The following is a 55036-nucleotide window of genomic DNA, read 5'->3' as shown; positions in this document are numbered from 1 at the left end:
GGCGAGGGTCTCGAGGCTCAGGCGGGCGTCGAACAGTTCGGTGATGTCCGCCTCGGTCCACTCGACGACGCGGGACGACCGTCGAGGCAGGGTGCGGACGAAACCCTCGTTCTCGAGCTGCGGCAACGCCTCGCGGATGGGCAGGCGCGACACGTTGAGCTCGGCCGCGAGGGTCGCCTCGACCAGCCGGGCGCCCTGGGTGTAGTCACCGAGGATGATCCGCCGTCGGAGCGTCCGGTAGGTCTGCTCGGCGAGGGAGGACTCGGGGGTGACGGCGGTCATGACGTGGTCCGTTCGGAGGGGGATCACCTCATTCAACACGAGCCGCCGCCCGGGACGGACCGGGCCAGCTGCGCGCCTTGGCCAGCGGGGTGGCGTAGCTGTCGATCTTGCTCGTCGTCAGCCCCTGCCGGGCGAGCGTCTCGACGAGTGACGCGGCGGCCGCGACGCCGTCGACGACCGGAACGGGGAGGCGCTCCCCGACGTGCTCCTCGAGTCCGGCCATGCCCGCGCAGCCGAGGCAGACCACCTCCGCTCCGCGGGCGACGGCGCGCAGTCCCGCGGCGACGAAGGCCTCGGCGGTGGCCACGGGGTCTGCCTCGAGCTCGAGGACGCCGAGGCCGGTGTCCTCGATCGCGACGCAGTGCTCCATCAGCCCCGCCGTGGTGAGGCTGTCGGCGATCTGGCCGACCGCGCGACGCACCGTCGTCACCACGCCGAACCGCCGCCCGAGCAGCATGGCGACGTGCGCCGCGGCCTCGGTGATGTCGACCACGGGGATGTCGAGCAGTTCACGGGCGCCCTCGCGGCCGTGTTCACCGAACCCGGCCAGGACGACCCCGTCGACGTCGCCCGGCAAGCTGCCCAGGGTGTCCAGCACGGCCGCCGCGCTGACGAAGCTGTCGTACCACCCCTCGGCCGAGGCCACGCCCCAGCTCGGCGTGATGCCGACGACGGTCGTGCCGGGCCCGACGGCGAGTCGCGCACGGGCGACGGCCGTCTCGGTCATCGACTCGGTCGTGTTGCAGTTGACGACGGCGATGCGGAGCCCGCCGGCACCGCCGGCCACCCCGGCACCACCCGTCACGTCGGCACCGGCGGCCACCCCGGCACCGTCCGTCACGCCGACACCGCCCGTCACGCCGGCACCGCCCGTCACGCCGACACCGCGACGGGTGCGAGGCGATGCTCGTCACCCACCCCGCGGGCCCGGGCGAGGTCGATGACGGCAGCTGCCACCGCCAGATCCTGCGCCGCGAGTCCGACCGAGTCGAACACGGTCACCTCGTGCGCGGACACCCGTCCGGGTGCGATGCCCGCCACGATCTCGCCGAGCTCACGGAGGCGCGTGTCGGTCGGCAGGGCGCCCTCACGGAGGGCTTCGAGCAGGTCGCCGGACTTGGCCCGGGCGGTCGCGGCGCCGTCGACCACGAGGGTGCCCCGGGCCATGGCCGCGCCGTCCAACTCTCGGTGGGTCGGCCTCGGTCGGGCCCCGACGGCGTTGACGTGCTGCCCCGCGTGCAACCAGGCACCTCGGACGATCGGTTCGACCGAGGGCGTCAGGGTGCAGAGCACGTCGGAGGACTCGACGACGGTCCGGACGTCGTCCACCACCGTGACCGCGAGCCCGGGAGCGAAGTCGCCCACGGCGGCCACGAAGCGGTCGACGGTCGACGACGAGCGGGACCACACCACGACGTGGTCCAACTGCGGGGCGACCCGGGCCGCCCGCAACGCGCGGACGTGCTCGACGGCCAGGTTCCCGGCCCCCACCAGTCCGAGCACGCGTGAGTCGGGACGTGCCAGGTGCCGGGTGGCGACGGCGGACGCGGCGGCCGTCCTGACCCGCGTGATCATGGCCCCGTCCAGCACGGCCACGCACTCACCGGTCTCGACGGACGAGACGACGATCGTCGAGCGCTGGGACGGCAGACCCCGGGCGGTGTTGCCGGGGACGTCGGCCATCAGCTTGACGGCGGCCAGGCCGAGTCGATCCGAGCGCACGGCCATGGGCAGGAACACCGTGTCGTCCGACCCGGCCAGCGTCGCCGGGGCCGGTTGCGTCATGCCCCCGATGCCGAGGTCGGCGTGCACCGCCTCGACGGCGGCGAACACGTCGACCCCGGACAGCAGGTCGGCGATCTCGGTCGAGGCGAGGACGAGCGTCACGACGCGGCGCCCACCGTGCGGACCGCGTGGCCGCCGGTGAGATCGTCCAGGGTGGGTGCGCGTCCGATCAGGCCGCCGTCGACGAGGATGCGCATCCAGCGGTCCGAGGCGTCGGCGTCGATCTCGGTCGTGTCCCAGACGCCTCCCTCGGCCATCTGCTCGACGGCCGAGCGGAGCAGCGCGACGTCCTTCTCGGGCCAGCGAGCGGCGAGGACGGCGCTGATCTCGGCATCCGCGTCGCCCGACGTGATCTTCCGCATGGCCTGCTCGACGGCGCCGACGAAGCGCTCGACCTTGTCCGCGAGCTCGTCGACACGGTCGGTGCGCACGTAGTAGACGCTGTTCGGCATGACGCCGCCCTGGGCGAGGTGACTGAAGACGATCGTGCCGTGGCCGGCCGCGACCAACTCGGACGCCGACAGGAGGTCGAGCACGATGGCGTCGCCGAGACCGCCCCGGTAGAGCTCGATCATCATGGCGGTCGACAGGTCACGTACCCAGCGGGTGGCCGCCGGGTCGAGACCGGCCTCGCGGATGAGGCCCGCCGTGAACTCGTACGGTGCGCTGCCGCCGGCCCCCGGGGCGAGGGCGACCTTCCCGGCGAGCCAGTCGAGACCGACCGGACCCGTGGCGTCCCGGGCGACGATCGTCATGGGGAACCGGTGGTTCAGCTGTCCCACGACCGTGACGCGACGGTCCATGCCGGCGTACATGCCGGGCACCCACAGACCGCCCAACGCCACGTCGGCCGCGCCCGACTCGAGGTCGTCGAGCACTCCGGTCCACGGGTCGCGTGCCGTGGCGGTGACCTCGAGGCCGGCGGCGGCGAAGAGTCCGCCCACGTCGGCGACGTACTCGGGCAGGTAGTTCAGGCCGTTCGCCGTGGCGGTGACGATGAGCTGGTCCATGGGGTTCCTCCTGGGATGGTGGTGTTCGGTTCTGGTGGTGTCGGCGACCCGCGACACCGTCGGGGGGTCAGTCGGTCGCGCGGGTCGCGACCGGGGTCGGTGCGGGGGCCGGGGCCATCAGGGCGTTCTCGTTGACGTCCTCGAGCGAGCGCCCCCGGGTCTCGGGAGCGAAGCGGGCGGCGACCACCAGGACGGCGTACATGGCGGCCGCGAGGCCGAAGACCCCGGCGAAGGCGTACGAACCGTAGAGCGCCACGGCGAGGAACGGCATGATCGCTCCGGCGATGTTTCCGATGCCGTTGACGATCGAGGCCCCGGAGGCGCGGATCGCGGTCGGGAAGACCTCTGCGGTCCACGTCGCGAGGGTCGTGTTCGTGACCATGGTGAAGTACTGGAACAGGGCACCCAGCACCAGGATGGCCCCGGTGCCGTTGCCGAGCGCCGCGAAGGCGAGGGCGGTGACGCAGCCGAGCACCCCGGCCGTGGTGACCGCCGTCCGGCGGCCGACCCGGCCCGCGATGAGGGCGGCCGTGGTGGCGCCGAGGAGCGAGCCGATGTTCATGATCATCGTGTAGAGCAGGCTCTGGGTGACGCTGTACCCACGCTCGACCAGCAGGTGGGCATCAGGAAGTTCAGGGTCACCTGCGATCCGAAGGCCATCCAGGACGCGACCCCGAGGGCGACGGTGCGGCGCAGGACGAACCGGTGGAACACGGCGGCGGGGTTGGCGTGGACGGGCATGGGTGGCAGGTCGTCCGGCGACAGCTGCACGGGCGGCTTCGCATCGGTCGGGCGCAACGAGTTCGACGCGAGGATGGCGAGTGAGCGATTGGCCTCGTCGACGCGACCCTTCGAGAGCAGGAACCGCGGGGTCTCGGGCAGTCGCCGCCGGTAGAGGACGACCAACAGGGCGGGCACGGCCAGGATGACGAAGGTCCAGCGCCAGACGACATCGGGACCACCGAGGCTGACCTCGAGCGGGCCGAGCAGCAGCAGGAACAGTCCGTATGAGATGAAGTTGCCCAGGCCGCCCGCACCGACGTTGATCATGCCGATGGCCGTGCCCCGGAACTTCGTGGCCACCATCTCGGACAACATGACGATGCCGATCATGAACTCGCCGCCGATGCCGATGCCGACGATCAGTCGGCTGACGAGCAGCCACTCGTAGTTCATGGCGACCGCGATGAGCAGACCGCCCAGCGTGTAGATCAGCAGGTTCAGGCCGAGCGAGAAGCGTCGACCGTACTTGTCGGCCAGGTACCCGGCGAGCAGCCGCCCGATCAGGCCGCCGATGACGGTCGCCGTGTTGATGCCGGTGAGCTGGACGTCGCCGATCTGCAGCGAGTCCTTCAGGTGGCTGCCCATGGCACCGACCGAGTTCTGCTCGAGGGTGTTGAAGAACTCCCCGGCGAGGATCAGCAGGAAGATCCAGAACTGGGCACGGGTGAACCCGATCGAGTCGAGGACGGAGGCGACGGACGCGCCGGACGAAGACGGGGGTGCGGTGGTGCGGGATACAGCAGTCATGAGCGACTCCACGGCAGGTGAGGGTTGAGTGGCGACTGGCGACGAGGTCAGTTGCACGAAGTCCTCACTTTGTATCCCGGAATTGGTTTCGGACAGGTTACATCGACAATACGCTTTGTTTCACGCCCGGCACGACTGGGAACATTCCTCGGAGCCACTCTCGGCTCACGGTCCTCGGTATCCCGGATTCACGACGCCGTCCGCGGCGGCGGCTCCTTCGTCGAGACGGCGGCGACCCGGCTGCTGCGAGCGGTCGGCGACCTCGTGGCGGCCAGCCCGCAGGACCGGGGATCGACGGATCCGCGATCGGACCGGATCACCCCTGAGGCCCCACGGTCTCAACCCACGGGTGGATGCCGACACTCGCCCCCGGTCGCGACGATGACATGTGCCGTTCACCCCCAGCCATGCCGTCGTCGCCCTGCCGTTCGTCCGCACGCCCCTGCCGTTCGGGGCGGTCGCGGTCGGCTCCATGGCGCCGGACGTGCCGCTGTTCTTCCCCGTCGGCGTGACCTACGAGCAGACCCACGGGTTCCCGAGCCTGCTGCTGTTCTCGGTGCCCGTCGCGGTGCTGCTCTACCTCGTCTGGCTCCTGCTGCTGCGGCCGGCAGCGCGGGCCCTGCTGCCGACGTCGATCGGATCGCGCCTGCCCGCGTCGTGGGACGGGCGCGAGGCCGGACCTGTGCCCGGGGCCGGCTCGCGGACCGGGCTCGTCCGGTCGGTGCCGTGGGCCCTCCTCGCCCTCGTCCTCGGCGTCGTCACCCACGTGCTCTGGGACGCGTTCACGCACCCGGACCGGTTCGGCAGCACGCTGGTCCCGGCCCTGGCCGAACGGTGGGGGCCACTGGTCGGGACGCAGTGGGCGCAGTACGCCTCGTCGCTCGGCGGGCTCGTCGTGCTGGCGATCGCCGCCGCCCGGTACCTCCGGCGCACTCCGCCGGCGCCGCCGAGCAGCAGACCGGCCACCGTCTCGACCCGGCGGATCCGCCTCGCCTTCTGGGGCTCGCTCATCGCGGCCCTCGTCGCCGGCGTCGTGGTCGTCGCCTCGACCCGGGGACTGCCGACCGACGTCCACACGGCCAAGTCGTTCACGTTCTTCGCCGGCACCCTCGCGGGCGCTCTCGTCCTGGTCGCGACGGCCGTCGCGGCGGTGGCCGTGCAGCTGGCGCGGTCCGGCCGCGCACGGCGGGCCTGAGGCCCGGGGGCCGGGGCCCGGCGCCCGCGGCTCCGACCCCGGAGCCCGCGCTCCGACACCAGGAGGCGCGGGTCGCCTCGATCGGGGAGCCCGCTACCGTGGGCGCATGAGCACCGAGGCCTGGGAAGACCGCGTCGCCGCCCTCTGGGCCGACGAGACCGTCGACGACGAGCAGCGCATCGAGCGCATGGCGGCCCTCGCCGCCGACGCTCCGCACCCTGCGCTGGGCGAGTTCGAACTCGGGGGTGCGCACGACTCCGGGGGCCGCGAGGCCGAGGCCCACGTGCACTATGCGGCGGCGACCGAGGCCGGTCTCGACGCCGTCGACCCGACCCGGGCTGCGCAGATGGTCGTGCAGCACGCCTCGACGCTGCGCAACCTCGGCCGGGTCGACGAGGCCATCGCCATGCTGCGCGACGCTCCCGAGCACCCCGCCACCGGAGCCGCACCGAGGGTCTTCCTCGCGCTCGCCCTGCACAGCGCCGGCCGCTCCGACGAGGCCCTGCGGGTCGCGATCGAGGCCGTCGAGCCGACCCTCCCCCGCTACCACCGCTCGGTCCGCGCCTACGCGGCCGCGCTCACCGGGGACTGACCCGTCCACGGACCGGCCGAGGCACCGACCCGGCGCCGAGATGGCCACCGGCCCGTGCCGCCCGTAAGGTTGTCACGACATACGTTCGGCTGAGGGGACCACATGACCGACGCGCAGCTTCCGGCCGACCTCTTCGCCGACCTCGACCGCAGCAGCCCCATCCCGTTGTGGTTCCAGATGTCCACGCGGCTCGAGGCGGCGATCCTCGGGGGCCAGCTGCCGGCGGGCGCTCGACTCGAGAACGAGGTCGGACTCGGCGAACGTCTCGGCCTGTCGAGGCCCACCGTCCGGCGAGCCATCCAGGAGCTGGTCGACAAGGGGCTCGTCGTCCGGAGGCGCGGGATCGGCACCCAGGTCGTCCACGGACCCGTGACCCGCAACGTCGAGCTGACCAGCCTGTTCGAAGACCTGACCGACAGCGGCAAGGCCCCGACGACACGTCTGCTCGCCCATCAGGTCGTCGCGGCCGACGAGAAGACCGCCCTGGCTCTCGGCATCGAGGTCGGCGACCGCGTCAGCCACGTGCGGCGCCTCCGCCTGGCGGACGGTGTCCCCGTCGCGGTGCTCGAGAACTACCTGCCCCTCGACCTCGCTCCGTTCTCGGACGCCGACCTCGCCGCCCAGGGCCTGTACCAACTGCTCCGGGCCCTCGGCGTCACGATCCGGGTGGCGAAGCAGCGGATCGGGGCCCGGGCCGCCCACGCCGACGAGGCCCAGCTGCTCGAGATCGAGCCGCGCGGGGCCGTGCTGACCATGACCCGCACGGCCTACGACGCGTCGGGTCGGGCCGTCGAGGTCGGGCACCACTGCTACCGGCCCGACCTCTACTCGTTCTCGATCACCCTCGTCGACAAGTAGCCGCCGGGCACCGCGCGCCGCGCACCCGACGGCGGGCGTCAGCGGTTGCGCGGTCCGGGACCCTGCCGCTCAGCCGGCCTGTCCCGCGGCCGAGGGCACCTTCAGTTCACCCGTCACGTACTGGGCCACCCCGAAGCCGAACGACCAGTCCTGCGGACCGTTCTCGACGTAGCCGATGAAGACGTCCTCGCCGGCCACGCCCACGGCCTCGAGGCCTGAGGCGATGCGGGCGTACAGGGCCTGTTTCGCGTCGTCGGTGCGTCCCCGCTGGGTGAAGATCTGGATCATCACGACTCCGCCGGAGCGTTCGAAGCCGAGCCCGGCGTCCTGGGCGATGATGCGACCAGCCGGCAGTTCGTTGATCACCTGGAAGCGGTCGCGAGGCGGGATGCCGTAGACGTCGACGATCGCGTCGTGGACGGCGTCGGCGATCGCCGTGATCTGATCAGGGCTGCGACCGGGCAGGAGGTCGATGCGGACGAGGGGCATGGGTTCTTCTTTCGTCGGGTGTGGTCGGGGATGGTGAGGTGCCGCAGGTGCCGCAGGTGTCGCAGGGGCCGCAGGGGGCCGGGCGGATCGGCGGCTCAGGCGCGTGACGCGGCGTCGATGCGCGCCAGGATCTGCTCTCGTTGGTAGCGACTGACGCCGTCGACGGCTTCGTCCTCGGCGAAGACGCTCGAGACGGCGATCGTGTCGTCGCGATCGAAGAAGCCCAGCCCCTGCAGGCCGCCGAAGAAGCCGTCCCAGTCGACGTCACCGTCCCCGATCTTCAGGTGCTGGTGGACGCGGGCCGCGTTGCCGGGCGGATTGCTGATGTACCTCAGCCCGTGCGAGCGGCGGTGGTCGAAAGTGTCGGCGATGTGGACGAGGCCGAGTGAGTGCCCGGCGGCGGCCATGATCCCGGCCATGTCGCCGCCGTAGTGGAAGGTGTGGCACGCGACGTAGGCGAGACCGACCTGCTTCGTGTTGAGGCCGCGGATGACCCGCAGGGCTTCGAGTCCGTCCTCGACGAAGTCGTCCGGGTGCGGGTCGATGAACACGCGGATGCCCTCGCGTTCGAGGACGGGCAGCAACTCTTCCATCGACCAGTAGAACTGACGCTCGGATTCTTCGGACAGCTCGGGACGACCACTGAACTCGGTGTTGATCACCTCGACGCCGAGGCGGGCGGTGATCTCGATCACGCGCTTCCAGTGCTTGACGGCGGCCCGACGGGACTCCTCGTCGGGACCGGACCACCGCAGGACGGGCAGGACGGACGCGATCTCGACCCGCGCCTCCTTGCAGGCCGCGGCGAAGGCGTCGACGAGGTCGTCGTCGGCCTTCGGGTGCCGGAAGAACGGGATGAAGTCGCGGTGCGGGGTCAGCTGCAGATGGTCGTACCCCAGCTCGGCGACCTTGGCGGGCAGTTCGAGCAACGAGTGGCTGTGGTGCAGCGGGGTGGGGTCGAGGGCGATCTTCACCATCGGTCACTCCCCCGGCGAGACGACGCCGGGCAGGTCGTAGAACGACGGCTTGGGCATCGCGTAGTCGACCTCGACGCGCCGACCGGTCTTCTGGGCCTCGACGCCGGCGGTGGCGACGACGCTCGCCAGGTAGCCGTCCCAGGCGCTCGGACCGTCGATGGTGCCGCGGTGCGCGGCGTCGACCCAGCGCTGCACCTGCGTGTCGTAGGCGGCGCCGAAACGCTCCTTGAACGTCGGCGGCACGGCCACGGCCGAGCGGGCGGCCGTGGTGAGCTGGAGCCCGGTCTCGCGCCCGATGGAGGCGACGCCGCTCTCGAAGACGGCGTCCGTGGTGACCTGGTAGCCGAACTGGATGTTGACGTTGATCTCGACGATCGCCATCGTGCCCGACTCGGTCTCGAGGATCACGAACTGCGGCTCTCGGAGCCCCTCGGGCGCGAGCGAGTTGCGGCGGGGCTTCTTGACCTCCACCGCGACGATCGGCTCACCGGCGATGAAGGGGACGGCGTCGATCTCGTGGATGACGGAGTCGAGGATGAGCATCTCTTCTGAGTAGCTCGGCGGGGTCGTGGCGTTGCGGTGGGCGCAGTGCAGCGCGAGCAGGGCGCCGTGCTCGCCGGACGCGACGAGGGCCCGGAGGTCTCGGTACCCCTGGTCGAAGCGACGCATGAAGCCGACCTGGATGTGCGGCCGGTCGAGCTGCTGCTCGGCCTCGAGCACGCGGAGCGAGGCGGCCTCGTCGGTGGTGAGGGGCTTCTCGCAGAGGATCGCCAGCCCGCGGTCGATTGCGGGCAGGAGGACGGCTTCGTGGAGGAAGCCCGGGGTGGCGATGATGACGGCGTCGATCTCGGTGGCGGCGAGCGCCTCGTCGAAGTCGGCCGCGGTGATCGCGCCGGGGGCGGTCGCCGCCGCGGCGTCGGCACGAGCGGTGTCGGGGTCGACGACGGCGACGACGGTGGCCCCGCTGATGGTGGACGTGATGCGGGCGACGTGGTCGGCGCCCATCATGCCGGCACCGACGACGGCGACGCGGAGGTCGGGGGTTGTGGTGGTCACGGGTGTTCTCCTTCGGGGCGGGGGTGTCAGCGGCGGGTCGTCAGACGAGACGGGAGCGAGGCGAGCAGCTCATGATGTGCTCACGCGTGCGGGTCGCGATCCCGAGGGGCAGGTCGATCGATTCGACCGGGAACATGTCCTGCTCGACGATGGCGAAGATCTCGGGGTCGATGCGGCTGACCGCGTCGAGCACCGGGGCCAGCTCGGGCACGCCTCGGGGCGGCTCGACCATGACCCCCTGCGCGACCGCGTCCCCGAAGGGCACGTCGTTCTTGAGCACGGTGAACCGCAGGTCGGAGTCGACCTGCTTGAGGTGCAGGTAACCGATGCGGTCGGGGTACTCCTCGACGAGGCGCACGGAGTCACCGCCGTAGTAGGCGAAGTGCCCGGTGTCGAGGCACAGGTTCGTGTAGCGCACGTCGGTCTCGGCCAGGAACCGCTCGGTCTCTCGGTACGTGCCGACGTGGCTGTCCGCGTGGGTGTGGAACTGCTGCTTGACGCCGAATTCTTCGAGGAGCGCCTTGCCGAGCTTGTCGTGGCCGGCGCCGAGCGCCGCCCACTGCTCGTCGGTGAGGGTACGGGCTTCGAGGACCTCGCTCGTGGCGTCGCTGCGCCAGAGGTCGGGGATGACGACGAGGTGCTCGGCACCGAGCTCCGAGGCGAGGCCGGCGACGGCGAGCGCTTGGTCCCACGCGCGTCGCCACTGGTCGTCGCCCTTGTGGAACCCGGTGAAGACCGTCCCGGCGGAGAGCTTGAGGTCGCGCCGACCGAGCTCGTCCTCGAGCTGGTGGGGGTCGGTCGGCAGGTACCCGTAGGGGCCCAGTTCGATCCAGTGGTAGCCCGCCTGCTGGACCTCGTCGAGGAACCGCGGCCAGGGGATCTGACCGGGGTGCTCGGGGAACCAGACGCCCCACGAGTCGGGTGCGGTCCCGATGCGGAGCCCGCGCCCGCCCGGACCGGTGGGCGTGGCGTCGGGGTCGGTGACGGTGTCGGTCATGGCGGCGGTGCCTTTCGAGAGGGTGCGGGTGAGGTGTGGCGGTGTCAGCCGAGCAGCGGGCGTTGCGCGGCCCGCTGCTGGCGGTAGTCGGCCAGGGCGGCCGCGGTGCTGTCGAGGGTCGAGACCTGCGCGACCGGGACGTCCCACCAGCCCTCGCCGTCCGGGGCGTAGACGAGCGGATCGCTGTTCACGTGGATGAGCGTGCTGGTCGACGACGCCTTGGCCGCGGCGAGGGCTGCGGAGAGGTCGGCGACCGCGTTCGGCGTCGGTTCCACCTCGACGACGTCGAGCCCGTAGCTGCGGGCGTTCATCGCGAGGTCGACGGGCAGCACCTCGGTGCCCTGGAAGTCGAGGGAGTCGGGATCGAGCTTGCGGTAGAGCGTGCCGAAGCGTTCGGCCCCGACGGTCTCGGAGAGGTGGCCGATCGAGGCGTAGCCGTGGTTCTGGACGAGCACCACGATGATCTTGATGCCCTCGGCGACCGCGGTGACCAGTTCGGTGTGCAGCATGAGGTACGAGCCGTCACCGACCATGACGATGACGTCGCGGTCGGGTGCACCCCTCTTGACGCCGAGGCCACCGGCGATCTCGTAGCCCATGCACGAGAACGCGTACTCGACGTGGTAGCCGAGCGCGTCGCGCACCCGCCACAGCTTGTGCAGGTCGCCGGGCAACGACCCGGCCGCCTGGACCACGACGTCGGTGGGGTCGCTGGCCGCCTGGACGGCGCCGATGATCTCGGGCTGGCCGGGCAGGGCCAGCCCGGACGGCTGGAAGGCCTCGTCGACGAGGACGTCCCACCTCGCCTTCTCGGTGGCCACGCGAGCGGAGTGCTCGTCGGGTACCCGGTGCCCGGCGAGCGCCTCGGCGAGGGCGTCGAGCGTCTCGCGGGCGTCGGCGACGACGGGCAGCTGGGAGCCGTGCTTGTAGGCGTCGAACGACGTGACGTTGACGTTGACGAACTGCACGTCGGAGTCCTGGAAGGCCGTCCGGGAGGCGGTGGTGAAGTCGCTGTACCGGGTGCCGATGCCGATGACGAGGTCCGCCTCGGCGGCGATGCGGTTCGCGGCCGTCGTGCCGGTGGCACCGATGCCCCCGAGGTACTGCGGGTGGTCCCAGGCGAGGGACCCTCCGCCGGCCTGCGTCGTGCCGACGGGGATGCCGGTCGCCCGGGCGAAGGCGTCGAGCTGTTGCTCGGCGCCCGAGTAGAGGACTCCGCCGCCGGCCACGACGACGGGGCGCTTCGCGGCCTTGATGGCGGCGACGGCGCGTTCGAGCGGTCCCCGCTCGGGGACGGGGCGCCTGACGTGCCACTCGCGGGGTTGCAGGAACTCGTCGGGCACGTCGAGCAGCTCGGCCTGGACGTCCTCGGGCAGGGCGATCGTGACGGCGCCGGTCTCGGCCGGGTCGGTCAGCACGCGCATCGCGGCGAGCGCGATCGAGAAGAGCTGCTCGGGCCGGTCGACGCGGTCGAAGAACCGCGACAGCGGCCGGAACGCGTCGGTCACCTGCAGGGACGTGTCGTGGGGCAGCTCGATCTGCTGCAGTACCGGGTCGCTGACCCGGGTGGCGAAGGTGTCGCTCGGCAACAGCAGGGCGGGCAGCCGGTTCGTCGTCGCGAGCGCGGCCGCCGTGAGCATGTTGGCGGCACCGGGACCGACGGAGGCGGTGCTGGCGTAGGTCGCGCGCCTCCGGTGCATGCGGGCGTAGCCCACGGCCTGATGGACCATCGCCTGTTCGTTACGGGCCTGCAGGTACGGCATGAGCCCCGGGCGGTCCACGTGGTACTGCTTGAGCGCCTGGCCGACCCCGGCCACGTTGCCGTGGCCGAAGATGCCGAACACGCCCGGGATCGTGCGCTCTCGCACGTCGCCGTCGACGGTCCACTGGTTGGCGAGGAACTCGACGAGTGCCTGGCCGACGGTGAGTCTCTTCGTCGTCATCGACGCGGTCCTTTCGAGGGTGCGGTGGGCAGGTAGGGCAGCCGGGGGTCGGGGGCCTGGGACTCCCAGCCGGCACGGACCCACCCGTGGGCGGGGTCGTCGGTGATCAGCCAGGCGCGCTCGGGGTCGGGCCCCGCCATGACGTTGAGGTAGTAGAGGTCGTAGCCCGGGGCGGCGACGGCGGGGCCGTGGTACCCGTGCGGAACGAGGGCGACGTCGCCGGTGCGGACCAGCTCGTTCACGTCGATCGGCCCCGCAGGTGAGCCGTACGTGGCGAACATGCCGAACGGGTCGGCCTGCTCGGGGGCGTCGAGGCCGCGACCGACGGCGGATTCGAAGTAGTAGATCTCTTCGAGGCGGGACTCGGTACCGGGCACGGCCTCGTCGTGCTTGTGCGGAGGGTAGGACGACCAGTTCTCGGCGGGGGTCACGACCTCGCAGACGATGAGCTTCTGGGCGTGCAGCCCGTCCGGGGTGCCGAAGTTGTGCACCTGGCGGGTCGACCGGCCGGCACCGCGGATCTCGACGGGGATGTCGTCGCGACGGAGCACCTGCACGTCGAGCACCTGGTCGGCCGGTGCCTCGGCGACCGCGACCCGACCGTGCCCGGTGACCACCGCCTTCGTCCGGACGCCCAGGTAGGCGACGTCGGCCGGCCCGTCGAAGACGGACGCCCGCCCGGCGAGCTCGACGGTGCCCGACCCACCTCGGTCATCACTCCACTCGATCACGACGTCACCGGCCAGCGGGACCACCATGCGCTCGACCCCGCCGGCGGCGAGGGTCGACGAGACACCGTCTCGCAGCTCGCCGATGCGCAGGCCGGTGTGCTGCCAGCCGGCGAGGTCGCCGTCGACGACGGTCTGCCAGCCGTCGCGGGTCAGGTCGCCGCGGGGGAAGAACCAGCGGGGTTCGTCGTTCATGTCGTCCACCTCATCATCGAGCGGAGCGGCCCGGGGGCCGCGGGGTACTGCCTGGGGACAGATCGGGTGTGCCGTCAGTTCTGGGGGAAGCCCAGGTCGACGCCGCCGTGGCTGGGGTCGAGCCACCGGGACGTGATCGCCTTCTCGCGGGTGAAGAACTCGAAGCCCTGCAGGCCGTAGGCCTTGTCCGAACCGAAGATGCTGTCCTTGAAGCCGCCGAACGAGTAGTAGGCGACGGGCACCGGGATGGGCACGTTGATGCCGATCATCCCGACCTCGATCTCGGCCTGGAAACGCCGCGCCGCGCCTCCGTCGTTGGTGAAGATCGCCGTTCCGTTGCCGTAGGCACCGGCGTTGATGAGGGCGACGCCCTCGTCGTAGGACGCGACGCGCACGATCGACAGCACCGGCCCGAAGATCTCTTCGGTGTAGACGCGGCTCGTGAGCGGCACCTTGTCGATCAGGGTGGGCCCGAGCCAGAAGCCGTCGGCCTCGCCGTCGACCTCGATGCCCCGACCGTCGACGACGACGTCGGCTCCGTCGTCGAGGGCGATGTCGATGTAGCTCGCGACCTTGTCACGGTGCTGTTCGGTGACGAGGGGACCCATGTCGCAGCTGCGTCGACCGTCTCCGACGGTGAGGCCGGCCATGCGCGAGGTGATCTTCTCGATCAGCTCGTCGGCCACGGGTTCGACCGCGACCACCACGCTGATGGCCATGCAGCGCTCACCGGCCGAGCCGAACCCGGCGTTGATCGCACTGTCGGCGACGAGGTCGAGGTCGGCGTCGGGCAGGACGAGCATGTGGTTCTTGGCTCCGCCGAGGGCCTGGACGCGCTTGCCGTGCTTGGCGGCGGTCTCGTAGATGTACTGGGCGATGGGCGTCGACCCGACGAACGAGATGCTCTTGACGTCGGGGTGCTCGAGCAGACCGTCGACGGCCTCCTTGTCGCCGTGGAGGACGTTGAAGACGCCCTCGGGCAGGCCGGCCTCGGCGAAGAGGCGGGCGAGGAACATGGCGCTCGACGGGTCTTTCTCGGACGGCTTCAGGACGACGGTGTTGCCGACGGCGATGGCGATCGGGAAGAACCACATCGGCACCATGGCCGGGAAGTTGAAGGGGCTGATGATGCCGACCACGCCGAGCGGCGCCTTGGTCGAGTAGACGTCGACCCCGGTGGACACCTGCTGCGAGAACTCGCCCTTGATCAGGTGGGGGAACCCCGTCGCCAGCTCGACGACCTCGAGACCGCGGGTGATCTCGCCGAGGGCGTCGCTCAACACCTTGCCGTGCTCGCTCGTGAGGATCTCGGCGAGCTCGCCCTTGCGCTCGTTGAGCAGCTCACGGAAACGGAAGATGATCTGCTGACGCTTCGTGATCGAGAGGTCGCGCCAGGCGGGGAACGCGCGGTGGGCCGAGGCGACGGCGGCCTCGATCTCGGAGGCGTCGGCGAGCGAGACGTCCTTCGTCGCGACGCCGAGGGCCGGGTCGTAGACGGGCGCGGTGCGGCCGCTCGTGCCGGGCACCTCGACGTTGTCGATCCAGTGCGCGACCAGGGGCCGATCGGTGGCGGTGGTGCCGGTGTGCGTGCTGGTGGTGCTGGTCATCGTTCTGCCGATCCGTTCATGGTCGAGGATGGGTGGACGAGCCCGGCCGCGTGGTCCACGGCTGCGGCGACGTCGTCGTCGCTCGGGTAGAGCAGGGTGCGCCCGACGACGAGCCCACGGACGCCCGGGAGCGCGAGGGCCGCGGCCCAGCGGGCGTAGGTGTCGGCCGGGTCGACGGCGGGGTCACCGCCCAGCAGCAGGGTGGGCAGGGTCGTCGCCGCCATGACGCGTTCCATGTCGTCGACGACGGGCAGCTTGAGCCAGCTGTAGGCGGAGGACTCGCCGAGGCCCGACGCGATGGCGACCGACTTGATGACGGCGTCGGCCGTCAGGTCGTTCGTCACCCGTCCGTCGACCCACGAACTCATGAAGGGCTCGAGCATGATCGGGAGGCGCAGCCTGGCCGACTCGGTCACCGCGCGTGCCGTCGCGGCCAGCGTGGAGGCCGTGCCGGGGTCGTCGAGGGCGACGCGCACGAGCAGCTTGGCGAAGTCGAACCGGGAGTCGGCGATCGACGCGGCCGAGTACGCGGTGAACCGGTCGTCCAGTTCGAACGTGGCGCCCTGGAGGCCACCGCGGTTCATGCTGCCGACGACGACCTTGCCGTCGAGCGCGCCGAGCAGGGCGAGGTCCTCGAGGATGTCGGGAGTGCCGAGCACCCCGTCGACGCCGGGTCGGCCGAGGGCGACGACGAGTCGACGGAGGAGGTCGTACCGGTCGGCCATGGCGCTCGAGTCGCCTCGGACGCCGAGGGCACCCCGGGCGGGGTGGTCCGCCGCGACGATGAAGAGGCGTCCGTCCGCACCCAGCGGTGCGGGTCGCGTCCGGGCGGCGAGGATCTCGGCCACCCGGTGCGGCTCGGCGGCCCGGAGGGTTCGGAGGCGCTCGAAGTCGAGGACCGGGGCGATGCGATCAGACATGGTGCGCCTCCTGGAGGACGGCCTCGACCTCGGCGGTGGTGGGCATGGCGGTGGAGCACTCGAACCGGGTGGCGACGATGCCGCCGGCCGCGTTGGCGAAGCGCAGGGTGCGATCGAGCGACCACCCCTCGATCAGGCCGTGGCAGAGGGCGCCCCCGAACCCGTCGCCCGACCCCAGGCCGTTGATGACCTGGACGAGGTGCGCCGGCACCTCGATCCGCTCGTCACGCGTCTTGGCGAGGACGCCCTTGGGGCCCTGCTTGACGACGGCGAGTTCGACGCCCCGGTCGAGGAGGGCGTCGGCCGCCCGCTCGGGCTCGGTCTCGCCGACGGCGATCTCGCACTCTTCGCGGTTGCCGACGGCGACGGTGACGTGCTCGAGAGCGCGCCCGACCTCTCGGGTGGCGACCTCCGGGCTCTTCCAGAACATGGGTCGGTAGTCCAGGTCGAGGATGGTCAGGGGCCGACGACCCCGGGCCTGCCAGGCCACGTGATGCGCTTGTCTGCTCGGTTCTTCGCTGAGGCCGGTGACCGTGGCCCAGAAGACCGTGGCCTTCTCGACGGCGGCGAGGTCGAGCGAGCCCGCGGTGATCATGAGGTCGGGTGCCTTCGGCTGCCGGTAGAAGTAGAGCGGGAAGTCGTCGGGCGGGAAGATCTCGCAGAACGTGACCGGGGTGTTGAGCCCGTCGACGGTCGAGACGAGCCGGGTCGAGACGCCGAGCCGCTCGAGCTCTCGGACGATGTAGCGACCGAAGGGATCGTCGCCGGTGCGGGTGACCACCGCGGACCGCCGGCCGTGACGGGCGGCCGCGATGGCGACGTTGGTCGCGCTGCCACCGACGGATTTGCTGAAGGTCTCGACCTCTTCGAGCGGGACGCCGGACTGCTGCGGGTAGATGTCGACGCCCACGCGGCCCATGGTGAGGACGTCGTACGGAGCGGTGTCGTTGTCGGTGTGGTCGGTCATGACGTGGTCGTCCTCTCGAGAGCGTGGCGTGCGGTCGCGGTCACTTCTTGCCGTTCTTCACGACGTAGATGGCGCCGGTGCTGAAGTCCTCTTCGAGCTGCTCGAGCGACCGCCCGTTCGTCTCGGGCACCTTCTTCACGGCGAAGAGGAACGACCCGGCGTTGAGCACCGCGAAGATGAAGAACGTCGTCGAGATGCCGATGCCGGCGACGAGGATCGGGAAGAGCAGGCTGACGGCGAAGTTGGTCAACCAGAGGATGAGCACCGTGAGCCCCATCCCGACGCCGCGCAGCTTGAGGGGGAAGATCTCGCTGAGCATCAGCCAGACGAGAGGGCCGATGGTGCCCTGCATGGTCCCGACGAAGCCGATGACGAAGATCAGGACGACGATCGCGCGGCCGAGCCCCTCGGGGATCAGCAGCGACGACAGGCCGATCAGCAGGTGGAAGATCGTGACGCCGGCGAAGCCGGCCATGAGCATGGTGCGCCGTCCGACCTTGTTGATGATGCGCAGGGCGACGAGCATCGCGACGACGGCGATGACGCCTGCCCCGACGTTGGCGATCAGGGCCCCGCTCTGCGAGAAACCGGACTGCTGCAGCACCTGGGTGCCGTAGTACATGATCGAGTTGATGCCGGTCAGCTGCTGAGCGACGGCCAGGCCGATGCCGATGAACAGGATCTTGCGGAGCCAGGGCTCGGCGATGAGGTCGGCGAGGCGGGCGCTCTTGGCCTCTTTCTCCTCGTCGGCCAGGAGGCGCACCTCGGCCATCTCGGCCACCGCGCGGTCGTCGGCCCGGATCTGCTTGAGCACGGCGAGCGCGTCGTCGTCGCGGCCCTTGGCGATGAGCCAGCGAGGGCTCTCGGGGACACGGAACATGCCGATGAAGAGGGCGATGGCGGGCAGCACCGCGACGGAGAGCATGTAGCGCCACACGTTGTCGTGCTCGCCCCAGACGCTGCCGATGACGGCGTTGATGGTGAAGGCGGCGAGCTGCCCCGAGACGATCATGAGCTCGTTGCGACTGACGAGTCCGCCGCGTTGCTCGGTGGGGGCGAGTTCGGCGAGGAACACCGGCACGGTGACCGAGGCCCCGCCGACCGCGATGCCGAGGAAGAACCGCGCCCCGGTGAGGAACTCCCACGTGGGGGCGAGCACGCAGGCGAGCGCGGCGAAGAAGAACAGGATGGCCAGGGTGTTGATGGTCGGCTTCCGCCCGAAGGCGTCCGAGATGCGCCCGATGAAGAACGCCCCGACCGCGGCCCCGATGAGGATGGCCGAGACCATGATGCCCTCGCTGGCCGGCGTGAGCCCGAGGCTCTCCTCCATCGAGTCGAGCGCGCCGTTGATCACGCCCGTGTCGTACCCGAAGAGCAGGCCACCGAAGGTGGCGATGACCGCGACGGTGCCGAGACGCTTGGTGTGCGGGCCCGAGACCAGGGCGGGAAGAGCTACTCGGGGCGAACTGCCCGATGTGTCGGTGACCACGATTCCTCCATTGGTTGTGGTTACAGCTTCCCGCGTCGGTGCGGGTCGTCGCCCTGCAACGGCGACAGGACGAGGCTAGCCATGTCCGTATGTCCTGTCAATCGGTCATGCGTGGACCACCCCTCGAGTCGGACGGGAGAGGGACTCGCGCGTCCCTAGACTCGGAGCATGCCTTTCGACGAGTGGTACGACGACGAGACACGAGAGGCCGCGACGGCCCGCGTGCTGCAGCGGCGGATGACGAACCCCACCGACCGCAACGTCCTCACCGTCGTCGCGGAGGAGTTCAACGTCCCGCGGCAGACCCTCAGCGACTGGGTCGACGAGGCCTCGCCCGAGTCCGCCAAGCCGAAGCGCAAGCCCCGCCCGAAGTTCTCGCAGGTCGTCAAGACCACCAAGGAGGCGCGGGTCGAGTCCCCCGAGGACGACGAAGCGATCGACGCTCCGCAGCCCGCCGCACCTCCGGAGCCCGCGAGCGAGCCCGAGCCCGACGCACAGACAGGGTCCGTGCCGCAGGCCGAGGCCGTTCCGCAGACCGAGGCCGCGTCCGACCCGGAGTCCGACCCGCAGCCTGACCCGCAGCCGGAGCCGGAGCCCGAGCCCGAGCCCGAGCAGGACCCCTGGGCGGCGTCCGACCCGGCCCCCGAGCCCGAGCCCGAGCCGACGCCCGAGAGCCAACCCGACCTGCAGCCCGAGCCGGCATCCGTGCCCGCACCCGCGCCCACACCCACACCCGCACCCGCCGCACCCGCCGACAGCCGCCTCACCGCCCTCGAGGCCGAGGTCGCGGCTCTCCGCGCCGGCAACCGCGCACTCGTCGAGGCCCTCCGCATCCTCGTCGACTGACGACGCCGGTCGGCGCCTGGCCGACCCGGGCGACGGCCACGAGGCCGTCCGGTCACCGTCGTCGTGGTGACGGCCTCGACGTCGTGAACCGGGCCTGGCGCCGGTCGGCCGCGCGCGCCTCCCGGGGGAGGCGGTAGCCGTCGCGGTAGACGCCGACGACGTCGAGGGCGACGCCCACGAGGGAGCGGACGGCGGTGCGCCGCTCGCGCGAGCCGTACCAGTTGCGGTGGAGACGCCACAGCTCGACGATCCCCCGCACGAGCAGTCCCCCGCCGAAGAAGACGGCGGCGATCCAGGCGATGCCGGTCGAGCCGAAGGCGACGACCGCACCGATGCAGACGACCAGCGTCACCACGAGGGTGATCATCAGCGTGCGCGGGCTCGGCAGCTGTCGGCCGTGCTCGCCGGTCCAGTAGGACGACAGCAGGTAGAGGGCGTCCTCGCGGGAGCGTCCCCCCTCGCGCAGCCGGTCGACGGCGGCGTCGGTGCGCGCGAGTCGGTCGGGCCCGTCGGCCTGGCGCACCGCGGCGCTGGTCGACGCGACGATGCGGATGACGGGAGGTTCGCGTCGAGCCACCAGGCCATCTTGCCGCACGCCGCACGCCGCCCGCCGCCCGACGCCGCCCGCCGCCCGCCGTCCGCCGTCCGCCGGACAGGCCCGCGCTGTCCCCCGCCTGGCCGCTTCGCGAGTGCCCGTCGACCCGAGTCTGCAAGCTCGCTGGAGGTCGATGACGGGTGGGCTGCCGCTCGCGTCCGAATGGTGTGTCACCGAGACACAGCGCGTCCGCACCGCGGCACCGCGATCCCTGGCCACCGACCCGAGTGGCCGCGCCGAGAGAAGGACGACCACCATGAGCGACGACGACAAGCAGGCCGACTCGGGCTTCGCCGGCAGGTTCCGCGACCAACTCGGCAGCCGGGCGATCGAGCCCCTCATCAAGGCCGTGCGCGCCGAACTGAGGTCGGCCCGCGACGAGGTCGCCGGTCGGGCTCGGGACGCGCGATCGGGCGTCGTGTTTCTCGCCGTCGGGGCCGTCCTCGCGATCGTGACCGTGATCCTCCTGGCCGGCACCGCCGTCGCCCTGCTGGCCCTGGCCCTGCCCCTCTGGGCCGCCGCGCTCATCACGTTCGCCGTCTTCGCGGTCGTCACCGCGGTGCTCGTCGCCGTCGGCCTGAAGGGCGTCAAGCGGGGCGTCCCGCCGGTCCCCGTCGACACGGTGAAGAACCTCACCTCGTCGTCCGACTAGCCGCCGGCCCCTCCGAACCGGGCCCCCTCGGAACCGGGCCCCCTCCGAACCCGTCCCGGCCCGGCCCCACCCAAACCCGACCCCACCCCAACCCAACCCCACCCGACACCAGGGAGTCCCCCATGCCTCGCACCACACCCGCCAGCCGGTCCACGAAAGAACAGCGCACGCAGCACGCCGAGACCTACGCGCCCCTCGCGCGGTACGCCGCCGAGGCGTTCGGGGCGTTCCTCCTCGTCGTCGGAGGCGTGGGCACGGCCGTGTTCGCGTCGTCGTTCCCGGACGACGGCAACGCGCTCGGGGTCGGCTTCCTCGGCGTGGCCCTGGCGTTCGGCCTGAGCGTGATGGCCGGCATCTACGCCGTCGGCCACATCTCGGGCGGCCACTTCAACCCCGCCGTGACGGTCGGCTTCGCCCTGGCCCGTCGGACCCCGTGGGCGAGCGTGCCCGGCTACGTCGTCGCGCAGCTCGTCGGAGCGGCCGCCGGAGCCAGCGTCGTGGCGCTCGTCGCCGCGGACGGCCCCGCCGGCTACTTCGCCGCGGCCCGGGACTCGGGCTTCGCCTCGAACGGCTTCGGCGCGTCGTCGCCCGGCGGGTTCGGCCTCGGAGCCGTCCTCGTCACCGAGATCGTGCTGACGGCCGTGTTCGTCGGCGTGATCCTGTCGGTAACTGCCAAGGGTGAGTACAAGGCCCTGGCACCCTTGGCGATCGGTCTGACCCTGACCCTGATCCACCTGATCAGCATCCCCGTGAGCAACACCTCGGTGAACCCGGCCCGCTCGCTGGCGGCGGCCCTCTACGGCGGCCCCGACGCCCTGGCCCAGGTCTGGGTCTTCGTCGTGGCGCCCCTCGTCGGCGCCGCCCTGGCGGGTCTGGCCCACCGCGTCCTGCGCCGTCGCGCCTGACGGGCGACCCGAGCGGCTGGGAACGCAGGAGGCGCGGGTCGCGTGACCTGCGCCTCCTGCGTTCTCGCACGGTGACGCCGGTGCCGACCGACGCTCGAGCGGAGGCGACGACGACGTCGCCCCAACCGTCGGGGGCGACGACCTAGACGACCGTGGTGCTCCGGACCCGGTCGGCGGCGGTGGCCATGTGGTCGCGCATCGCGGCGAGCGCGGCGTCGGGATCGCGTGCCTCGATCGCGCGGAAGACGGCCCGGTGTTCGCGGTACGCGGCCTCGGCCTGGTCCTTCTCGGTGAGCCCGCGTTCGACCCAGAGGCGCAGCAGCGACCGGGTGCTCTGCAGGAGGTCCTTGAGCACGACGTTGTCGGCGCTGACGGCGATCTGCAGGTGGAACCGGATGTCGGCCTGGAGGAACGCGTCGAGGTCCTCGAGCGAGTCGGCCATCACCTCGATGTACCCCCGCAGGGCGTCGACGTCGGCGTCCGTGGCCCGCTCGGCGGCGTAGGCGGCGGCCTGGATCTCGAGCCCGCCCCGGACCTCGATGAGCTCGCGCGTACGTGCCGCGTTCAGCATGAGACCCCAGCTGAGGGTGGTCGGCAGCAACTCCGAGGTCTGGTCGCGCAGGTAGGTGCCCGAGCCCGGACGCACCGTGACGATGCCGAGGATCTCGAGGGCGGCCAGGGCCTCGCGGACGGCCGACCGCCCGACGCCGAGACGTTCGGCGAGCTGCCGCTCGGGTGGGAGGCGCGACCCGGGGGTGTCGGGGTCCCCTACTTGCGCGATGCTCTACGGCCACACCTGGATCGCGCTGACCAACGGCCTGCGCGGCTCGAACCCGTTCAGCGACGCCTGCCACATCGCCATGGACTACGGCCGCGAGTCGATCGTCCGCGACGACTGGAAGAAGATCTTCGACGACAGCCAGCTCGACTCGGTCATCGCGCGCATGATGAAGATCGACGCCGTCCGCCGCTAGGCCGCGACGACGCGAACGCAGGAGGCGCGGGTCGCGTGACCCGCGCCTCCTGCGTTCCCGCGTGGTGCGGTGGTCGCCCGGGCCGACCGCCGGGGCGACGCCCGTGTCAAGATCGGGTGACCTGCCGCGGCGAGCGGCGACGACGAGGGGATGCGCGGATGGCCGACACGGACGAGATCGTGCACGTGGTGTTGGTCGAGTGGGCCGAGGGGGCCCCGGCCGACGTGGCCGAGCAGGCGACGCGGCTGTCGACCGAGCACCTCAGCGGCATCGACGGCGTGCTGTCGGTGTCGAGTGGCGGCAGCGTCAGCCCCGAGCAGCTCGAGGCCGGCTTCGACTGGATGCTCGTGGTGCGCTTCCGTGACGCCGCGGCGCGCGACGGCTACCTGCCGCACCCCTCGCACCAGCCGGTCGCGAGCTACCTCGGCGACGCGTCCGCCCGGGTCGTCGTCTTCGACGTCGCCGCGTAGCGCCGGTGGTCGCCATCGCGGAAGCGCGATCGACGTACTCGGGCACACTGTCCCGATGAGGAGACGACGCCCGGTGCCCGTGCCGCGCCACGAGATCGAGCCGGGTGTCCCGCCGTTGTCGACGTGGCCCGCGGACGGGATCGTCGGCACGATCGGTTCCGGCCCGTCCGCAGGAGCCGCGATCGCCGCCTTCGTCGAACGAGACGTGAACGGGTCGTACGTGGACTACGTCCTCGATCTCCCCGTCGACCGCCTGCTCGACGCGGCCGGTGAGTTCGTCATCGACGACTGGGCCTCGGACTCCCGCGTGCCCGGTGACGAGGGTGGCCTGATCGACTTCGTGACGCGCGCCGTCGACGTCCGCTGGTCGACGGAACAGGGCCTGATCGACGCCTACGTCCGCGCCCGGAAATCGGGCTCGTGAGAGCATCCGTCCGACCCGCGGCTTCCCTGCCGAACTCCCTCGAGAACCCCAGGAGGCGCGGCGCAGCGGACGCGCCGATCGTCACCTCTCCTGCGCCACGAGCCCATCGACGACGACGAGCCGCACCCTTCCCGGGTGCGGCTCGTCGTGTCGGTGTCGATGATCAGGGGCGAGTGGTGCCTCCGACGGCGCTGACGGCATCGCTGATGGTGCTGCCCGGGTGGGCTTCGCGGTAGGCGCGGACCTCGGCGGGGTCGACGTCACGCTCGGGGCGTCGGGACGGGCGGCCGAGAGCGCTCTTGCCGGCGAGGAACGCCGAGGCGAGCGCGGCCACGATCAACAGCATCCCGACGGTGCGGTCGGCCGTGAAGAAGACGACCAGGGCGATCGCCGTCAGGGCGAGCGGGGCGAGGGCGCGGAGCCAGTTCGTCATGAGAAGCACTGCTCCTTGATCTGGGTGATGCCGATGAGCTCACCGGCGAGTGCGGCAGCGGCGCCGCCCAACGCCTTGACCTTCTCGTACGAGAAGCTCGCGCCCCACATGATCTTGGCCGCCTCGGTGACACCGCCCAGCTGCTTGATGAGCGCCTTGGCCTTGAGGATCTTCGCCGCGGGGAAGGCGGTCGAGGCGATGACGGTGGCGATGGCGCCGGCGCAGCCGAGGACGTTCGCCTGGAGGGTGACCCCTCCCCCGCCTGCGCTCGAGGCCGGGGCGTTCTCGGCGAGCCACTGCTGCGTGGCAGCGTCTCCGGCTTGGAGCACCGAATCGGGGATGCGTTCGATGATCGAGAGCGCCTCCTCCATCTCGGCCAGCTGCGCCTCGGTGGGGGCGGGCGCGGCTTCCTGGGGGGTCGCCGACACGGTCTGCGCCGACGAGGTCGGGGTCGGGGCGGCCTGCGCGGCCGTCGCCCCACCGAAAGCGAGGGCGATGCCCAGGGTGCCGGCGAGGAATGTGGTGGAGATCTTTCGGGTACAGGTCATTGGTCTGCGTCCTCTCGGTCGGATTCCGTTGGTGTACTGATCGGTCTGGAAAAACGCTAGAACGCCCTCGGCGAGCGATGCCAGCCGATTGACGTGATCCTCAGGAATCTCCGCCGAGCGACGGAATCCGCGCGAACGAGACGGCCACCGCATCGGGGCTGAGGAGGCGGGAGGCGCGGGTCAGGTGACCAGCGCCTCCCGCGGCTGCGTTCCCTCCGCCTCGCCGGCACCGGGTGGGCGGTAGGTTCACCTCATGAAGGTCCTCGCCGGCATCGTCACCGCGCTGCTCGTGGTGTCGGTGCTGCTGGTGCTCGCGGTGCGGGCCGACCCGGACGTGCCGCTCGTGCTGTCGGGGTCCGACGCGCGCCTCCCGTACTGCACGACCTACGAGCCGGTGATCGTGGCCGACCTCACGACGGAGACCCTCCCGGCCTGTGCACCGCACGGGGTCGAGCTGCGCTTCCCCGACGGCTTCGTCATCGACCTGCCCGACGAGCCCGGCGCCGGCGGACGCCCCTCGGATCGCTACGACTACGGCTACGTCGACGTCGGGGCGTTCGGCATGTACGCGTCCCGGGCCGACCACGCCTGCGAGGACGTCGAGCAGTGGGGCACACCCGAAGCCATCCGCCGCGTCACCGAGGCCTTCGGCGACGACTACGCCTGCGTGCCCGACCAGCAGTGAACCGAGGAGGCGCGGGTCACGCGACCAGCGCCTCCTGCGGTCCCGCAGGGTGGATGGCCTCAGCCACCCCCGTGCCGACGAGTGAACTCGCGCGCGATGGCGAAGGCCACCCAGTCGGCGGGGCGATCGTTTCGCCAGGCGCCGGCGTGGAACGAATTGACGGGAGCACCGGTGTCGCCCAGATGGATGGCGAGGCGGATGGCGACTTCCTCGACCTCTTTCAACGCCCTTTCCTCTCGCCATTCATCCACGAACGGGCGCGCCGTCGGGGAGAGTCGACCGTCCGAGATCAGGTCGTCCACCCAGCCGAGATCGACGTCGACGTCAGTCTTGACGCTGCCTGCGACGACCGCGGCGTGCGTGCGCTCGAGCGCGATGCCGTGCGCGTGGTCTCCCCCTCGCCAACTCTCCTCGTTGGTGGTTCTCGTCTTCAGCCCACCTTCACCCTCGGCGATGCCGATGTAGAGCACGCCTGATCGCAACGGATCTCCCTCGCGCGCACCATGCACCCAGCAATAGAGGCCAGCGCCGTCGGCGACTTCCTTGTCGCTGACGTTCCACACGACGCCGATGAGGCGAAGTCCGGCCTGAAGGGTCAGCGGCGTGATGAGTCGCAACGTGGTCTCGGAGAGAAGCGTCGACGGGGGCGCGAGTTCATCCGACTCCTCCGGATTCGAGACCTCGTGGGAGGGAACGGCAGGCTCGGTCATCTCGTGCTTTCCTCACGTCTAGGGAGTCGGCCTCATCATCCCAGTGCCCGCAGCACGTGGGGCCCGGCGGCCGCACCCCCGGCTCACCGGTTCGGCGCGACCAGCACCTTCGCGTGCTGCGTCTCGCCGCTGTCGAGCTCCACGAGCAGGGCGGGCAGGTCGTCGAGGCCGACCGTCCCCGTGATGAGCGGCCCGGCATCGACCGAGTTGTCGGCGAGCGCGCGCATCGCGCCGACGAAGTCGGAGTGCGTGTAGGCGAGGCTGCCGACGACGGTCAGCTCGCGGCTCTGCCAGTCGCCGTACGAGACCTCCGAGGTGGTCATCGGGTAGCCGAGCAGGGCGAGCGTCCCGCCGCGGCGGACCAGCTCGGCGCTCGGCTGGAACAGCGAGGAGGCGCCGGTGCACTCGTAGAGGACGTCCGCGCCGAGCCCGTCGGTCAGCTCGAGGACGCGGGCGCGGAAGGCGTCGCCGGGTTCGTGGACGTCGGTGAAGCCGAGGCGGCGGGCGGTCTCGCGCCGCGCCTCCATGGGTTCGACGATGACGACGGCTCCGGAGCCGGCGTGGCGGGCGTGCTGGGCGGTGAGCAGGCCGATGGGGCCGGCGCCCTGGACCACGACGACGTCGCCGAGGCGCTGGCCCGCGCGGCGGACGGCGTGGAAGGTGACGGCGGTGGGCTCGACGAGGCCGAGCTGCTCGTCGGTGAGGCCGTCGAGGGCGCGCTGGACGCGGCGTTCGTGGACGGTGACGTGTTGGGCGAAGGCTCCGTGGGTGGGGGCGTCGGGCGAGATGCCGTTGGCCTCGGCGAAGGCGGTGTCGCAGTGGTCGGGGTGGCCGGCGCGGCACATGGCGCACGAGCCGCAGGGCGGGCCGACGCTGGCGACGACGCGGTCCCCCACGGCGACGGTGGTGACCCGACTGCCGGCGGCGACGACGGTGCCGGTCCACTCGTGGCCGAACACCGCTGCGGGGATGAGCCCGCCGGACGCCCACCCGTGCGTGTCCGTCGCGCAGACGCCCGTGTAGCGGATGCGCACCACGACCTGCTGCTCCCCCGGAGCCTTGAGGTCAACCTCGGCGAAGGCGACCGAACGCTCGGCGTCGACGGTGGCGAAACGGGTGCGGGCGGGGAGGTCGGTCATGTGGACCAGGGTAGGCGTGGGCGACAGGTGTTGCTCAACCTACGGGGCGGGCACGGCCCGTGTTCTCGTGGCCCTCACTCGCTGCTCGCCGATGCCTCGTCCGCCTCGGGCTGCGCAGCTTTCGCGGGACGCTCGGGCCGTGTCGCCTGGACGATCTGCCCGATCATGAGGCCGACGAAGAGGAGCCCCCAGAAGACCGACCCCTCGGGATCGACAGCGTGGACGCCGGCGAAGAGAGCGATGACGGAGCAGTTCAAGACAACCGCCCATTGCAGTTCATAGCGCGACATGACTAACTCACCCGACCCGGCGGAATTCGTTCTCGAACATCGGCATCTCTCCTCCGATCAGAGCCCGCCCAGCACGAGCTACGCCCACCGTAGAACAGATCGAAATGTTGTGCATTTCATGACGGATGCGCCAACCTCGTGAGACGAGGGCCTAGAGGCGGGTCGTGGCGACGTCGAGCGGCGGCACCGTCGGCACCACCGCCCTCAGCCCGCGCGCGAACCCCGGCACCTCTCGACGACGACCCTCACCGCCCCTCCTGCACTCCTGAGCATGGGCCGGCCGGGCCGATCCGCCGACCCGCCCCGCGCCTCCTTCCGGACCCCATCCGATCCACGTAACAACTGACGCCCGGACGGTGTCAAGGGTCAAAAATTCCTCTCGCAGCACGGGCCGCGCGGTGCGCACACTGGGGTCGAACGGGCGGCCGGGTGGGCAGATCCAGGGACCGGTCGCCCGCTCTCCCATCCAGAGAACTGCGCACTCGCGCGAACCGAGGAGGTCGAGATGAACACCACCGATCCGCAGCGGGACACCCCCGCTCCCCCGACGAGGAGGGCCGCCTGATGGCCGGCCGCCTGGCCGGCGCCGGAGCCGGCGTCGGCGTCGCCGCCGTGGCGACCGCCGCAGCCGCCGTCGTCGGACGACGACACCGCCGCCGCCCCGACGAGGGCGCCGGCTCCCCCCAGGAGTCCCGCTCCCGGTGGCAGGCCGTCACGATCCTCGCCCAGCCGCAGGACGTGCTCGGTGCCGACGACACCCCACCCTTCTTCGACGACCTCCGGGACACCGTCGAGGTGGAGGCGCGGCCCGCCCCCGCCGACAAGGGCACCGAACTGCGCGCCCGCCTCCGCGAACCCGCCTCGTCCGAGGACGACGCCGCCGAGGCGGCCAAGGAGATCCGCGTGGCGCTCCGACGGGCGACGCAGGTCATCGAGGCCGGCGAGGTCCTGCGGGTCGACCCCACTCCCCACGGCGAGCGCAAGGCCACCCCCACCGGCGCCGTCGTCGACGAGGCCACCGACCGTGCCGACGAGGAGGGACTGCTGTGAGGGCCCTCACCTGGACCGGCGTCAACGAGACCTCGGTCGAGACCGTCGACGACCCGACGATCCTCAACGACCAGGACGTCATCGTCAAGGTCCACCTCAGCACGACGTGCGGGTCCGACCTGCACCTGCTCGGCGGGTACATCCCCACCATGCGGTCGGGCGACGTCCTCGGCCACGAGTTCATGGGCGAGATCGTCGAGGTCGGGTCGGGCGTCCGCAAGCGCAAGGTCGGCGAGCGCGTCGTGGTCTGCTCGTTCGTCGCCTGCGGCCGGTGCTGGTACTGCAACCACGAGCTGTACTCGTTGTGCGACAACGGCAACCCCAACCCCGCCCTCACCGAGACCCTCTGGGGCTCCCCCATCGGCGGATGCTTCGCCTACAGCCACGCCCTCGGCGGCTACGCCGGCAGCCACGCCGAGTACATCCGCGTGCCCTACGGCGACCACGGCGCCTTCCCCGTCCCCGACGGCGTCTCGGACGAAGCAGCCCTGTTCGCCTCGGACGCCGCCCCCACCGGCTGGACCGGCGCCGACCTCGCCGGCATCACGCCCGGCGACACCGTCGCCGTCTGGGGTGCCGGCGGCGTCGGCCAGATGGCCGCCCGCGCCGCCATGCTGCTCGGGGCCGAGCAGGTCGTCGTCATCGACCAGCTGCCCGAACGGCTCGACCAGGTGCGGCAGCACGTCGGTGCCGAGATCCTCGACTTCGCGCAGGACGACGTCCTCGCCGAACTCAAGGAGCGCACCGGCGGTCGCGGCCCCGACGTCTGCATCGAGGCGGTCGGCATGGAGGCCGACGGCACCGGCGCGCAACACCTCTACGACCAGGTCAAACAACAGCTGCGGCTGCAGACCGACCGGCCCACCGCGCTGCGCGAGGCGATCTACGCCTGCCGCAAGGGCGGCAGCGTCTTCAGCCTCGGCGTCTTCGGCGGGCTCGTCGACAAGTTCCCGCTCGGGGCCCTCATGAACAAGGGCCTCACCCTGCGCGGGGCCCAGCAGCACGGCCACCGCTACATCCCGATGATCCTCGACCGCATCGCGGCCGGCGAGCTCCACACCGAGCACCTCGCGACCCACGTGCTCCCGCTCGAGCAGGGGCCCGAGGGCTACGAGATGTTCAAGTCCAAGGACGACGGCTGCGTCCGCGCCGTGTTCCGCCCCGGCACCTGACACCGTGCCCGCCTCCCCGAGGAGGCGCGACCCACCCACCAGGGGAGGCGCGCCTCCCCGGCACCCGACGCGCGCCTCCCCCACCACCCGACACCGCGCCTCCGTCGCCCCACCACCGAAGAAAGGGAAGAGACCATGAGAGCAGTCGTCTACGAAGGGCCGAGGAAGGTGTCGGTGAGCGACGTCCCCGACGCCCGCATCGAGCGGCCCACCGACGTCCTCGTCCGCATCACCAGCACCAACATCTGCGGGTCCGACCTGCACATGTACGAAGGCCGCACCGACTTCGAGACGGGCCGCTGGTTCGGCCACGAGAACCTGGGCCAGGTGATCGAGGTCGGCTCGGGCGTCGACAAGGTGAAGGTCGGCGACTGGGTCGTACTGCCGTTCAACGTGGCCTGTGGCCACTGCAAGAACTGCGAACGCGGCCTGACCAACTACTGCCTCACCGCGCAGCCCGAACTCGCCTGGGCCGGCGCCGCCTTCGGGTTCGCCGACATGGGCCCCTGGCCCGGCGGGCAGGCCGAACTGCTGCGCGTGCCGTGGGGCGACTTCAACTGCCTGCGCCTCGGCGAGGACGCCGAAGAACGGCAGACCGACTACGTCATGCTCGCCGACATCTTCCCCACCGGGTACCACGCGACCGAGATGGCCCGCGTGAAGCCGGGCGACCAGACCGTGGTCTACGGGGCGGGGCCGGTCGGCGCGATGGCCGCCTACTCGGCGATCCTCAAGGGGGCGAGCAAGGTGATGGTCGTCGACCGGCACCCCGACCGGCTCGCGGCGATCGAGGAGATCGGGGCGATCCCGATCGACGACTCGTCCGTCGACCCGGTCGAGGCCGTCCTCGACCTGACGATGGGGCTCGGGGCCGACAACGGCTGCGAGTGCGTCGGCTACCAGGCTCACGACCCCGACGGCGCGGAGCAGCCCAACCTGACCCTGAACCGTCTCGTGCAGTCGGTGCGGTTCACCGGTGACCTCGGCGTCGTCGGCGTCTACGTGCCGCAGGACCCGGGTGCGTCCGACGAGCTGGCGAAGCAGGGCGTCATCCCGTTCGACTACGGCCAGTTCTAGTTCCGTGGGCAGACCATGGGCACGGGTCAGTGCCCGGTCAAGAAGTACAACCGGGCCCTGCGCGACCTCATCGCCGGCGGCAAGGCGAAACCGTCGTGGATCGTCAGCCACGAGCTCCCCCTGGAGGAGGCGCCCCAGGCCTACGCGCACTTCGACGCCCGCGACGAGGGCTGGACGAAGGTCGTGCTGCACCCCGACGCCGTGCCGTCGGCCGGCTGATCCGACCGAACCCGATCCCGACCCCGACCGAACCCGACCCCGGACCGGACCCGAACCGGCCCGAGAACCGAGGAGCACCGATGGACGACCGCATCCTGTCCCCCCGACGGACGGGCCTCTACGTCGCCATCGGAGTCGCCGTCGGCGTGGGCGTGGGGCTGGCCGGTGCACCGACGCTGGGCCCCCTGGCAACCTGGTGCACGGCCGGCCTCATCGCCCTGGTGTCGTACTTGTTCCGCACCGCCCTGATCGCCACCACCCTGAACCTGGTGACGAACCTGGCCCAGAGCTGACGACCCGCCGGTAGGCAAGGGCCGACAGACCATCTGGTTGTATCCGGCCGTGCTGCTGCTCTTCACGTACTCCGGTTCGCGGACGCCGCAGGTGAACCCCGCGTGGGTCCACGCCCTCGAACTCGCGGCGAACACGAGTTCGGGGCTGCAGTGCGTGCCCGAGCCCGACGTCCGCGAGGCGATTCGCTAGCTGGGCATGTCCACGAACCGCGAGAACATGCCGTGGAACGCCACGGTGATGGTGTCGGTCGGGCCGTTGCGGTGCTTGGCGACGATGAAGTCGGCCTCGCCCTGACGGGGGTTGTCTTTCTCGTAGGCGGACTCGCGGTGCAGCAGGATGACCATGTCGGCGTCCTGCTCGAGCGAACCGGACTCTCGCAGGTCGCTGATCGCGGGCTTCTTGTCGGCACGCTGCTCGGGACCACGGTTCAGCTGCGACAGCGCGATCACCGGCACCTGCAGCTCTTTCGCCATCAGCTTCAGGGCACGCGAGAACTCCGACACCTCTTGCTGACGGCTCTCGACCCGCTTGCCCGACGTCATCAGCTGCAGGTAGTCGATCACCACGAGCTTGAGGTTGTGCTGCTGCTTCAGGCGACGGCACTTCGCCCGGATCTCGACCAACGTCATGTTGGGCGAGTCGTCGATGAAGAGCGGCGCGTCGTTGATCCGGCCGCGCACCTGCGCGATGTTCGTCCAGTCCCGCGCGTCGACCGTTCCTTTGCGCATGTTCTGCAGCGGCACGCTCGACTCGGCCGACATGAGACGCATGGCGATCTCGCTGCGCCCCATCTCGAGCGAGAAGAACACCGACGCCTGCCCGTGCTTGATCGACGCCGCCCGCGCCAGGTCGAGCGCCAACGTCGACTTACCCAGCGCCGGTCGCGCCGCCACGATGATCAGCTGACCCGGGTGGAACCCGTTCGTCAGCGCGTCGAGCTGCGCGAACCCCGTCGGCACGCCCGTCATCTGACCGTCGCGACCCTTGGCCGCCTCGATCTCGTCGATCGCGACCGTCACCGCCTCGTTCAACGGCACGTAGTCCTCGGTCTGCACGCCACCGGCCACGTTGTAGACCTCGGCCTGCGCGTTGTTGACCAGGTCGACGACCTCGCCCTCGCTCGCGTACCCCATCTGCACGATGCGCGTGCCGGCCTCGACCAGACGGCGCAGCACTGCCTTCTCGGCGACGATCGACGCGTAGTACCCGGCGTTCGCCGCGGTGGGCACGACGCCGGTGAGGGTGTGGAGGTACTCCGCTCCCCCGGCACGCGACAAGTCGGCGGACTTCATCAGCTCGTCGCTGACCGTGATGACGTCGGTGGGCTCGCCGTGCGAGTACAACCCCAGGATCGCGTCGTAGATGACCTCGTGCTTGGGCACGTAGAAGTCCATGCCACGGACCGTCTCGATGACGTCGGCCACGGCGTCCTTGCTGAGCAGCATGCCGCCGAGCGCGCTCTGCTCGGCGAGCAGGTCGTGCGGCGGGACGCGGTCCATGTTGACGGGGCCACCACGGTCGCGATCGCGGGCGTTCGACGCATCGGGAGCGAGACCGAGATGGGCGATCGACATGGGTCCTCCAACGAGAATCGGGTGGGTGCGGGGCAGCACCGAAGACGCTTGGGGCAGTTCTACGACAGACCCCCGACATCCCCCTGCCGAACCGCCGTGACCCACCCCTGACGAGCGCGGGTACACCTTATGGACACCCAGTTCTCCACAGCAAATGCACCTGTGGATAACTCTGGGGAGAACAGGTGAGCAACGCCGGACAACCCTGGGGAGAACTGTGGATCACGCTGTGGACAACGAGATACTTCAGTTGGATTACCTGCCTTTGACCAGGGCTTTCTCGATTCCACAGTCGTGTGGAGAAAATTGTCTAAACCGAGGGTTGAGACATCCGATTTGACTTCTGCCTGTGCACAAGGGATTTGACTTTCGGCCCATTCGACCGATAGCGACGCAGCCTGCGTTCAGCTTCCCGTAACCCCCGAAGGGGGGCCTGTGAAGAGCCTGGTCAGGACGGTACCGGAGACCGGCGCCGCGCCTCCTTGGCTCGATCACGGCTCGTGAGAGGGCGGCCGGGAGGTCGCACCACGCGCGGGACGGCCCGGAAGCCGAAGAACCCCGTTTCCGAAGAAGAACCACCAGGGATCGGGGTTCGTCTTCGGAAACGGGGTTCGAGGGGGAGCAGGTGCCTCAGAAGGGGACGCCGCAGCGCAGCACGACGTTGGCGTACGGGGTCGCCTCGCCCGTCCGGACGAGGAGGCGCGCTCCACCCGACAGCCGCTTGAGCTCGTCGTGCGAGACGTAGGCGACGTCGTCGAAGCGGGACGTGATCTGCGCACCCGCGGGGGAGTCCTGGCTCTCGTCCGCGGCCGTGCAGGCCTCGAACACCACGTCGGCGGTCAGGGCGTCCAGCACGTCGGCGAAGGCCGGCAGGCCGTGGACGACGGCGAGGTCGACCACGGGGACTCCGGCAGGCAGGGGGAGTCCGCAGTCGGCGACGACCACGAGGTCGCCGTGACCGAGTCCGCTCACCGCGTGGTTCAGCTGGGCGTTGAGCAGGCCTGCGCGCTTCACGAGGTCACTCCGTCCGCTGAGTCGGCCTCCGCCGACCCCTCCGTCGGGGCGGCAGGCGCCGCCGCAGGCAGCTCGTCCTCGAGCGTCGGGTACGACGCCTGCGTGCCGACACCCGTCACCGAGAACGCCCCGACGCGCACGGCGTCCCGAGCGGCCTCGAGGAGCAACGCACCAGCGGCCAGCCCGGCGGCGAGGGCGCCGACGAAGGCGTCCCCGGCTCCGGAGGAGTCGACGGCCGCGACGCGAGGCGAGGCCACCAGCACGGTGCCCGACGCGTCGGAGACGATCGCGCCGGCGGCACCCCGGGTCATGACGACCGAGGTGACTCCCTGGGCGCGCAGGGAGGCGACGACCGACTCGTCGTCGACCCGCGCCTCCTCGTCCGACGCCGAGGCAGAACCAGAACCAGAACCAGCCCACGCGGCCAGCAGCAGCCGACCCTCGTGTTCGTTGACGACCAACGGATCCGCGGCCTTCACCACGTCCGCCGGCACGTCGATGACCGGGGCGAGGTTGAACACCACGCGCCCTCCGGCGTGCTGCACGGCGGCGGCGATGCCGTCCACGGGGATCTCTCCCTGCAGGACGACCACCGCGGCATCGGCCAGCGCGCCCGCGTGCCCGCCGACGAACGACGCCGAGACGGCACCGTTCGCCCCGGGGACGACGACGATCGTGTTCTCGCTGTCGCCTCCCACGCTGACGATCGCCAGGCCGGTGGGCCCGGGGACGGTGTCGACGCCGCTGACGTCGACACCGCTCGAGCGGAGGTGGGGCAGGGCGTCGTCGGCCCGTCCGTCGTCGCCGACCGCACCGATCATCACGGTGCGGGCGCCGCGCCGGGCGGCGGCGACGGCCTGGTTCGCGCCCTTGCCACCGGGGGAGAGGGTCATCGACGAGCCGATGAGCGTCTCGCCGGGCAGGGGTAGGCGGTCGACGGTCACGACCTGGTCGACGTTGATCGACCCGACCACGACGACCGTGCCGGCCGAACCGGCCGGAACCGGACCGTCCGCGCCGACCGCACCCGCGCCTCCCGCAGTGCCGTCGACGCCTGGACCGCTCACATCAGGACCACTCATTCGGTGAAGTCACCCACGTTCTCCTTCGTGACGGTGATGACCTCGACGGCCTGGTCCGAGGGGCCCTCGTCGCCGCTGCCACCGTTGACGGCCTTGACGGCCTGGTCGACCGCGAGGGCGCCGAGCTCGGCGGGCTGCTGCGCGATCGTGCTCGAGAGCGTACCGGCCTCGATGGCCTTGAGGCCGTCCTCGGTGCCGTCGAACGCGGCCACCTGGACGTCGGTGCCGGCGCGCGAGCCGAGCGCCTGGATCGCTCCGAGGCCCATCTCGTCGTTCTCGGCGAAGACGCCCACGGCGTTCGGGTGCGCCTGCAGCAGGTTGGTGGTCACGTCGAGCGCGGTGGCGCGGTCGAAGTTCGCGGTCTGCTGCGCGACGACGGTGATGTCGGGGTAGGCCGAGATGCCCTTGGTGAAGCCCTCGCCGCGGTCGCGGCTGGCCGAGGTGCCCGCGACGCCCTGCAGCACGATGACCTCGCCCTTCTCGCCGATCGCCTCGGCGAGGGCCTTGGCGGCCTGTTCGCCACCGGCGACGTTGTCGCTCGCGACGAACGACGCGACGTCGGCACCGTTGACCGCGCGGTCGACGGCGACGATGGGCACGTCGGCCTCGTTGAGCGCCTTGGCGGCGGGGCCTGCGGCGTCGCTGTCGACGGCGTTCAGGATGACGGCGTCGGCGGTCGAGGCCGCGGTCGCCAGCTGGTTGGCCTGGGTGGCCGAGTCGTTCTGGGCGTCGACGATCTCGAGGTCGACGTTCTGCTTCTTCGCCTCGGCGGTGGCGCCGTCGCGCAGCTCGACGAAGAACGGGTTGTTCAGGGTGCTGAGCGACAGGACCACCGTGGGACGGTCCGCCTCTCCGGCGGGGGTGCGGTTGCAGCCGGCGGTGCCGGTCGCGACCAGGGCGGCGATCGCCGTGACGGTGGCGGCCTTGCGGAACGAGGTCAACTTCATCGTGTGTCCTTCGGGTTGGGTTGGGTGGAGGGATTCAGCTGCTGCGCGTCTTGCGCCGCAGCACGTCGACGCCCACGGCGAGGGCGATGACGAGGCCGATGACGACCTGCTGCCAGAACGACGTGACGTTCAGCAGGTTGAGGCCGTTGCGGATGACGACGAGCACGAGGGCGCCGATGATGGTGCCCGAGATGCGGCCGACGCCGCCGGCCAGGCTCGCGCCGCCGATGACGACCGCGGCGATGGCGTCGAGCTCGTAGCCCGAGGCCGCCTGCGGCTGGGCCGAGTCGAGGCGTCCGGCGAGCAGCAGTCCGGCGAGGGCCGCGAACAGCCCGGCCAGGCCGAAGACGGTGACGACGATGCGCTTGACCGGCAGGCCCGAGAGGCGCGCGGCCTCGGCGTTGCCGCCGACGGCGTACATCGAGCGGCCGATGACGGTGCGGTTGAGGATGAACGACGCGACGATCGCGGCCAACACGAGCACGATGATCGGCACGGGCACCGGGCCGATGTTGCCCCCGAGGAACGACACGGCCGGGGGAGTCGCGATCGGGCGACCGTCCGACACGACGAGGGTCAGGCCGCGCGCCACGCTGAGCATGGCGAGCGTCGCGATGAACGACGGCAGCTTGCCGTACGCGCTGGCGAACCCGTTGACCAGGCCGGCCACGAGGCCGGTGGCGAGCCCGAGGGCGAGCGCCAGGCCGCCGGGTAGCCCCGCCGTGGCGAAGAACCAGCCCGAGACCATCGCCGACAGCGCGGCGACCGAGCCGACCGAGAGGTCGATGCCGCCCGCGACGATGACGAAGGTCATGCCGAACGCCAGCACGGCGACGGTCGACACCTGGATGCCGATGTTCAGCAGGTTGCGCCCGGTCAGGAAGTCCGGCGTCGCGATGAAGAGGGCCAGGCACAGCACGACGAGCCCGACGAGGGCTCCGTTGGCGGCCAGGAAGGTCTTGATGTCGAAGGAGCGTCGCTGCGCCTTCACGGTGGTGGTGGTCATGGGTGTCGTCCTCGGGTCCGTGCTTCTCGGGTCAGTTCGTCGGGGGGACGTCGCGTGCCGCGAGCGTCATCAGCGTGTCCTGGGTGGCGTCGGCCGCGGCGACCTCGCCGGCGACGACTCCGTCGCGCATCACGAGGATGCGGTCGCTCATGCCCATCACCTCGGGCAGTTCGCTGCTGACCATCACGACCGCGCCTCCTGCGTCGGTGATGCGGTTCACCAGCTCGTAGATCTCGACCTTCGCGCCGACGTCGACGCCGCGGGTCGGCTCGTCGAGCAGCAGCACCGTCGAGCCGGCGATGATCCAGCGGCCGAACACGGCCTTCTGCTGGTTGCCGCCCGACAGCGAGCCGATCTCCTGGTCGATGTCGCGCATGCGGATCCGCAGGGTCGAGGCGACCTCGTCGGCCTTCGCACGCTGACCGGCGAAGTCGACCAGGCCGCCCTTCGCGCTGCTGGCGAGCGTCGCGTAGCCGAGGTTGTCGTTGACGGAGGCGCCCAGCACGAGCCCCTGCGCCTTCCTGTCCTCGGGAACGTGGCCGACGCCCGCGGCGATGGCCCCGGCGACGTCGCCCTTCTTCAATCGCTTGCCGCGCACGGTCACGCTGCCCGAGTCGTACTTATCGACCCCGGCGATCGCGCGGACGACCTCGGTGCGACCGGCGCCGACGAGCCCGGCGATGCCGAGCACCTCGCCCGCCCGCACGTCGAACGAGACGTCGCGGAAGACCGACCCGGTCAGTCCCCGCACCTCGAGCACGACGGGGGAGTCGCCCTCGCTGCCCGGCGTGCGCGGGTACTGGTGCTCGATGTCGCGGCCGACCATCAGGCGGACGAGTTCGTCCTCGCCGGTCGACGCGGGCACCTCGGCGACGAACGCGCCGTCGCGCAGCACGGCCACGGTGTCGCCGATCTCGGCGATCTCGTCGAGGTGGTGGCTGATGAAGAGCATGCCGACGCCGCGGGCGCGCAGCTGCTCGACGACGCGGAAGAGGATCTCGGTCTCGTGCCGGGTCAGCGCCGCGGTCGGCTCGTCGAGGATCAGGATGCGCGCGTCGATGCTCAGCGCCTTCGCGATCTCGACCAGCTGCTGACGGGCGATGCCGAGCTCGCCGACCTTCTGGTCGACGTCGACGTCGAGCCCGATCAGGTCGAGGGCCGCACGGGCGCGCTTCTTGAGCTCCTTGCGGTCGACCAGGCCGAACCTCGTCGGGAACCGCCCCATCATCACGTTCTCGGCGACGCTGAGCGACGCGACGAGGTTGAGCTCTTGGTGGATCGTCGCGATGCCGAGCTTCTCGGCGGCGTGCGTGTTCGGCAGGTGGACGGCCTCGCCGTCGACCAGCACGCGGCCGGCGTCGGGCTGGTACACGCCCGACATCATCTTGATCAGGGTGGACTTGCCGGCGCCGTTCTCGCCCAGCAGCACCTGCACGCGGCCGGGCCGGACGTGCACGGTGACGTCGTCGATGACCCGCACGGGGCCGAACGACTTGCTGACGTTCTCGAGCGTGAGCAGGGGGCGATCGCCGTCGATCGAATGGGGCATGGGTCAGTTCCTGCCGAGGGGTCGGGGTGGGGTGGGGTCGGTCGGGTCCGTGGGGGACGAGGAGGCGCGGGTCGTCGACTCGCGGACGATCAGTTCGCTGGGCAGCACGACCGAGTCGGGCGTGCGCCCGTCGATGACCTCGTGCAGCAGCTGGACGGCGATGCGGCCCATCTCCTCGACGCTGTGCGCGATGACGGTGAGGGCCGGGTCGAGCAGCGAGAACCACTCGATGTCGTCGAACGCGACGACCGAGACGTCGGTGCCCATGCGCATGCCGAGCCGGTTGAGCATGGCGATGGCGCCGACGGCCATGAGGCTGTCGGCCGCGAGCAGGGCGGTCGGCGGCTCGTCGAGCTCGAACAGGGCGTGCACGGCGGCCGAGCCACTGGCGGACTGGAAGTCGCCGACGTAGACCAGGTCGGGGTCGGTGCTGAGGCCGAGTTCGGCGGCGGCCGCGGTCCAGGCCTCGAGTCGCTCGCGCCCGGTCGAGACGCTCTGCGGGCCCGCGACGTACCCGACGCGCTCGTGGCCGAGGTCGACCAGGTGCTGCACGGCGGCCCGGATGCCGGGGACGCTGTCGGTCGTCACGCTCGGCACGTCCACGCCGGGGATCGTGCGGTCGACGAACACCGTCGGCACCTCACGGGCGAGCAGCGAGTCGATGCTGGCGGAATCGGTGCCCTGCGGGGCGACGATGACGCCGTCGACGCGGCGCGAGATGAGGGTGTCGAGGTAGCGGTCCTGCTGCTCGCGGTTCTCGTTGGCGTTGCCGAGGAGGGTGACGTAGCCCAGTTCGAGCAGCGACTGCTCGATGGTGTGGGCGAGGTCGGCGAAGAACGGGTTGCGGACGTCGGACACGAGCAGGCCGACCGTGTCGGAGCGGGTCGAGCGCAGGGCACGGGCCTGGGCGTTCGGCCGGAAGTCGAGCTCGCGCACGGCCCGTTCGACCTGGGCCCGGGACTCGGCGGAGGTGGCCGGGTTGCCCGACAGCACGCGCGAGGCCGTCGCCGCCGAGACGCCGGCGCGCTGCGCCACGTCCCTGATCGTCACGGTGTTCATCGGGCTCTACCTCGTCGTAGTGGTGCGGGTCGCAGGGTGTCCGCCCGGCGTGGAATCGATTCCATGGAACCGATTCCACGACAGTAGACGAGCCGCCCCCTCCTGTCAACGCGAGCCCACGCCGACCTGTGATGCCTGCCGCTGCACCTGGTTTCGAACCGAACACCCGGTTGCAACCGGGTGCATCGTTCGGGACCAGGTGCATCGCGACACAGGACGCCCCCCCGAGGAGGCGCGGTGCCCGACCCAGCCGTCCCGCGCCTCCTCGTCCCCCCGCGCCTCCTCGTCCCCCGCTCGTCTGGCCCGGCCCACCCCCTCCCGGCGAGCCGATGAACCCCGTTTCCGACGATGAACCACGGTGCACCGGGGTTCATCTTCGGAAACGGGGTTCGTCGCGCCCCCCGGCCGAGGCCCGCACCCCCGGGCACGCAGAAGAGCGGCGGCCCCCGAGGGGGACCGCCGCTCTCGCGTACAGCAGGCGCCGAGGCGCCGGGGTGCTACTTGGCCGAGACGACCGTCAGCGTGATCGTCGCGATGACGTCCTCGCGCAGGCGGAGGGTGGCTTCGTGCTCACCCGTCACCTTGATGGTCGTGGGGATCTCGACCTTGCGCTTGTCGATCGTCGCGACGCCCTGGGCGGTGACCGCGTCGGCGACGTCGGCCGGGCGGACCGAGCCGAACAGACGGCCGTCGGCACCGGTCTTCACCGTGAGACGGATCTTCTGGGCCTCGAGGCGCTGCTTGAGGTCGTGGGCCTCTTCGATCGTCTTGAGCTCGCGGGTCTCGCGGGCCGTACGGATCTGAGCGACCTGCTTCTCGCCACCGCGGCTCCACGCCACGGCGAAGCCCTGGGGCACCAGGTAGTTGCGGGCGTAGCCGTTCTTGACGTCGACGACGTCACCGGCGGAACCGAGGCCGGAGACCTCGTGGGTCAGGATTACCTTCGACATGGTGGTCCTTCCGATCAGCGGCCGGAGCCGGCGTAGGGGAGGAGCGCCATCTCACGGGCGTTCTTCACGGCACGGGCGATGAGGCGCTGCTCCTGGACGGAGACGCCGGTGATGCGACGGGCGCGGATCTTTCCACGCTCCGAGATGAACTTGCGCAGGGTCGCGACGTCTTTGTAGTCGATGACACCGACGCGGATCGACTTCGCGGGCGCGGCGTTCTTGCCGCCCTTACCGCGGAGGGGCTTGCGGCGGTCGCCGCTGCTCTTTCCAGCCATTGGTTTCTACTTTCGATGAATGAAGAAGTACTAAAAGGGGAACGGCGAGGCCTAGAAGGGCGTCTCGTCGTTGTAGGTGCCGTTGCCACCGGGGGTGTTCCACACGTCGCCGCCAGAGGTGTTGCCACCCTGCTGGCCGCCGGCGGGCTGACCCCACGGCTCTTGCGCCTGACCGCCGCCGACCTGAGCCGGCTGGCCACCACGGTTGCCACCGCCGTTGCCGCCCCCGAAGGAGCCGCCACCGGCAGCGCCGTCGCGGGAGGACGCGGCGCGCGTCACCTGAGCGGTCGCGTAACGCAGCGAGGGGCCGATCTCGTCGATCTCGAGCTCCATGCTGGTGCGCTTCTCGCCCTCTTTGGTCTCGTACGAGCGCTGCTTGAGTCGGCCCTGAGCGATGACCCGGCTGCCCTTGGTGAGGCTGCTGGCCACGTGCTCGCCGAACTCGCGCCACACGCTGGCACGAAGGAAGAGCGCCTCGCCGTCCTTCCACTCGTTCGACGCGCGGTCGAACGTGCGGGGGGTCGACGCGATGGTGAAGTTCGCGACCGCGAGCCCGTTCTGCGTGTACCGCAGCTCGGGGTCACTGGTGAGGTTTCCCACCACTGTGATGACGGTCTCGCCAGCCATCGGACTACTCGGCAGCCTTCTCGGCGGCGGGAGCAGCCGGGGCGGCAGCGGCGTTGGCGGCCTTGCGGGCGGCCTTCTCGTCGCTGACCTTCTTGGCGGCGGCGACCATGGCGATCGCCTCTTCGGCACGCAGGACCTTGGTGCGCAGCACGGCCTCGGAGAGACCCAGCTGGCGGTCGAGCTCGACCGTGGCGGCCGAGTTCGAGGTCAGGTTGACGACGGCGTAGATGCCCTCGGTCTTCTTGTTGATCTCGTAGGCCAGGCGACGACGTCCCCAGATGTCCACGTTGTCGATCGTTCCGCCATCGTTGCGGATGACGTTGAGGAACTTGTCCAAGCTCGGGGCGACGGTGCGCTCATCGATCTCGGGGTCCAGGATGACCATCAGTTCGTACTGGTGCATGACTAACCCACCTCCTTCGGACTTAACGGTCACAGACGGTCTGTGACAGGAGGGTGTTCATGACGTGGCGCCGCCGTGAGGCAGACGCAACCTTCCCAGCGTAGCCGAGCGCGCCTCCTGAATCAATGCCAGGGCGGCGGTCGCCGGCCCTCGAGAGCCGAGGAGGCGCGGGTCGACACCCGAATGGCTGGTTACGCCCCAGCGCTCTCGCGTGCGTTCCACCAGGCCAGCAGGCGCTCGGTGGCGACCTCGGCCCCCAGCGGCCCCTCTTCGGTCCGCAGCTCGAGGAGGAAGCGGTAGGCCTCGCCGACCTCGCGGCTCGGGCCGATGCCGAGGACGCGCTGGATCTCGTCGCCGTCGAGGTCGGGCCGCAGCGAGTCGATCTCTTCACGCTCTCGCAGCTCGGCGATCCGCGCCTCGAGGTCGTCGTAGGCGAAGCCGAGCCGGTCGGCCTTGCGGCGGTTGCGCGTGGTCACGTCGGCCCGGGTCAGCATGTGCAACCGCTCGAGCTGGTCACCGGCGTCGCGGACGTAGCGGCGCACGGCCGAGTCGGTCCAGCCTCCCTCCGTGTAACCAAAGAACCGGAGGTGCAGCTCGATCAGCCGGGACACGGCACCGATGGTGTCGTTGTCGAAGCGCAGCGCCTTCAACCGCTTCTTGGCGAGCTTGGCGCCGACGACGTCGTGGTGGTGGAAGGTGACGACGCCGCCCGGCTCGAGGCGCCGCGTGGCGGGCTTGCCGCAGTCGTGCAGCAGGGCCGCCAGGCGCAGCGTGAGGTCGGGTGCCTCGCCCGGGTGCCGCTCGCGCTCGTAGCCGATGGCCTGGTCGAGCACGGTGAGGCTGTGCTCGTAGACGTCCTTGTGGTGGTGGTGCTCGTCGACCTCGAGGCGCATGGCCGCGAGCTCGGGCATGACATGGTCGGCGAGCCCGGTGTCGACCAACAGCCGGACACCGTCTCGGGGGGTTTCGGTCTTGAGCAGCTTCGACAGCTCGTCGGCGACCCGCTCGACCGAGACGATCGAGAGGGTCTCGGCCCGGGCGGTCATCGCCTCGCGCACCTCGTCGGACACCGTGAAGCCGAGCTGCGCCGTGAACCGGGCGGCCCGCATCATGCGCAGGGGGTCGTCGCGGAACGAGTCGACCGCGGTGCCCGGGGTGGCGAGCCGCGCCTCCAGCAGGTCGTCGACACCGCCGGACGGGTCGACGAGCACACGCTGGGGCAGACGCAACGCCATCGAGTTGACCGTGAAGTCGCGACGGACCAGGTCGCCCTCGAGGGTGTCGCCGAACTCGACGACGGGCTTGCGGGTCTCGCCGTCGTAGACGTCGCTGCGGTACGTGGTGATCTCGACGGTCTCGCCGTCGACGCGGGCGGCGATCGTGCCGAACGCGCGGCCGACGTCCCAGTGCGCCTCCGCCAGGGGGACGACGATCGCCAGGATCTCGTCGGGGTCGGCGTCGGTCGTGAAGTCGAGGTCGTTGACCGGGCGGCCGATGAAGGCGTCGCGCACCGGACCGCCGACGAGGGCGAGCTCGTGACCGGCCGCAGCGAACGCGGCGGCGAGCTTCTCGATGCGGGGGGTGGCGGCCAGATCGTCCAGTCGCTGCAGGGCCCGTGCGACGCTGTCCATGACGAAACAGCTTGCCACAGCCGAGGAGGCGCGGGCTGAGTCCCCGACGGCGCCTCGCGACCCCGTCGTCCCCCTTGCAGGCGCTTCGCCGCTGCTTCTTGGTCGGCGTTGCCTAGACTCGGCATGCTCGAACGGCCCCTGTCGCCGTCGACACCTGACGCCTATGAGACTCTTCTTCGCCGTGATCGCCGCCCTGTTGGCGGTGTTCGTCGTGTCGGCGGGACTGCCGGCCACGGCGGCACGAGCGGCGTCCGCCCCTGCGGGCGACGGCGTCACGATGACCGTCGAGCCGGCCTCCGACGGCGTGCTGCGACCCGACGACGACCTCACCCTCGGGGTCACCGTGACGAACGACGGCGACAGCGACCTCGCGGCGACGAAGGCCCGGATCTACCTCGACCGCGAACCGTTCACCACGCGGTCCAAGCTCGCCTCGTGGCTCGATCCCGACGACGTCTCGGGTGACGACTACCTGGGGCGCCAGCTCGTCCAGGTCGACGTGCCTGCGGTCACCGCCGGGTCGTCCGTGGCGCTCGACACCGTCGTGGTTCCCGCCGACCGCCTCTCCCTGACCGGCCGCGCCTTCGGGGCACGCGCGCTCGGGGCCCGCGTGCTCGACGCCTCGGGCAGCCAGGTGGCGCAGACCCGCAGCAGCGTGGTCTGGTACCCCGCCGACAGCTTCCAGCCGACCCGCGTCGCGGTCGCCGTGCCGATCACGACGCCCGAGAGCGAGACCGGCGTCCTCGACGCCTCCGCCCTCGCCGCCTACACCTCCGACGGCGGGGTGCTGCGACGCGAGCTCGACGCCGTGTCGGGCACGGGCGCGACCCTCGGCGTCGACCCGATGATCGTCGCGTCGATCCGCCTGCTCGGCACCGAGGCCCCGCAGTCCGCCGTCGACTGGCTCACCGAACTGCAGGCCCTGCCGAACGACATGTTCCCCCTGGCCTACGCCGACGCCGACGTCGCGGGGCTGCGTCAGGCCGGCGCCACGTCCGTCCCGGCCGTGACCTCGCTCGACACCCTGGTCGACCCCGCCCGGTTCGAGGGCATGCCGGCAGCGACCGACACGCCCACCGATGCCCCGAGCCAGGGCACGGACGACGGCTCGGGCACGGGCGTCGCCGGGTCCGACCCCTCGGCCCTGCCGAGCGACGGGTCCACCGCCGAGCCGACCGCCGAGCCCACGCCCGGCGACGGCGTGGTGCTGCCGACCACCGCTCAACTGCTCGACTTCCCGTGGACCCAGCGCGACGTCGTCTGGCCGCGGGAGTCGTCCGTCGTGTCCGCCGACCTCACGACGTTCGCCGCCGGGCCGTACACGTCGACCATCGTCTCCAGCGGCAACGTGGACGTCGACGGCGACTCGACCGAGAACGCCGCGGTCACGGTCGGTGGCGTCCCGGCCGTCGTCTCGGACGACCCCTTGTCGACGCTGGTCACCCAGGCGGCCGAGGCGACCTCCCTCGCCGAGTGGCAGTCCACGATGGCCCGGCTGTCCGCCACCGTCGCCACCGTCGCCTACGAGCGACCGAGCGACGCCCGCACCCTCCTGACGACGCTCGAGCGGGAGTGGCCGTCGACCGGCCAGTTCCTCACCCGCACCCTCCAGGCCGTCGACGGCCTGCCCTGGGTCAGCGGCGCGACCCTGACCGACGCGTTGGCGAGCACCCCCTCGACGGCGACCGTCGTCGACAGCCCCGAGAGCGACGCCCGACTCGGCCAGTTGAGCGAACTCGTCTCCGCCGACCAGAAGGTCGTCGACTTCTCGACGGCCCTCGCCGAACCGCAGTTCGTCACCGAGACGGCCCGGCTGCGGACGATGGCCCTGGCGTCGCACGCCTGGCGAGACAACGTCGACGGGTTCCCCGCCGAGGTCGCCTCCGCCGTGGCCGACGCGACGGCGACGTCGGGTCTCGTGGCGGTGGTCCAGGGCTCGCCCATCGCCATCCTCGGGGACCGCTCTGCCCTGCCCCTCTACCTCGAGAACCGGACCGACTCCGTCGCGACGGTCATGCTGAACCTGACGCCGTCGAACTCCATCCTCTCGATCGAGCGCAGCCCCATCGAGGTGACGATCCAACCGCAGTCCCAGACCCGGGTCAGCGTTCCCGTGCAGTCCGTCGCCAACGGCACGGTGTCCGTGCAGCTGCAGCTGGTCAGCCTCTCGGGCGTGGCGATCGCGACCCCGGTCGACGTCCCGCTCTCGGTCCAGGCCGGGTGGGAGACCGCCATCACCTGGATCTTCGGCGTCGCCTTCGCCGCACTCTTCCTCGGCGGCCTGTATCGCACCTTCCGCAAGCGCCGCAGGGCGCGCGACGAGGCCCGGTCCTCCGGCGACGGCCCGTCACCCGATGCGGCCGCCTCGCCGCCCGTCCAGGAGTCCATGTGAGCAACCAGGGCGGTCTCGGTCGCGCCAGCATCCTCCTCGCGTCCGGGACGATGGTCTCGCGCGTCCTCGGCTTCGTGAAGGCGGCCGTGCTGGCCGCAGCGATCGGGCAGTCGGCGAGCCGGGCGGCGGACTCGTTCGCCCTCGCGAACCAGCTCCCGAACAACATCTACGCGCTGATCGCGGGCGGCCTCCTCAGCGCCGTCCTCGTGCCCCAGATCGTGCGGGCGGCGACGTCCGACGACGGGGGCCAGCGGTTCATCAACAAGATCGTGACCCTCGGCACGATCGTCTTCGCGGCCGTCGGCCTGGCCGGCACGCTGCTCGCCCCCGTGCTCGTCCGCCTGTACGCGCAGCAGAGCTCGGACGGCGGGGCGGGGTTCACCTCGGACCAACTCGCCCTCGCGACGGCCTTCGCGTACTGGTGCCTGCCGCAGATCTTCTTCTACGCCATGTACTCGTTGCTGAGCGAGGTGCTCAACGCCCGGCAGGTGTTCGGGCCCTTCACCTGGGCTCCCGTGCTCAACAACGTCGTGGCCATCGCCGGCCTGGTCGTCTTCATCGTGATGTTCGGCGGCGCCGTCGAGAACTCCGCGGTCGACGTCTGGACCGGCGACCGGATCTTCGTCATCGCGGCCACGGCCACCCTCGGCGTCCTGGCCCAGGCGGCGTTCCTGCTGCTCTTCTGGCGCCGCGCGGGTCTGACCTTCCGCCCCGACTTCCGCTGGCGAGGCGTCGGCCTCGGAGCCACCGGCAAGGCCGCCGGCTGGCTGTTCGGCATGGTCCTCGTCACCCAGCTGGCCGGGCTGGTGCAGAGCCGCGTCGCCACCCTGGGCAGCGAGGTGGGGGCGTCGAACGCGGTCCTCGCGAACGCCTGGCTGCTCTTCATGCTGCCGCACGGCATCATCGCCGTGTCGATCGGCACCGCCTACTTCACGCGCATGAGCGGCCACGCCTCGCGCGGCGACCTGCGGGCCGTCCGCACCGACATGTCGCAGTCCCTCCGCGCCATCGGCATGTTCATGGTGTTCGCCGCCGTCGCCATGTGCGTCGTGGCCTACCCGTTCGCGCGGTTCTTCGAGGTCGACTTCGCCGGGTCGACCCGCACCGCCGAGGTCATCCTCGGCTACATGCCCGGCCTCGTCCTGTTCAGCGTCCTGTTCATCGTGCAGCGGGTGTTCTACTCGATGCACGACCAGCGCACGCCGTTCTTCCTGCAGCTCGTCCAGTCGGGCATCTTCGTCGCGGGCGTCGCGATCTCGGCCGCCGTGGTGCCCCCCGAGCGCATCGCGATGGCGATCGCCATCACCACCTCGATCGCGGGCTCGAGCCAGGCCGTGGTCGCGCTCGTCGTCGTCAAGAAGCGGCTGGGCGGCATCGACGGCCGCTGGGTGCTGCGCCGCTACGTCCAGTTCTTCGTCTTCTCGCTCGTCGCCGGTGCCGTGGGCCTCGTCGTCGTGACCGTCCTGGGTGGTTTCGCCGCCGACGGGTTCGCGCAGTCCGGTCGCGTGCCGGGCGTGCTGACGGTCGTCGTGGCCGGGGCCGTCATGGGGCTGGTCTACGGCGCCCTGCTCTGGTTCGCCCGCATCCCGGAGCTGCGGGTGCTGACCACGCCGGTGACCGCACGTCTCGCACCCGCCGTCTCGCGCCTCCTGCGTCGCTGACCCGTCACGGCGGCCGCCGCAGCCGTCACGGCTGCCGCCGCGGCCGTCGCGGCCCCGCGACCGCTGCCAGGCCCGCGGGAATGCCCCGTCGGTAGGATGCGTTCCACCAGACGATCGAGGGATCCGACCGCACGAGCCATCGCTCGCGGGTCGTCTTCCCGCTCGTGAAGTTCTCCCCCCAGGAAGGTGCCCATGCGCCAGGTCATCATCATCGGTTCCGGCCCCGCCGGCTACACGGCCGGCATCTACGCCGCCCGGGCCGGTCTGCGCCCCCTCATCGTCGCGAGCTCGGTCGAGGCCGGCGGCGAACTCATGAAGACCACCGAGGTCGAGAACTTCCCCGGATTCCCCGACGGCATCCAGGGCCCCGAGCTCATGTTCAAGATGCAGGAGCAGGCCGAGAAGTTCGGCGCCGAGGTGCTGCTCGACGACGTGACCGCCGTCGACCTGACCGGTGACGTCAAGAAGGTCACGCTCGGCAACGGCACCGTCGAGGAGAGCCTCACGGTGATCTTCGCCACGGGCAGCGCGTACCGGAAGCTCGGCCTCGCCGACGAAGAGCGCCTGAGCGGACGCGGCGTCAGCTGGTGCGCCACCTGCGACGGCTTCTTCTTCAAGGAGAAGGCGATCGCCGTCGTCGGCGGCGGCGACTCCGCGATGGAGGAAGCGACGTTCCTGACCCGCTTCGCCTCGAAGGTCTACGTCATCCACCGCTCGAGCAGCCTGCGCGCGTCGAAGATCATGCAAGACCGGGCTCACGCCAACGACAAGATCGAGTTCCTCTTCGACAAGCAGGTCACGGCCATCCTCGGTGGCGAGAAGGCCACCGGCGTCACCCTGACCGACACGGTCGACGGCAGCACGACCGACCTCGACCTCGACGGCCTCTTCATCGCCATCGGCAACGACCCGCGCGTGCACCTCGTCCACGGCCAGGTCGACCTGACCTCGGACGGCACGATCGCCGTCCAGGGGCGCAGCTCGAAGACCAACCTGACCGGCGTCTTCGCCGCGGGCGACGTCATCGACGCCACCTACCGGCAGGCGGCCACCGCCGCGGCCTCGGGCACCGTCGCCGCGCTCGACGTCGAGCACTACCTGGCCTCGCTCGACCAGACCTTCCTGGCCGAGCAGACCGTCGGGTCGGCCGAGGGCGTCGAGACGTCCGAGTCCGTGGTCGCCTGACCCGCGCCTCCTGAAGCCAACCCAGATCACCCTGACGAAAGGAACACCATGAGCAGCGCCAAAGCAGTGACCGACGCGTCCTTCGAGGCCGACGTCCTCAATTCCGACAAGACGATCCTCGTCGACTTCTGGGCCGAGTGGTGCGGCCCGTGCCGCGCCGTCTCGCCGATCCTCGACCAGATCGCCGCCGAGCACGGCGACAAGATCGAGATCGTCAAGCTCAACGTCGACGACAACCCCCAGACCGCCATGAAGTACCAGATCACCTCGATCCCGGCCATGAAGGTCTACCGCGGTGGCGAGGTCGTCAAGACCGTCATCGGCGCCAAGCCCAAGCCGGCCCTCGAGGCCGACCTGGCGGAGTTCATCGCGTAGTCGACACCGACACCACGACGAGAGCCCGCCCAGCACACGCTGGGCGGGCTCTCGTCGTCCCCGGTCGGGACGGGCATAGTCTTGACCGATTCACCCTCTGACAGAACAGGGACACCGATGAGCGACAAGGGCACCAACCTCGACCCGTGGTACGACTCGTACGCCGACCGTACGGCCGGCCTCAGCGCCTCCGAGGTCCGAGCCCTGTTCGCCGTCGCCTCGCGCCCCGAGGTCGTCTCGCTGGCCGGCGGCATGCCGTACGTCTCCGCCCTGCCCCGAGAACTCGTCACGGGGGCCATCGACCGGGTCATGGCCGACGGGGGAGCGATGGCGATGCAGTACGGCAGCGGCCAGGGCACCCCGGCCATCCGCGAGCACATCATGCAGATCATGGCGATGGAGGGCATCCGCGGCAGCGCCGACGACGTCGTCGTCACCACGGGCTCGCAGCAGGCCCTCGACCTCGTCACCCGCCTCTTCGTGAACCCGGGCGACGTCGTGCTCGCCGAGTCGCCGAGTTACGTGGGCGCCCTGGGGGTCTTCAAGGCCTACCAGGCCGACGTCGTGCACGTCCCGATGGACGAGCACGGGCTCGTGCCCGAGGCCCTGCGAGAGGCCATCGCGGCCGTCACCGCTCGTGGGGGTCGCATCAAGTTCCTCTACACGATCCCGAACTTCCACAACCCGGCCGGTGTCACCCTCACGTGGGCCCGACGCGTCGAGATCCTCGAGATCTGCCGCTCGGCCGGCATCCTCGTCCTCGAGGACAACCCCTACGGGCTGCTCTACTTCGACCAGCCGGCCCCGCAGGCGATGCGCTCGATCGACGACGAAGGCGTCATCTACCTCGGGTCGTTCTCGAAGACGCTGGCACCCGGCTTCCGGGTGGGTTGGGCACTCGCCCCGCACGCCATCCGCGAGAAGCTCATCCTCGCCAACGAGTCCGCCACGCTCTCGCCGAACTCCTTCGGGCAGTTCGTCATCACCGAGTACCTCGACCAGGCCGACTGGCGTGGGCAGATCGAGACCTTCCGTGGCCTGTACCGCGAACGGCGTGACGCGATGATCTCCGCGCTGGGGGAGTACCTGCCGTCGCTCACGTGGAACGTCCCCGACGGCGGCTTCTTCGTCTGGGTCGGACTCCCGGCCGAACTCGACTCGAAGGCCATGCTGCCCCGGGCGGTGAAGGAACTCGTGGCCTACACCCCCGGTACGGCGTTCTTCGCCGACGGCGACGGGCGTCAGAACATCCGCCTGTCGTTCTGCTACCCGACGCCCGAGTCCATCCGCACCGGTGTCGCGCGCCTGGCGAACGTCGTCAACGGAGAACTCGACCTGCTGCGCACGTTCTCGACAGCGAGCCTGTCGAACCGCACCGCGCGCCCGCAGAGCGTCGTGGTGCCGCCGCCGAACACCATCTGACCAGCATTTTCATCGTCTCGTAGCCGTTCGGACCACGAGACGGTCCTGCGTCGTGACACGAAGAAGAGGTTCCACCATGGCATCGAGCGAACTGCGTACCGTCACCGTCCTCGCCGGCGGCATCTCGCACGAACGTGACGTCTCCCTCCGATCGGGGAGGCGCGTGGTCGACAGCCTCGTCACCCACGGCATCGAGGTCGAACTCCGCGATCCGGACGCCTCGTTGCTCGGACACCTCACCGCGTCACGTCCCGACGTCGTGTGGCCGGCCCTGCACGGAGCGAGTGGTGAGGACGGCGCCCTCCGCGGACTGCTCGAGGCGCTCGACGTGCCGTTCGTCGGCAGCACGGCGGCGGCCGCGCGACTGGCCTGGGACAAGCCGACCGCGAAGGAGCTCGCACGTCGCGCCGGTGTGTCCACACCGCGCGGCATCACTCTGTCTCACGACGCCTTCCGCGAGCTCGGCGCCGTCGGTGTGTTGGAGGCGATCGCCGACGAACACCCGGTGCCCGTCGTCGTGAAGCCCGCACGGGGTGGCTCGGCCCAGGGCGTCACGGTCGTCGACGACATCGGGGCTCTGCCCAGGGCCATGGTCGACGCGTACACGTACTGCGACGACGTCATCGTCGAACAGAAGATCACGGGCACCGAGATCGCCGTCGGGGTCATCGACACCGGTGACGGACCCCTCGCCCTGCCTGCCGTGGAGATCGTTCCTCGCCAGGGGTTCTACGGCTTCGAGGCGCGCTACAACGCGGGGGAGACGACGTTCTTCACGCCCGCACGGCTCGACGCCGTCGCGTCGGAGTCGGCGGCGCGGGCTGCCGTGGCCGTCCACGAGGCCCTCGGGCTGCGCCACTTGTCGAGGGTGGACCTGATCGTGGATGCCGCAGGGACCCCGTGGTTCCTCGAGGTCAACGTCCTGCCCGGACTGACCGAGACATCGCTCGTCCCGATGGCCCTGGAGTCCGCCGGGTACGAACTGGGCATGTTCTACGCCGCCCTGGCTGAGAAGGCCGTCACCGACCACCTCCGCTGACGACACGTGGTCGACGTTTCACGTGAAACGTCGGGCGGTCGGCGGGGTACTGCAAGCCCATGGTCGATCTTCTGGGCATACAGGTGCAATGAGTGGACGCACCCAGGATCATCGACGATCCCTGCACCTTCGTTGTCGTCTGCCCGTGGTCTGGACACAGAAGTAGCCCGTGAACTGTATGTTTTATCGAACCTCGACGGCTCCCTAGAAACCACGACGAACCATCAAACGTCGAGTCTGACGAATACGTCGGTGTTCATCAGGCCCGAGTTGGAACGTTGCCGCAGACGAAGTGCGACCGCCGCCAAGAGCGCCGTCATACAGGCACAGAGCCATGCATCCGGGCCTCCATGTCGAACCGCTCGAGGAAGATCTAGCATCGTCGCCCCCTCTAGCCCAGGTTCCAGAGTCCACTTTGCGTCACCACATGCCCAGGAAGTGCAGCTGCCAGTGCACGTACCTATGCCTGAGCTGCCCTGGAGGTGGGTCTGGCCCCGCGTCGACACGGTGCCTCTATCTCTACAGGGCCTGAACCTGCCTCTGTGCGAGCATGAGAACCTTCGCTTGCCCCCGCGTCAGTCCCCTCGCCCCCACAGGCAGTCATGCAACCACCTGCGCCCGCACCGCGGCGTACCCCTGCCCTCGCACTGCATCTGCGAGTGCGCGTGCGCGTGCGCGTGCAGTTCCCGCCTGCGACGGCGCCCTCAGCACTGCACCTGCCGTGCGCGTGCGCGTGCGCGTGCAGTTCGCGCCGGCGACCGCACCCTCCGCCCTGCACCTGCGCTCATGAAACGCCTGCACCTGCACCTGCACCTGCACCTGCACCTGCACCTGCACCTGCACCTGCACCCCAAGCCTACGGTGCCGCTTCGAAGACACCGGATCACGGCCGAAATCAGCACCGTGCCACTCCAACAGGAACTTTGCCTGCTCTTACCGCCAAAAGGACGCTCACGAACACCCTCTGGAGGAAGCCACTGTCAGATCCCCGCGCGGGAGAGGCCTATTGCGGGAAGACAGGCAGCACTGTTTCACGTGAAACGTCCCACCACAGCACCCTCACATGACGATCTTGTCCCATCAACAAGAACCGCCTCTACCGGCAAACGCAGGGGCGGTCGATGTTTCACGTGAAACCGATGCCGGTCAACGCTGTGGGCGACTAGTCACGACTCCTGGTCGTGTCCCAACTGGCCGAGGATGCGATTCAGGTCCTGCATGGACGCGAAATCGATGGTGATCGACCCCTTCCGAGCGCCCAAGGACACCTTGACCCGCGTCTCGAACCGGTCACCGAGGGTCTCGGCCACCTCGTCCAGATGAGCCTGATGTTTGCCGGGGGTGGCCGTGCGCGTCGACTTCGGCTTCGCGCTGCCACCTACAGCGATGGCCTCAGCAGCTCGCACACTGAGGTCCTCGTTGACGATGCGATCCGCGAGACGAGCCATGAGGACCGGGTCACCCGTGCTCAGGATCGCCCGCGCGTGGCCTGCGGTGAGGACGCCGGAGGCGACTCGCCGCTGGACGGCTGCCGGCAACCTCAGCAGCCGCAGGGTGTTCGTGATCTGGGGGCGGCTCCGACCGATGCGGGTCGCCAGTTCATCCTGGGTTATGCCGAAGTCGGCAAGAAGTTGCTGATAAGCGGAGGCTTCTTCGAGGGGGTTGAGCTCGGCGCGGTGCAGGTTCTCCAGCAAGGCATCACGCAGCATCGCGTCGTCGGCGGTGTCTTTGACGATGGCGGGGATCGTTGCGAGCCCCAGCTCTTTGGTCGCTCGCAGGCGCCGCTCGCCCATCACCAGCTCGTACTGTGCTGCTCCCTTGCCGCCGTTCTTGATCGGGCGGACGACGATGGGCTGCAGGACGCCCACCTCTCGGATCGAGGTCACCAACTCAGCGAGCTCTTCCGCGCGGAACTCGGCCCGAGGCTGCTGCGCGTTCGGAGTGATGTCCAGCGGATTCAGGTTGGCGAGACGAGCGCCCGGCACGGCGATGAGTTCGTCGGCCGTCTGCTGTGCCGTCGGGAAGAAGACGTCGACCGGGCGGTCCTGGCTCTCGTCGGAGACGGGGATGAGGGCGCCGATGCCGCGCCCGAGACCGGTTCGCTTGGTTGCCATTACTGGGGTGCTCCTCGACGTGCTAGTTCGGCGGCCGCCTCGAGGTACGAGATCGACCCGGGGGAGTTGGTGTCGTAGCTGATGACGGTCTGCCCGTAACCGGGGGCCTCACTGATCCTGACGGACCGGGGTATGAGAGTGTTCAGTGCCTCATCTGGGAAATGCTCGCGAACGTCGGCGACGACCTGCTGAGCAAGGTTCGTCCGGCCGTCGTACATCGTCAGCAGGATGCTCGACACCTTGAGCTTGGGGTTCAGGTGCTTCTCGATCAACTGGATGTTGCGCAGCAGCTGGCTCAACCCCTCGAGTGCGTAGTACTCGCACTGGATGGGGATGAGTACTTCACTGGCTGCGACGAACGCGTTGATCGTGAGCAACCCGAGCGACGGAGGGCAATCGATGAAGACGTAGTCGTAACGATCGCCGGCGTTCTCGGTCTTGCTGAGGTACTCGGACAACGCCCTGCTCAGTCGTTGCTCGCGAGCGACGAGTGAGACGAGTTCGATCTCGGCGCCGGCGAGATGGATGGTCGCGGGGATGCAGAAAAGCGTGTCGAACTCCGGGCTCTTCTGGACGACGTCCGCTACCTCGCCGTCGTTCACCACGACGTCGTAGACACTCGGGGTCTCTGCCCGGTGTTCCACACCGAGGGCCGTGGAGGCGTTGCCCTGGGGATCGAGATCGATGACCAGAACCTTGGCCCCACTCCGCGCAAGGGCGGCGGAGAGATTGACGGTGGTCGTGGTCTTGCCGACACCGCCTTTCTGGTTCGAGACGGTGATCACTCGAGTCGAGGCGGGCGACGGGAGCGGTTCGCGAGACAGGGCCTTCTTACGACGGTTCAGGTCGGCAAGCTCTCGAGCCAGGGGAGTGCTTCTGTCGTCGTCAGCCGAGGAACTCACTGAGGGTCTCCGTATCGCCATGTTTCACGTGAAACGACCTACCCGGAGGTGTGATCACGCCGCTGCGAGACGGCACGGTGATCATCGGGGATCGGAGACCGAGTCTATCGGCAGGCCCCGACAAAGACGGGGACCCGAGGTCCGCGTGCCTGCCGAACCACTTCGGTCGACACGGAGCGCAAACCCCGAGTAGTCGAACATGACCTGATCAAAGCCACATTACCGTCACTAACGCGGACCAGTCAGTCCAAGGTGGCGATGAACACCCGGGTCGTCTCGTCGACGAGCCCCACGCCCAGTTCACGAGCCTCGACGTCGATGAGGTGATGGCGGGCGATCACCTTGCGGGCGGCGGCGATCTCGTCGTCGACCCGAGCGCCCTTCATCAACAGCAGCTGCCCCCCGGTCTTCACCAGAGGCGCCGTCAGCGGGATCAGCTTGGAGAGGGCCGACACGGCTCGAGCGGTCGCCTGGTCGAGCCAACCCTCCAGCTGTACGTCCTCGGCACGGGCACGGACGACCTCGACGTTGTCGAGCCCCATTCGATCGGCTTCAGCCGTCAGCCAGTCGACGCGCCGTTCCATCGGCTCGATCAGGACGAGCGTGGCGTCCGGACGAGCAGCAGCGAGCACGAGTCCCGGCAGGCCGGCTCCCGACCCGATGTCCCCGACGCGACCCGCGACCAGCAGAGGTGCCAACAAGCCACAGTTGACGACGTGGCGGGTC

Annotated in this window: 59 protein-coding genes and 1 pseudogene (2 of these 60 only partly in view); 22 read left to right on the top strand and 38 right to left on the bottom strand. The window is 70.4% G+C overall.

Features of this window, described 5'->3' with window-relative positions:
* From QRN23_RS01415 to QRN23_RS01390, 6 genes are all read right to left on the bottom strand, one after another.
* Positions 1–282: the 5' end (the start) of a GntR family transcriptional regulator gene (locus tag QRN23_RS01415; RefSeq protein ID WP_192125224.1), read on the bottom strand. It extends 417 nt beyond the left edge of the window; 282 of the gene's 699 nt are visible here — the first part of the coding sequence; the start codon lies at positions 280–282; its stop codon lies off the left edge, out of view.
* Between the two features lie 28 nt (positions 283–310).
* Positions 311–1159, bottom strand: a complete 849-nt coding sequence (locus QRN23_RS01410) for an aspartate/glutamate racemase family protein (protein ID WP_285062171.1) — start codon at positions 1157–1159, stop codon at positions 311–313.
* Entirely contained in the window at positions 1156–2169 is a 1014-nt protein-coding gene (locus QRN23_RS01405; RefSeq protein WP_285062169.1) for an ornithine cyclodeaminase family protein, read from the bottom strand. Before QRN23_RS01405 ends, QRN23_RS01410 begins: the two co-directional genes overlap by 4 nt.
* Positions 2166–3077: an ABC transporter substrate-binding protein gene (locus QRN23_RS01400; protein WP_285062168.1), complete on the bottom strand. Its 912-nt coding sequence runs from the start codon at positions 3075–3077 to the stop codon at positions 2166–2168. Before QRN23_RS01400 ends, QRN23_RS01405 begins: the two co-directional genes overlap by 4 nt.
* Positions 3078–3144: 67 nt before the next feature.
* Entirely contained in the window at positions 3145–3645 is a 501-nt protein-coding gene (locus QRN23_RS01395; protein WP_285062167.1) for an MFS transporter, read from the bottom strand.
* Positions 3642–4607 (bottom strand): MFS transporter, encoded by a 966-nt coding sequence (locus tag QRN23_RS01390; RefSeq protein WP_285062165.1) that lies wholly within the window; start codon positions 4605–4607, stop codon positions 3642–3644. The genes QRN23_RS01395 and QRN23_RS01390 overlap by 4 nt, the downstream gene beginning before the upstream one ends.
* A 388-nt stretch (positions 4608–4995) precedes the next feature.
* On the opposite strand from QRN23_RS01390, the gene QRN23_RS01385 reads away from it, so the two are divergent.
* From QRN23_RS01385 to QRN23_RS01375, 3 genes are all read left to right on the top strand, one after another.
* A complete protein-coding gene (locus QRN23_RS01385; protein ID WP_285062164.1) occupies positions 4996–5802 on the top strand; it encodes a DUF4184 family protein in 807 nt (268 codons plus the stop codon).
* 106 nt (positions 5803–5908) lie between these two features.
* Entirely contained in the window at positions 5909–6394 is a 486-nt protein-coding gene (locus QRN23_RS01380) for a tetratricopeptide repeat protein (RefSeq protein WP_200412334.1), read from the top strand.
* Positions 6395–6496: 102 nt separating this feature from the next.
* Positions 6497–7252, top strand: coding sequence for a GntR family transcriptional regulator (locus QRN23_RS01375; RefSeq protein ID WP_123571055.1), 756 nt, complete (start codon positions 6497–6499; stop codon positions 7250–7252).
* 69 nt (positions 7253–7321) lie between these two features.
* Here the strand turns inward: QRN23_RS01375 and QRN23_RS01370 are convergent, their stop codons facing one another.
* The 10 genes from QRN23_RS01370 to QRN23_RS01325 all read right to left on the bottom strand — a co-directional run bounded on the left by QRN23_RS01370 (position 7322) and on the right by QRN23_RS01325 (position 18620).
* Complete coding sequence (locus tag QRN23_RS01370; RefSeq protein ID WP_285062161.1) at positions 7322–7741, bottom strand: tautomerase family protein; 420 nt, start codon at positions 7739–7741, stop codon at positions 7322–7324.
* Positions 7742–7836: 95 nt separating this feature from the next.
* The gene (locus tag QRN23_RS01365; protein WP_200412370.1) at positions 7837–8715 is read right to left on the bottom strand and encodes a sugar phosphate isomerase/epimerase family protein; all 879 of its coding nucleotides are present in this window, start codon (positions 8713–8715) and stop codon (positions 7837–7839) included.
* A gap of 6 nt (positions 8716–8721) precedes the next feature.
* Positions 8722–9774 (bottom strand): Gfo/Idh/MocA family protein, encoded by a 1053-nt coding sequence (locus QRN23_RS01360; RefSeq protein WP_285062159.1) that lies wholly within the window; start codon positions 9772–9774, stop codon positions 8722–8724.
* A gap of 40 nt (positions 9775–9814) precedes the next feature.
* Complete coding sequence (locus tag QRN23_RS01355; RefSeq protein WP_123571056.1) at positions 9815–10771, bottom strand: sugar phosphate isomerase/epimerase family protein; 957 nt, start codon at positions 10769–10771, stop codon at positions 9815–9817.
* 44 nt (positions 10772–10815) lie between these two features.
* Positions 10816–12714 carry a 3D-(3,5/4)-trihydroxycyclohexane-1,2-dione acylhydrolase (decyclizing) gene (gene iolD / locus QRN23_RS01350; RefSeq protein WP_285062157.1) on the bottom strand — a complete coding sequence of 633 codons (1899 nt, stop codon included), beginning with the start codon at positions 12712–12714 and terminating at the stop codon, positions 10816–10818.
* Entirely contained in the window at positions 12711–13637 is a 927-nt protein-coding gene (gene iolB / locus QRN23_RS01345; protein ID WP_285062155.1) for a 5-deoxy-glucuronate isomerase, read from the bottom strand. Before iolB ends, iolD begins: the two co-directional genes overlap by 4 nt.
* Before the next feature lie 74 nt (positions 13638–13711).
* Positions 13712–15244, bottom strand: a complete 1533-nt coding sequence (locus QRN23_RS01340) for a CoA-acylating methylmalonate-semialdehyde dehydrogenase (RefSeq protein ID WP_285062153.1) — start codon at positions 15242–15244, stop codon at positions 13712–13714.
* The gene (locus tag QRN23_RS01335) at positions 15241–16164 is read right to left on the bottom strand and encodes a Cgl0159 family (beta/alpha)8-fold protein (protein WP_285062151.1); all 924 of its coding nucleotides are present in this window, start codon (positions 16162–16164) and stop codon (positions 15241–15243) included. Before QRN23_RS01335 ends, QRN23_RS01340 begins: the two co-directional genes overlap by 4 nt.
* The gene (gene iolC, locus QRN23_RS01330) at positions 16157–17131 is read right to left on the bottom strand and encodes a 5-dehydro-2-deoxygluconokinase (protein WP_123571060.1); all 975 of its coding nucleotides are present in this window, start codon (positions 17129–17131) and stop codon (positions 16157–16159) included. The genes QRN23_RS01335 and iolC overlap by 8 nt, the downstream gene beginning before the upstream one ends.
* 40 nt (positions 17132–17171) lie before the next feature.
* Positions 17172–18620 carry a sugar porter family MFS transporter gene (locus tag QRN23_RS01325; RefSeq protein ID WP_082460110.1) on the bottom strand — a complete coding sequence of 483 codons (1449 nt, stop codon included), beginning with the start codon at positions 18618–18620 and terminating at the stop codon, positions 17172–17174.
* Between the two features lie 168 nt (positions 18621–18788).
* On the opposite strand from QRN23_RS01325, the gene QRN23_RS01320 reads away from it, so the two are divergent.
* The gene (locus tag QRN23_RS01320; RefSeq protein WP_285062149.1) at positions 18789–19466 is read left to right on the top strand and encodes a hypothetical protein; all 678 of its coding nucleotides are present in this window, start codon (positions 18789–18791) and stop codon (positions 19464–19466) included.
* A gap of 52 nt (positions 19467–19518) precedes the next feature.
* Here QRN23_RS01320 and QRN23_RS01315 read toward each other — a convergent pair whose 3' ends face one another.
* On the bottom strand, positions 19519–20043 hold the full coding sequence (locus QRN23_RS01315) for a hypothetical protein (RefSeq protein ID WP_285062148.1): 525 nt from the start codon (positions 20041–20043) through the stop codon (positions 19519–19521).
* 274 nt (positions 20044–20317) lie between these two features.
* On the opposite strand from QRN23_RS01315, the gene QRN23_RS01310 reads away from it, so the two are divergent.
* Positions 20318–20713 (top strand): phage holin family protein, encoded by a 396-nt coding sequence (locus QRN23_RS01310; protein WP_277959591.1) that lies wholly within the window; start codon positions 20318–20320, stop codon positions 20711–20713.
* Positions 20714–20835: 122 nt separating this feature from the next.
* Positions 20836–21618 carry an aquaporin Z gene (gene aqpZ, locus QRN23_RS01305; protein ID WP_285062146.1) on the top strand — a complete coding sequence of 261 codons (783 nt, stop codon included), beginning with the start codon at positions 20836–20838 and terminating at the stop codon, positions 21616–21618.
* A 142-nt stretch (positions 21619–21760) separates the two neighbouring features.
* On the opposite strand, the gene QRN23_RS01300 is transcribed toward aqpZ, so the two are convergent.
* Positions 21761–22399 (bottom strand): FadR/GntR family transcriptional regulator, encoded by a 639-nt coding sequence (locus tag QRN23_RS01300; RefSeq protein ID WP_285062200.1) that lies wholly within the window; start codon positions 22397–22399, stop codon positions 21761–21763.
* Between QRN23_RS01300 and QRN23_RS01295 the strand changes: the two genes are divergently transcribed.
* The 3 genes from QRN23_RS01295 (at position 22398) to QRN23_RS01285 (ending at position 23486) form a co-directional block, all read left to right on the top strand.
* Complete coding sequence (locus QRN23_RS01295) at positions 22398–22592, top strand: phosphogluconate dehydrogenase C-terminal domain-containing protein (protein ID WP_502874798.1); 195 nt, start codon at positions 22398–22400, stop codon at positions 22590–22592. The two genes, QRN23_RS01300 and QRN23_RS01295, sit on opposite strands and share 2 nt — an antisense overlap.
* Before the next feature lie 158 nt (positions 22593–22750).
* A complete protein-coding gene (locus tag QRN23_RS01290) occupies positions 22751–23062 on the top strand; it encodes a Dabb family protein (protein WP_285062144.1) in 312 nt (103 codons plus the stop codon).
* A gap of 55 nt (positions 23063–23117) precedes the next feature.
* A complete protein-coding gene (locus QRN23_RS01285) occupies positions 23118–23486 on the top strand; it encodes a hypothetical protein (RefSeq protein WP_285062143.1) in 369 nt (122 codons plus the stop codon).
* A 163-nt stretch (positions 23487–23649) separates the two neighbouring features.
* Here the strand turns inward: QRN23_RS01285 and QRN23_RS01280 are convergent, their stop codons facing one another.
* Together QRN23_RS01280 and QRN23_RS01275 are read right to left on the bottom strand one after the other, a co-directional pair.
* Positions 23650–23919, bottom strand: a complete 270-nt coding sequence (locus QRN23_RS01280) for a hypothetical protein (RefSeq protein WP_285062142.1) — start codon at positions 23917–23919, stop codon at positions 23650–23652.
* Positions 23916–24467 carry a hypothetical protein gene (locus QRN23_RS01275; RefSeq protein ID WP_285062140.1) on the bottom strand — a complete coding sequence of 184 codons (552 nt, stop codon included), beginning with the start codon at positions 24465–24467 and terminating at the stop codon, positions 23916–23918. Before QRN23_RS01275 ends, QRN23_RS01280 begins: the two co-directional genes overlap by 4 nt.
* Positions 24468–24720: 253 nt before the next feature.
* Here QRN23_RS01275 and QRN23_RS01270 point away from each other — a divergent pair, with 253 nt between their 5' ends.
* Positions 24721–25152, top strand: coding sequence for a hypothetical protein (locus QRN23_RS01270; RefSeq protein ID WP_159825553.1), 432 nt, complete (start codon positions 24721–24723; stop codon positions 25150–25152).
* A 59-nt stretch (positions 25153–25211) separates the two neighbouring features.
* On the opposite strand, the gene QRN23_RS01265 is transcribed toward QRN23_RS01270, so the two are convergent.
* The 3 genes from QRN23_RS01265 to QRN23_RS01255 all read right to left on the bottom strand — a co-directional run bounded on the left by QRN23_RS01265 (position 25212) and on the right by QRN23_RS01255 (position 27258).
* Complete coding sequence (locus QRN23_RS01265) at positions 25212–25862, bottom strand: hypothetical protein (RefSeq protein WP_285062136.1); 651 nt, start codon at positions 25860–25862, stop codon at positions 25212–25214.
* Positions 25863–25945: 83 nt separating this feature from the next.
* A complete protein-coding gene (locus tag QRN23_RS01260; protein WP_285062134.1) occupies positions 25946–27001 on the bottom strand; it encodes a zinc-dependent alcohol dehydrogenase in 1056 nt (351 codons plus the stop codon).
* Between the two features lie 74 nt (positions 27002–27075).
* Positions 27076–27258 (bottom strand): hypothetical protein, encoded by a 183-nt coding sequence (locus QRN23_RS01255; protein ID WP_285062132.1) that lies wholly within the window; start codon positions 27256–27258, stop codon positions 27076–27078.
* A 597-nt stretch (positions 27259–27855) separates the two neighbouring features.
* Between QRN23_RS01255 and QRN23_RS01250 the strand changes: the two genes are divergently transcribed.
* From QRN23_RS01250 to QRN23_RS01225, 6 genes and pseudogenes are all read left to right on the top strand, one after another.
* The gene (locus QRN23_RS01250; RefSeq protein ID WP_285062130.1) at positions 27856–28341 is read left to right on the top strand and encodes a hypothetical protein; all 486 of its coding nucleotides are present in this window, start codon (positions 27856–27858) and stop codon (positions 28339–28341) included.
* Positions 28338–29513 carry a zinc-dependent alcohol dehydrogenase gene (locus QRN23_RS01245; RefSeq protein ID WP_285062128.1) on the top strand — a complete coding sequence of 392 codons (1176 nt, stop codon included), beginning with the start codon at positions 28338–28340 and terminating at the stop codon, positions 29511–29513. The genes QRN23_RS01250 and QRN23_RS01245 overlap by 4 nt, the downstream gene beginning before the upstream one ends.
* Before the next feature lie 174 nt (positions 29514–29687).
* Positions 29688–30590: a glutathione-independent formaldehyde dehydrogenase gene (locus QRN23_RS01240; protein ID WP_285062126.1), complete on the top strand. Its 903-nt coding sequence runs from the start codon at positions 29688–29690 to the stop codon at positions 30588–30590.
* A 15-nt stretch (positions 30591–30605) separates the two neighbouring features.
* Positions 30606–30809, top strand: a complete 204-nt coding sequence (locus QRN23_RS01235) for a hypothetical protein (RefSeq protein ID WP_285062125.1) — start codon at positions 30606–30608, stop codon at positions 30807–30809.
* Between the two features lie 80 nt (positions 30810–30889).
* Positions 30890–31102 carry a hypothetical protein gene (locus QRN23_RS01230; protein WP_285062123.1) on the top strand — a complete coding sequence of 71 codons (213 nt, stop codon included), beginning with the start codon at positions 30890–30892 and terminating at the stop codon, positions 31100–31102.
* 13 nt (positions 31103–31115) lie between these two features.
* Positions 31116–31292 (top strand): annotated as a pseudogene (locus QRN23_RS01225) (DUF7882 family protein); the annotation flags it as partial.
* On the opposite strand, the gene dnaB reads toward QRN23_RS01225, so the two are convergent.
* The 12 genes from dnaB to QRN23_RS01165 form a co-directional block, all read right to left on the bottom strand.
* Positions 31289–32677, bottom strand: coding sequence for a replicative DNA helicase (dnaB, locus tag QRN23_RS01220; protein ID WP_043595340.1), 1389 nt, complete (start codon positions 32675–32677; stop codon positions 31289–31291). The pseudogene QRN23_RS01225 and the gene dnaB overlap by 4 nt on opposite strands.
* Positions 32678–33307: 630 nt before the next feature.
* The gene (gene rbsD, locus QRN23_RS01215; protein ID WP_285062121.1) at positions 33308–33691 is read right to left on the bottom strand and encodes a D-ribose pyranase; all 384 of its coding nucleotides are present in this window, start codon (positions 33689–33691) and stop codon (positions 33308–33310) included.
* The gene (locus tag QRN23_RS01210) at positions 33688–34758 is read right to left on the bottom strand and encodes a ribokinase (RefSeq protein WP_350224676.1); all 1071 of its coding nucleotides are present in this window, start codon (positions 34756–34758) and stop codon (positions 33688–33690) included. Before QRN23_RS01210 ends, rbsD begins: the two co-directional genes overlap by 4 nt.
* An 11-nt stretch (positions 34759–34769) precedes the next feature.
* Positions 34770–35720, bottom strand: coding sequence for a substrate-binding domain-containing protein (locus QRN23_RS01205; protein ID WP_043595335.1), 951 nt, complete (start codon positions 35718–35720; stop codon positions 34770–34772).
* Between the two features lie 34 nt (positions 35721–35754).
* On the bottom strand, positions 35755–36726 hold the full coding sequence (locus QRN23_RS01200; RefSeq protein ID WP_285062120.1) for an ABC transporter permease: 972 nt from the start codon (positions 36724–36726) through the stop codon (positions 35755–35757).
* A gap of 31 nt (positions 36727–36757) precedes the next feature.
* Positions 36758–38275, bottom strand: coding sequence for a sugar ABC transporter ATP-binding protein (locus tag QRN23_RS01195; RefSeq protein WP_285062119.1), 1518 nt, complete (start codon positions 38273–38275; stop codon positions 36758–36760).
* Between the two features lie 3 nt (positions 38276–38278).
* A complete protein-coding gene (locus tag QRN23_RS01190) occupies positions 38279–39334 on the bottom strand; it encodes a LacI family DNA-binding transcriptional regulator (RefSeq protein WP_056044249.1) in 1056 nt (351 codons plus the stop codon).
* Positions 39335–39831: 497 nt separating this feature from the next.
* The gene (gene rplI, locus QRN23_RS01185; protein ID WP_043595329.1) at positions 39832–40284 is read right to left on the bottom strand and encodes a 50S ribosomal protein L9; all 453 of its coding nucleotides are present in this window, start codon (positions 40282–40284) and stop codon (positions 39832–39834) included.
* 14 nt (positions 40285–40298) lie between these two features.
* The gene (gene rpsR / locus QRN23_RS01180) at positions 40299–40559 is read right to left on the bottom strand and encodes a 30S ribosomal protein S18 (RefSeq protein WP_043595327.1); all 261 of its coding nucleotides are present in this window, start codon (positions 40557–40559) and stop codon (positions 40299–40301) included.
* A gap of 51 nt (positions 40560–40610) precedes the next feature.
* The gene (locus QRN23_RS01175; protein ID WP_043595325.1) at positions 40611–41186 is read right to left on the bottom strand and encodes a single-stranded DNA-binding protein; all 576 of its coding nucleotides are present in this window, start codon (positions 41184–41186) and stop codon (positions 40611–40613) included.
* Between the two features lie 4 nt (positions 41187–41190).
* On the bottom strand, positions 41191–41589 hold the full coding sequence (gene rpsF, locus QRN23_RS01170; RefSeq protein WP_054145729.1) for a 30S ribosomal protein S6: 399 nt from the start codon (positions 41587–41589) through the stop codon (positions 41191–41193).
* A gap of 191 nt (positions 41590–41780) precedes the next feature.
* Positions 41781–43220: a CCA tRNA nucleotidyltransferase gene (locus QRN23_RS01165; RefSeq protein WP_159828398.1), complete on the bottom strand. Its 1440-nt coding sequence runs from the start codon at positions 43218–43220 to the stop codon at positions 41781–41783.
* 163 nt (positions 43221–43383) lie between these two features.
* On the opposite strand from QRN23_RS01165, the gene QRN23_RS01160 reads away from it, so the two are divergent.
* The 6 genes from QRN23_RS01160 to QRN23_RS01135 all read left to right on the top strand — a co-directional run bounded on the left by QRN23_RS01160 (position 43384) and on the right by QRN23_RS01135 (position 51294).
* The gene (locus tag QRN23_RS01160) at positions 43384–45612 is read left to right on the top strand and encodes a DUF6049 family protein (protein ID WP_285062118.1); all 2229 of its coding nucleotides are present in this window, start codon (positions 43384–43386) and stop codon (positions 45610–45612) included.
* Positions 45609–47273, top strand: coding sequence for a murein biosynthesis integral membrane protein MurJ (gene murJ, locus QRN23_RS01155; RefSeq protein WP_056044245.1), 1665 nt, complete (start codon positions 45609–45611; stop codon positions 47271–47273). The genes QRN23_RS01160 and murJ overlap by 4 nt, the downstream gene beginning before the upstream one ends.
* 192 nt (positions 47274–47465) lie before the next feature.
* On the top strand, positions 47466–48458 hold the full coding sequence (trxB, locus tag QRN23_RS01150; protein WP_123571099.1) for a thioredoxin-disulfide reductase: 993 nt from the start codon (positions 47466–47468) through the stop codon (positions 48456–48458).
* Positions 48459–48506: 48 nt separating this feature from the next.
* Positions 48507–48833, top strand: a complete 327-nt coding sequence (gene trxA, locus QRN23_RS01145; RefSeq protein ID WP_043595317.1) for a thioredoxin — start codon at positions 48507–48509, stop codon at positions 48831–48833.
* Between the two features lie 117 nt (positions 48834–48950).
* The gene (locus QRN23_RS01140; RefSeq protein WP_277958885.1) at positions 48951–50255 is read left to right on the top strand and encodes an aminotransferase-like domain-containing protein; all 1305 of its coding nucleotides are present in this window, start codon (positions 48951–48953) and stop codon (positions 50253–50255) included.
* A 76-nt stretch (positions 50256–50331) separates the two neighbouring features.
* Positions 50332–51294, top strand: coding sequence for a D-alanine--D-alanine ligase family protein (locus QRN23_RS01135; protein WP_277958886.1), 963 nt, complete (start codon positions 50332–50334; stop codon positions 51292–51294).
* Between the two features lie 1166 nt (positions 51295–52460).
* On the opposite strand, the gene QRN23_RS01130 is transcribed toward QRN23_RS01135, so the two are convergent.
* The 3 genes from QRN23_RS01130 to rsmG all read right to left on the bottom strand — a co-directional run.
* On the bottom strand, positions 52461–53408 hold the full coding sequence (locus QRN23_RS01130; protein ID WP_285062117.1) for a ParB/RepB/Spo0J family partition protein: 948 nt from the start codon (positions 53406–53408) through the stop codon (positions 52461–52463).
* On the bottom strand, positions 53408–54331 hold the full coding sequence (locus QRN23_RS01125) for a ParA family protein (RefSeq protein ID WP_056044235.1): 924 nt from the start codon (positions 54329–54331) through the stop codon (positions 53408–53410). The genes QRN23_RS01130 and QRN23_RS01125 overlap by 1 nt, the downstream gene beginning before the upstream one ends.
* Positions 54332–54552: 221 nt before the next feature.
* A protein-coding gene (gene rsmG, locus QRN23_RS01120; RefSeq protein WP_285062116.1) for a 16S rRNA (guanine(527)-N(7))-methyltransferase RsmG crosses the window boundary here: on the bottom strand, positions 54553–55036 show its 3' portion. Its footprint extends 152 nt past the window's final position; 484 of the gene's 636 nt are visible here — the last part of the coding sequence; the start codon falls outside the window, past its right edge; the stop codon is at positions 54553–54555.

The organism is Frigoribacterium sp. ME-P-080, assembly GCF_030209595.1.
Taxonomy (GTDB): domain Bacteria; phylum Actinomycetota; class Actinomycetes; order Actinomycetales; family Microbacteriaceae; genus Frigoribacterium.
Note: the sequence above shows the minus strand (reverse complement) of the source record. Positions and strands in the feature narration are given on the sequence as shown.

Bases quoted from the DNA above. Each gene is read 5' to 3' on its own strand.
- QRN23_RS01400 (WP_285062168.1), bottom strand. From the start codon at position 3,077: ATGGACCAGCTCATCGTCACCGCCACGGCGAACGGCCTGAACTACCTG.
- QRN23_RS01395 (WP_285062167.1), bottom strand. From the start codon at position 3,645: ATGATCATGAACATCGGCTCGCTCCTCGGCGCCACCACGGCCGCCCTC.
- QRN23_RS01390 (WP_285062165.1), bottom strand. From the start codon at position 4,607: ATGACTGCTGTATCCCGCACCACCGCACCCCCGTCTTCGTCCGGCGCG.
- QRN23_RS01380 (WP_200412334.1), top strand. From the start codon at position 5,909: ATGAGCACCGAGGCCTGGGAAGACCGCGTCGCCGCCCTCTGGGCCGAC.
- QRN23_RS01375 (WP_123571055.1), top strand. From the start codon at position 6,497: ATGACCGACGCGCAGCTTCCGGCCGACCTCTTCGCCGACCTCGACCGC.
- QRN23_RS01370 (WP_285062161.1), bottom strand. From the start codon at position 7,741: ATGCCCCTCGTCCGCATCGACCTCCTGCCCGGTCGCAGCCCTGATCAG.
- QRN23_RS01355 (WP_123571056.1), bottom strand. From the start codon at position 10,771: ATGACCGACACCGTCACCGACCCCGACGCCACGCCCACCGGTCCGGGC.
- iolD (WP_285062157.1), bottom strand. From the start codon at position 12,714: ATGACGACGAAGAGACTCACCGTCGGCCAGGCACTCGTCGAGTTCCTC.
- iolB (WP_285062155.1), bottom strand. From the start codon at position 13,637: ATGAACGACGAACCCCGCTGGTTCTTCCCCCGCGGCGACCTGACCCGC.
- QRN23_RS01340 (WP_285062153.1), bottom strand. From the start codon at position 15,244: ATGACCAGCACCACCAGCACGCACACCGGCACCACCGCCACCGATCGG.
- QRN23_RS01335 (WP_285062151.1), bottom strand. From the start codon at position 16,164: ATGTCTGATCGCATCGCCCCGGTCCTCGACTTCGAGCGCCTCCGAACC.
- iolC (WP_123571060.1), bottom strand. From the start codon at position 17,131: ATGACCGACCACACCGACAACGACACCGCTCCGTACGACGTCCTCACC.
- QRN23_RS01320 (WP_285062149.1), top strand. From the start codon at position 18,789: ATGCCTTTCGACGAGTGGTACGACGACGAGACACGAGAGGCCGCGACG.
- QRN23_RS01310 (WP_277959591.1), top strand. From the start codon at position 20,318: ATGAGCGACGACGACAAGCAGGCCGACTCGGGCTTCGCCGGCAGGTTC.
- aqpZ (WP_285062146.1), top strand. From the start codon at position 20,836: ATGCCTCGCACCACACCCGCCAGCCGGTCCACGAAAGAACAGCGCACG.
- QRN23_RS01295 (WP_502874798.1), top strand. From the start codon at position 22,398: ATGCTCTACGGCCACACCTGGATCGCGCTGACCAACGGCCTGCGCGGC.
- QRN23_RS01290 (WP_285062144.1), top strand. From the start codon at position 22,751: ATGGCCGACACGGACGAGATCGTGCACGTGGTGTTGGTCGAGTGGGCC.
- QRN23_RS01285 (WP_285062143.1), top strand. From the start codon at position 23,118: ATGAGGAGACGACGCCCGGTGCCCGTGCCGCGCCACGAGATCGAGCCG.
- QRN23_RS01280 (WP_285062142.1), bottom strand. From the start codon at position 23,919: ATGACGAACTGGCTCCGCGCCCTCGCCCCGCTCGCCCTGACGGCGATC.
- QRN23_RS01275 (WP_285062140.1), bottom strand. From the start codon at position 24,467: ATGACCTGTACCCGAAAGATCTCCACCACATTCCTCGCCGGCACCCTG.
- QRN23_RS01270 (WP_159825553.1), top strand. From the start codon at position 24,721: ATGAAGGTCCTCGCCGGCATCGTCACCGCGCTGCTCGTGGTGTCGGTG.
- QRN23_RS01265 (WP_285062136.1), bottom strand. From the start codon at position 25,862: ATGACCGAGCCTGCCGTTCCCTCCCACGAGGTCTCGAATCCGGAGGAG.
- QRN23_RS01260 (WP_285062134.1), bottom strand. From the start codon at position 27,001: ATGACCGACCTCCCCGCCCGCACCCGTTTCGCCACCGTCGACGCCGAG.
- QRN23_RS01250 (WP_285062130.1), top strand. From the start codon at position 27,856: ATGGCCGGCCGCCTGGCCGGCGCCGGAGCCGGCGTCGGCGTCGCCGCC.
- QRN23_RS01235 (WP_285062125.1), top strand. From the start codon at position 30,606: ATGGGCACGGGTCAGTGCCCGGTCAAGAAGTACAACCGGGCCCTGCGC.
- QRN23_RS01230 (WP_285062123.1), top strand. From the start codon at position 30,890: ATGGACGACCGCATCCTGTCCCCCCGACGGACGGGCCTCTACGTCGCC.
- dnaB (WP_043595340.1), bottom strand. From the start codon at position 32,677: ATGTCGATCGCCCATCTCGGTCTCGCTCCCGATGCGTCGAACGCCCGC.
- QRN23_RS01205 (WP_043595335.1), bottom strand. From the start codon at position 35,720: ATGAAGTTGACCTCGTTCCGCAAGGCCGCCACCGTCACGGCGATCGCC.
- QRN23_RS01200 (WP_285062120.1), bottom strand. From the start codon at position 36,726: ATGACCACCACCACCGTGAAGGCGCAGCGACGCTCCTTCGACATCAAG.
- QRN23_RS01195 (WP_285062119.1), bottom strand. From the start codon at position 38,275: ATGCCCCATTCGATCGACGGCGATCGCCCCCTGCTCACGCTCGAGAAC.
- QRN23_RS01190 (WP_056044249.1), bottom strand. From the start codon at position 39,334: ATGAACACCGTGACGATCAGGGACGTGGCGCAGCGCGCCGGCGTCTCG.
- rplI (WP_043595329.1), bottom strand. From the start codon at position 40,284: ATGTCGAAGGTAATCCTGACCCACGAGGTCTCCGGCCTCGGTTCCGCC.
- rpsR (WP_043595327.1), bottom strand. From the start codon at position 40,559: ATGGCTGGAAAGAGCAGCGGCGACCGCCGCAAGCCCCTCCGCGGTAAG.
- QRN23_RS01175 (WP_043595325.1), bottom strand. From the start codon at position 41,186: ATGGCTGGCGAGACCGTCATCACAGTGGTGGGAAACCTCACCAGTGAC.
- rpsF (WP_054145729.1), bottom strand. From the start codon at position 41,589: ATGCACCAGTACGAACTGATGGTCATCCTGGACCCCGAGATCGATGAG.
- QRN23_RS01165 (WP_159828398.1), bottom strand. From the start codon at position 43,220: ATGGACAGCGTCGCACGGGCCCTGCAGCGACTGGACGATCTGGCCGCC.
- QRN23_RS01160 (WP_285062118.1), top strand. From the start codon at position 43,384: ATGAGACTCTTCTTCGCCGTGATCGCCGCCCTGTTGGCGGTGTTCGTC.
- trxB (WP_123571099.1), top strand. From the start codon at position 47,466: ATGCGCCAGGTCATCATCATCGGTTCCGGCCCCGCCGGCTACACGGCC.
- trxA (WP_043595317.1), top strand. From the start codon at position 48,507: ATGAGCAGCGCCAAAGCAGTGACCGACGCGTCCTTCGAGGCCGACGTC.
- QRN23_RS01140 (WP_277958885.1), top strand. From the start codon at position 48,951: ATGAGCGACAAGGGCACCAACCTCGACCCGTGGTACGACTCGTACGCC.
- QRN23_RS01135 (WP_277958886.1), top strand. From the start codon at position 50,332: ATGGCATCGAGCGAACTGCGTACCGTCACCGTCCTCGCCGGCGGCATC.
- QRN23_RS01130 (WP_285062117.1), bottom strand. From the start codon at position 53,408: ATGGCAACCAAGCGAACCGGTCTCGGGCGCGGCATCGGCGCCCTCATC.
- QRN23_RS01125 (WP_056044235.1), bottom strand. From the start codon at position 54,331: ATGGCGATACGGAGACCCTCAGTGAGTTCCTCGGCTGACGACGACAGA.